The organism is Aminipila sp. (assembly GCF_032051575.1).
In the GTDB taxonomy this organism is placed as follows: domain Bacteria; phylum Bacillota; class Clostridia; order Peptostreptococcales; family Anaerovoracaceae; genus Aminipila.
This window is the reverse complement of sequence record NZ_DAMBYD010000010.1, coordinates 115,344-173,014: the sequence shown is the minus strand read 5'-3', so window position 1 is coordinate 173,014 and position 57,671 is coordinate 115,344. Positions and strand designations below refer to the sequence as shown.

General features: G+C 34.5%; 63 protein-coding genes (2 of these 63 cut by a window edge). 59 read left to right on the top strand and 4 right to left on the bottom strand.

Annotation, left to right across the window (positions count from 1 at the left end):
• The 12 genes from RTW14_RS14585 to RTW14_RS14530 form a co-directional block, all read left to right on the top strand.
• On the top strand, window positions 1-981 hold the 3' portion of the coding sequence (locus RTW14_RS14585; RefSeq protein ID WP_312652711.1) for a type II restriction enzyme. 312 nt of this gene lie to the left of the window's left edge; only the last 981 of its 1,293 coding nucleotides appear in the window; the start codon falls outside the window, past its left edge; its stop codon occupies window positions 979-981.
• Window positions 974-1,714 carry a TRM11 family SAM-dependent methyltransferase gene (locus RTW14_RS14580; RefSeq protein WP_312652709.1) on the top strand — a complete coding sequence of 247 codons (741 nt, stop codon included), beginning with the start codon at window positions 974-976 and terminating at the stop codon, window positions 1,712-1,714. The genes RTW14_RS14585 and RTW14_RS14580 overlap by 8 nt, the downstream gene beginning before the upstream one ends.
• Window positions 1,715-2,133: 419 nt before the next feature.
• Window positions 2,134-3,138, top strand: coding sequence for an AAA family ATPase (locus tag RTW14_RS14575; RefSeq protein ID WP_312652707.1), 1,005 nt, complete (start codon window positions 2,134-2,136; stop codon window positions 3,136-3,138).
• 514 nt (window positions 3,139-3,652) lie between these two features.
• Entirely contained in the window at window positions 3,653-3,904 is a 252-nt protein-coding gene (locus tag RTW14_RS14570; protein WP_312652705.1) for a hypothetical protein, read from the top strand.
• A gap of 155 nt (window positions 3,905-4,059) precedes the next feature.
• Window positions 4,060-5,754 (top strand): recombinase family protein, encoded by a 1,695-nt coding sequence (locus tag RTW14_RS14565; protein ID WP_312652703.1) that lies wholly within the window; start codon window positions 4,060-4,062, stop codon window positions 5,752-5,754.
• Between the two features lie 562 nt (window positions 5,755-6,316).
• Entirely contained in the window at window positions 6,317-6,685 is a 369-nt protein-coding gene (locus tag RTW14_RS14560) for an ArsR/SmtB family transcription factor (protein ID WP_312652701.1), read from the top strand.
• Between the two features lie 145 nt (window positions 6,686-6,830).
• A complete protein-coding gene (locus RTW14_RS14555; RefSeq protein ID WP_111886410.1) occupies window positions 6,831-7,052 on the top strand; it encodes a cation transporter in 222 nt (73 codons plus the stop codon).
• 14 nt (window positions 7,053-7,066) lie between these two features.
• Complete coding sequence (locus tag RTW14_RS14550; RefSeq protein WP_111886411.1) at window positions 7,067-8,911, top strand: heavy metal translocating P-type ATPase; 1,845 nt, start codon at window positions 7,067-7,069, stop codon at window positions 8,909-8,911.
• Between the two features lie 215 nt (window positions 8,912-9,126).
• Complete coding sequence (locus RTW14_RS14545) at window positions 9,127-9,606, top strand: Csac_0668 family 2Fe-2S cluster-binding (seleno)protein (RefSeq protein WP_111886412.1); 480 nt, start codon at window positions 9,127-9,129, stop codon at window positions 9,604-9,606.
• 414 nt (window positions 9,607-10,020) lie between these two features.
• Window positions 10,021-10,710, top strand: coding sequence for a hypothetical protein (locus RTW14_RS14540; RefSeq protein WP_312652683.1), 690 nt, complete (start codon window positions 10,021-10,023; stop codon window positions 10,708-10,710).
• 14 nt (window positions 10,711-10,724) lie between these two features.
• The gene (locus RTW14_RS14535) at window positions 10,725-12,395 is read left to right on the top strand and encodes an antirestriction protein ArdA (RefSeq protein ID WP_312652681.1); all 1,671 of its coding nucleotides are present in this window, start codon (window positions 10,725-10,727) and stop codon (window positions 12,393-12,395) included.
• Window positions 12,388-12,684, top strand: a complete 297-nt coding sequence (locus tag RTW14_RS14530; RefSeq protein ID WP_312652679.1) for a DUF4314 domain-containing protein — start codon at window positions 12,388-12,390, stop codon at window positions 12,682-12,684. The genes RTW14_RS14535 and RTW14_RS14530 overlap by 8 nt, the downstream gene beginning before the upstream one ends.
• Window positions 12,685-12,819: 135 nt before the next feature.
• Here the strand turns inward: RTW14_RS14530 and RTW14_RS14525 are convergent, their stop codons facing one another.
• Complete coding sequence (locus tag RTW14_RS14525) at window positions 12,820-13,098, bottom strand: hypothetical protein (RefSeq protein ID WP_312652677.1); 279 nt, start codon at window positions 13,096-13,098, stop codon at window positions 12,820-12,822.
• Between the two features lie 172 nt (window positions 13,099-13,270).
• Between RTW14_RS14525 and RTW14_RS14520 the strand changes: the two genes are divergently transcribed.
• The 20 genes from RTW14_RS14520 (at window position 13,271) to RTW14_RS14425 (ending at window position 30,767) form a co-directional block, all read left to right on the top strand.
• Complete coding sequence (locus tag RTW14_RS14520) at window positions 13,271-14,290, top strand: hypothetical protein (RefSeq protein WP_312652675.1); 1,020 nt, start codon at window positions 13,271-13,273, stop codon at window positions 14,288-14,290.
• A 65-nt stretch (window positions 14,291-14,355) separates the two neighbouring features.
• Window positions 14,356-14,643 carry a hypothetical protein gene (locus tag RTW14_RS14515; RefSeq protein ID WP_312652673.1) on the top strand — a complete coding sequence of 96 codons (288 nt, stop codon included), beginning with the start codon at window positions 14,356-14,358 and terminating at the stop codon, window positions 14,641-14,643.
• Window positions 14,644-14,796: 153 nt separating this feature from the next.
• Window positions 14,797-15,135, top strand: coding sequence for a hypothetical protein (locus tag RTW14_RS14510; protein WP_312652671.1), 339 nt, complete (start codon window positions 14,797-14,799; stop codon window positions 15,133-15,135).
• An 18-nt stretch (window positions 15,136-15,153) separates the two neighbouring features.
• Complete coding sequence (locus RTW14_RS14505; protein WP_312652669.1) at window positions 15,154-16,002, top strand: DNA adenine methylase; 849 nt, start codon at window positions 15,154-15,156, stop codon at window positions 16,000-16,002.
• Window positions 16,002-16,499 carry a hypothetical protein gene (locus RTW14_RS14500; protein WP_312652667.1) on the top strand — a complete coding sequence of 166 codons (498 nt, stop codon included), beginning with the start codon at window positions 16,002-16,004 and terminating at the stop codon, window positions 16,497-16,499. The genes RTW14_RS14505 and RTW14_RS14500 overlap by 1 nt, the downstream gene beginning before the upstream one ends.
• A gap of 17 nt (window positions 16,500-16,516) precedes the next feature.
• Complete coding sequence (locus RTW14_RS14495; RefSeq protein ID WP_312652665.1) at window positions 16,517-17,074, top strand: YodL domain-containing protein; 558 nt, start codon at window positions 16,517-16,519, stop codon at window positions 17,072-17,074.
• 33 nt (window positions 17,075-17,107) lie between these two features.
• Window positions 17,108-17,338 carry a DUF6133 family protein gene (locus RTW14_RS14490; protein ID WP_312652663.1) on the top strand — a complete coding sequence of 77 codons (231 nt, stop codon included), beginning with the start codon at window positions 17,108-17,110 and terminating at the stop codon, window positions 17,336-17,338.
• A gap of 17 nt (window positions 17,339-17,355) precedes the next feature.
• Window positions 17,356-21,333 carry an S-layer homology domain-containing protein gene (locus tag RTW14_RS14485; RefSeq protein WP_312652661.1) on the top strand — a complete coding sequence of 1,326 codons (3,978 nt, stop codon included), beginning with the start codon at window positions 17,356-17,358 and terminating at the stop codon, window positions 21,331-21,333.
• A gap of 13 nt (window positions 21,334-21,346) precedes the next feature.
• The gene (locus RTW14_RS14480) at window positions 21,347-21,577 is read left to right on the top strand and encodes a DUF6133 family protein (protein ID WP_312652659.1); all 231 of its coding nucleotides are present in this window, start codon (window positions 21,347-21,349) and stop codon (window positions 21,575-21,577) included.
• Window positions 21,567-21,995, top strand: coding sequence for an A24 family peptidase (locus tag RTW14_RS14475; protein WP_312652657.1), 429 nt, complete (start codon window positions 21,567-21,569; stop codon window positions 21,993-21,995). The genes RTW14_RS14480 and RTW14_RS14475 overlap by 11 nt, the downstream gene beginning before the upstream one ends.
• Window positions 21,996-22,007: 12 nt before the next feature.
• Complete coding sequence (gene cpaB / locus RTW14_RS14470) at window positions 22,008-22,850, top strand: Flp pilus assembly protein CpaB (RefSeq protein ID WP_312652655.1); 843 nt, start codon at window positions 22,008-22,010, stop codon at window positions 22,848-22,850.
• A gap of 2 nt (window positions 22,851-22,852) precedes the next feature.
• On the top strand, window positions 22,853-23,665 hold the full coding sequence (locus tag RTW14_RS14465) for an AAA family ATPase (RefSeq protein WP_312652653.1): 813 nt from the start codon (window positions 22,853-22,855) through the stop codon (window positions 23,663-23,665).
• Window positions 23,659-25,212, top strand: coding sequence for a CpaF/VirB11 family protein (locus RTW14_RS14460; protein ID WP_331654473.1), 1,554 nt, complete (start codon window positions 23,659-23,661; stop codon window positions 25,210-25,212). The genes RTW14_RS14465 and RTW14_RS14460 overlap by 7 nt, the downstream gene beginning before the upstream one ends.
• Window positions 25,209-26,138 (top strand): type II secretion system F family protein, encoded by a 930-nt coding sequence (locus tag RTW14_RS14455; RefSeq protein WP_312652651.1) that lies wholly within the window; start codon window positions 25,209-25,211, stop codon window positions 26,136-26,138. The genes RTW14_RS14460 and RTW14_RS14455 overlap by 4 nt, the downstream gene beginning before the upstream one ends.
• 6 nt (window positions 26,139-26,144) lie before the next feature.
• On the top strand, window positions 26,145-27,017 hold the full coding sequence (locus RTW14_RS14450) for a secretion protein F (protein ID WP_312652649.1): 873 nt from the start codon (window positions 26,145-26,147) through the stop codon (window positions 27,015-27,017).
• 11 nt (window positions 27,018-27,028) lie between these two features.
• The gene (locus RTW14_RS14445) at window positions 27,029-27,424 is read left to right on the top strand and encodes a DUF4320 family protein (protein ID WP_312652647.1); all 396 of its coding nucleotides are present in this window, start codon (window positions 27,029-27,031) and stop codon (window positions 27,422-27,424) included.
• Between the two features lie 8 nt (window positions 27,425-27,432).
• The gene (locus tag RTW14_RS14440; protein ID WP_312652645.1) at window positions 27,433-27,978 is read left to right on the top strand and encodes a hypothetical protein; all 546 of its coding nucleotides are present in this window, start codon (window positions 27,433-27,435) and stop codon (window positions 27,976-27,978) included.
• Window positions 27,979-28,074: 96 nt separating this feature from the next.
• Window positions 28,075-28,641 carry a DUF6550 family protein gene (locus RTW14_RS14435; RefSeq protein WP_312652643.1) on the top strand — a complete coding sequence of 189 codons (567 nt, stop codon included), beginning with the start codon at window positions 28,075-28,077 and terminating at the stop codon, window positions 28,639-28,641.
• A gap of 64 nt (window positions 28,642-28,705) precedes the next feature.
• The gene (locus RTW14_RS14430) at window positions 28,706-30,397 is read left to right on the top strand and encodes a hypothetical protein (protein ID WP_312652641.1); all 1,692 of its coding nucleotides are present in this window, start codon (window positions 28,706-28,708) and stop codon (window positions 30,395-30,397) included.
• Between the two features lie 28 nt (window positions 30,398-30,425).
• On the top strand, window positions 30,426-30,767 hold the full coding sequence (locus RTW14_RS14425) for a DUF3852 domain-containing protein (protein WP_312652639.1): 342 nt from the start codon (window positions 30,426-30,428) through the stop codon (window positions 30,765-30,767).
• Window positions 30,768-30,862: 95 nt separating this feature from the next.
• Here the strand turns inward: RTW14_RS14425 and RTW14_RS14420 are convergent, their stop codons facing one another.
• From RTW14_RS14420 to RTW14_RS14410, 3 genes are all read right to left on the bottom strand, one after another.
• Window positions 30,863-32,368 carry a hypothetical protein gene (locus RTW14_RS14420; RefSeq protein WP_312652637.1) on the bottom strand — a complete coding sequence of 502 codons (1,506 nt, stop codon included), beginning with the start codon at window positions 32,366-32,368 and terminating at the stop codon, window positions 30,863-30,865.
• 171 nt (window positions 32,369-32,539) lie between these two features.
• Window positions 32,540-32,863, bottom strand: a complete 324-nt coding sequence (locus tag RTW14_RS14415) for a hypothetical protein (RefSeq protein WP_312652635.1) — start codon at window positions 32,861-32,863, stop codon at window positions 32,540-32,542.
• Between the two features lies 1 nt (window position 32,864).
• Window positions 32,865-33,164 carry a DUF2089 family protein gene (locus RTW14_RS14410; RefSeq protein ID WP_331654472.1) on the bottom strand — a complete coding sequence of 100 codons (300 nt, stop codon included), beginning with the start codon at window positions 33,162-33,164 and terminating at the stop codon, window positions 32,865-32,867.
• Window positions 33,165-33,344: 180 nt separating this feature from the next.
• On the opposite strand from RTW14_RS14410, the gene RTW14_RS14405 reads away from it, so the two are divergent.
• From RTW14_RS14405 to RTW14_RS14280, 27 genes are all read left to right on the top strand, one after another.
• Complete coding sequence (locus tag RTW14_RS14405) at window positions 33,345-34,247, top strand: conjugal transfer protein TrbL family protein (protein WP_312652633.1); 903 nt, start codon at window positions 33,345-33,347, stop codon at window positions 34,245-34,247.
• Window positions 34,248-34,267: 20 nt separating this feature from the next.
• Window positions 34,268-34,624, top strand: a complete 357-nt coding sequence (locus tag RTW14_RS14400; protein WP_312652631.1) for a DUF7768 domain-containing protein — start codon at window positions 34,268-34,270, stop codon at window positions 34,622-34,624.
• Window positions 34,621-35,292 (top strand): DNA cytosine methyltransferase, encoded by a 672-nt coding sequence (locus RTW14_RS18695; protein ID WP_331654470.1) that lies wholly within the window; start codon window positions 34,621-34,623, stop codon window positions 35,290-35,292. Before RTW14_RS14400 ends, RTW14_RS18695 begins: the two co-directional genes overlap by 4 nt.
• Window positions 35,270-36,358: a DNA cytosine methyltransferase gene (locus RTW14_RS18690; RefSeq protein WP_331654469.1), complete on the top strand. Its 1,089-nt coding sequence runs from the start codon at window positions 35,270-35,272 to the stop codon at window positions 36,356-36,358. Before RTW14_RS18695 ends, RTW14_RS18690 begins: the two co-directional genes overlap by 23 nt.
• A 2-nt stretch (window positions 36,359-36,360) precedes the next feature.
• On the top strand, window positions 36,361-36,618 hold the full coding sequence (locus tag RTW14_RS14390; protein ID WP_312652629.1) for a hypothetical protein: 258 nt from the start codon (window positions 36,361-36,363) through the stop codon (window positions 36,616-36,618).
• Window positions 36,619-36,620: 2 nt separating this feature from the next.
• Window positions 36,621-37,211: a hypothetical protein gene (locus RTW14_RS14385; RefSeq protein ID WP_331654468.1), complete on the top strand. Its 591-nt coding sequence runs from the start codon at window positions 36,621-36,623 to the stop codon at window positions 37,209-37,211.
• 382 nt (window positions 37,212-37,593) lie between these two features.
• Window positions 37,594-38,478: a hypothetical protein gene (locus RTW14_RS14380; protein ID WP_312652625.1), complete on the top strand. Its 885-nt coding sequence runs from the start codon at window positions 37,594-37,596 to the stop codon at window positions 38,476-38,478.
• A gap of 192 nt (window positions 38,479-38,670) precedes the next feature.
• Window positions 38,671-40,491: a VirB4 family type IV secretion system protein gene (locus RTW14_RS14375; RefSeq protein ID WP_312652623.1), complete on the top strand. Its 1,821-nt coding sequence runs from the start codon at window positions 38,671-38,673 to the stop codon at window positions 40,489-40,491.
• The gene (locus RTW14_RS14370; RefSeq protein WP_312652621.1) at window positions 40,491-41,003 is read left to right on the top strand and encodes a hypothetical protein; all 513 of its coding nucleotides are present in this window, start codon (window positions 40,491-40,493) and stop codon (window positions 41,001-41,003) included. The genes RTW14_RS14375 and RTW14_RS14370 overlap by 1 nt, the downstream gene beginning before the upstream one ends.
• A 12-nt stretch (window positions 41,004-41,015) precedes the next feature.
• Window positions 41,016-42,062, top strand: coding sequence for an amidoligase family protein (locus RTW14_RS14365; RefSeq protein WP_312652619.1), 1,047 nt, complete (start codon window positions 41,016-41,018; stop codon window positions 42,060-42,062).
• 9 nt (window positions 42,063-42,071) lie between these two features.
• The gene (locus RTW14_RS14360; protein WP_312652617.1) at window positions 42,072-42,599 is read left to right on the top strand and encodes a gamma-glutamylcyclotransferase family protein; all 528 of its coding nucleotides are present in this window, start codon (window positions 42,072-42,074) and stop codon (window positions 42,597-42,599) included.
• A 6-nt stretch (window positions 42,600-42,605) separates the two neighbouring features.
• A complete protein-coding gene (locus tag RTW14_RS14355) occupies window positions 42,606-43,715 on the top strand; it encodes a C40 family peptidase (RefSeq protein WP_312652615.1) in 1,110 nt (369 codons plus the stop codon).
• A gap of 12 nt (window positions 43,716-43,727) precedes the next feature.
• Window positions 43,728-44,306, top strand: a complete 579-nt coding sequence (locus tag RTW14_RS14350; RefSeq protein ID WP_312652613.1) for a DUF6329 domain-containing protein — start codon at window positions 43,728-43,730, stop codon at window positions 44,304-44,306.
• Window positions 44,307-44,318: 12 nt separating this feature from the next.
• The gene (locus RTW14_RS14345) at window positions 44,319-44,699 is read left to right on the top strand and encodes a DUF3846 domain-containing protein (protein ID WP_312652610.1); all 381 of its coding nucleotides are present in this window, start codon (window positions 44,319-44,321) and stop codon (window positions 44,697-44,699) included.
• A gap of 97 nt (window positions 44,700-44,796) precedes the next feature.
• Entirely contained in the window at window positions 44,797-45,750 is a 954-nt protein-coding gene (locus tag RTW14_RS14340) for a DUF5688 family protein (RefSeq protein WP_312652608.1), read from the top strand.
• A gap of 22 nt (window positions 45,751-45,772) precedes the next feature.
• Window positions 45,773-46,171 carry a DUF6103 family protein gene (locus RTW14_RS14335; RefSeq protein ID WP_312652606.1) on the top strand — a complete coding sequence of 133 codons (399 nt, stop codon included), beginning with the start codon at window positions 45,773-45,775 and terminating at the stop codon, window positions 46,169-46,171.
• A gap of 70 nt (window positions 46,172-46,241) precedes the next feature.
• Window positions 46,242-46,496 carry a DUF6103 family protein gene (locus RTW14_RS14330; protein ID WP_312652603.1) on the top strand — a complete coding sequence of 85 codons (255 nt, stop codon included), beginning with the start codon at window positions 46,242-46,244 and terminating at the stop codon, window positions 46,494-46,496.
• Window positions 46,497-46,902: 406 nt separating this feature from the next.
• The gene (locus tag RTW14_RS14325; RefSeq protein WP_312578852.1) at window positions 46,903-47,325 is read left to right on the top strand and encodes a hypothetical protein; all 423 of its coding nucleotides are present in this window, start codon (window positions 46,903-46,905) and stop codon (window positions 47,323-47,325) included.
• Between the two features lie 20 nt (window positions 47,326-47,345).
• Complete coding sequence (gene mobP3, locus RTW14_RS14320; protein WP_312652601.1) at window positions 47,346-50,102, top strand: MobP3 family relaxase; 2,757 nt, start codon at window positions 47,346-47,348, stop codon at window positions 50,100-50,102.
• 233 nt (window positions 50,103-50,335) lie between these two features.
• Window positions 50,336-51,739: a DUF3991 domain-containing protein gene (locus RTW14_RS14315; RefSeq protein WP_312652599.1), complete on the top strand. Its 1,404-nt coding sequence runs from the start codon at window positions 50,336-50,338 to the stop codon at window positions 51,737-51,739.
• A 55-nt stretch (window positions 51,740-51,794) separates the two neighbouring features.
• Window positions 51,795-53,633 carry a VirD4-like conjugal transfer protein, CD1115 family gene (locus tag RTW14_RS14310; protein WP_312652596.1) on the top strand — a complete coding sequence of 613 codons (1,839 nt, stop codon included), beginning with the start codon at window positions 51,795-51,797 and terminating at the stop codon, window positions 53,631-53,633.
• Between the two features lie 13 nt (window positions 53,634-53,646).
• On the top strand, window positions 53,647-53,904 hold the full coding sequence (locus RTW14_RS14305; RefSeq protein WP_312652594.1) for a helix-turn-helix domain-containing protein: 258 nt from the start codon (window positions 53,647-53,649) through the stop codon (window positions 53,902-53,904).
• Window positions 53,905-54,104: 200 nt separating this feature from the next.
• Entirely contained in the window at window positions 54,105-54,323 is a 219-nt protein-coding gene (locus RTW14_RS18755) for a sensor histidine kinase (RefSeq protein WP_334308179.1), read from the top strand.
• Between the two features lie 451 nt (window positions 54,324-54,774).
• A complete protein-coding gene (locus RTW14_RS14295) occupies window positions 54,775-55,302 on the top strand; it encodes a carboxymuconolactone decarboxylase family protein (protein WP_312652592.1) in 528 nt (175 codons plus the stop codon).
• Between the two features lie 4 nt (window positions 55,303-55,306).
• The gene (locus RTW14_RS14290; protein ID WP_312652590.1) at window positions 55,307-56,113 is read left to right on the top strand and encodes an SDR family oxidoreductase; all 807 of its coding nucleotides are present in this window, start codon (window positions 55,307-55,309) and stop codon (window positions 56,111-56,113) included.
• Between the two features lie 69 nt (window positions 56,114-56,182).
• On the top strand, window positions 56,183-57,001 hold the full coding sequence (locus tag RTW14_RS14285) for a transporter substrate-binding domain-containing protein (protein ID WP_312652588.1): 819 nt from the start codon (window positions 56,183-56,185) through the stop codon (window positions 56,999-57,001).
• 16 nt (window positions 57,002-57,017) lie between these two features.
• Window positions 57,018-57,671, top strand: the 5' portion of a protein-coding gene (locus RTW14_RS14280) for an amino acid ABC transporter permease (protein ID WP_312652586.1). The gene runs 57 nt beyond the window's last position; the window shows 654 of its 711 coding nt (coding positions 1-654); its start codon is at window positions 57,018-57,020; the stop codon falls past the right edge of the window.

The window sequence follows — 57,671 nt, the reverse complement described above, 5'->3', positions numbered from 1 at the left end:
AGTTTAGATAAAAACAATATTCAAAGTGAAGCGATTTCTATTAATTGTGCTTTGGCATCTGGAATTTTAAATGATTTTTTGGGTGAAGAAAATTTGGTTGCAACTGTATCTGGAAGAATGGGCTCTGATCGCTTTGATTTTGATATAAAAAACAGTAAAAGTGGTAGACTTGCATCAATTGAAGTTATAAACTCCCAAATAGAAATAGATGCAGCATATGAAGGAGTAGAGTCGCTTGCGTTACTTGAAGCAAAAAGAGATATTTCGGAAGATTTTTTAGTAAGACAACTGTATTATCCATATAGAGTGTGGGCTGAAAGAGTATCAAAGAAAATTAGACCTGTTTTTTTGGTTTATTCAAATGGTATTTTCAGCTTATATGAATACGAATTTAAAAATCCTAAAATATATAATTCATTAGAGCTTGTTCAACAGAAAAATTATATATTAGAAGATATTGAGATCAGCATTAGTGATCTTGAAAACTTGCTTATGAACACTCAAATTATTAGAGAACCTGAGATACCATTTCCGCAAGCAGATAATTTTAAGCGAGTTATTAATGTTTGTGAATTGCTTTCTAGTACAACGATGGATCGAGATGAAGTGACAGAGGAATATGCCTTTGACATTAGGCAAACTAATTATTATACAGATGCATGTAGATATTTAGGACTGGTGGAAAAAGGTAGAGACGGATTAAAAGTGATGTATCAATTAACTTCTAAGGGTAAATTGATTATGAATATGTCCAGGAGGCAACGACAATTAGAGTTCTGTAAGAGCATATTAGAACATAAAGCGTTTAGTGAAACCTTCTTAATAACATTGAGAGAAGGGAGAATACCTAACAAGCAAAGGATTGTTGATATAATGAAACAGTGCCAGTTATATAGAGTTGAAAGCGAAGAAACATATAAAAGGCGTGCATCGACAATAACTGGTTGGATTAATTGGATGTTGGAGATTGCGAATGAATAATGGGAATATTTGGGAACCTTTAGAATTTAAAATAGAAACGAGTTCAGTGTGGAAATTTCCTGAACGTGGGAATTGGGCTACACATGATGGGAATTATAGAGGAAACTGGTCACCTTATGTACCAAGAAACATTATTTTAAGATATTCAAATCCTGGAGATTTAGTTATTGATCAATTTGTTGGTGGTGGAACAACTATGGTTGAGGCGAAACTTTTAGGTAGAGATTGCATAGGTATTGATGTTAATGCAGAGGCATTAGAGCGTTGTAGAAAGAAATGTCAGTTTTCATTTGAAAAAGGTGGACGTGTTTATTTTAAACAAGGAGATGCAAGAAAACTAGACTTTATACCTAATGAAAGTATAGATCTGGTTTGTATGCATCCACCATATGCAGATGTAATAAAATATAGTGAGCATCAGGAAAATGATATATCGTTGTTGTCAGTAGATAAGTTCTTGGAATCTATGATAGATGTTGCAGAAGAATGTAAAAGAGTTTTAAAAAAGGGAAAGTACTGTACTTTTTTAATCGGAGATATGAGGAAGAACGGCAAAGTAATACCGCTAGGATTTAGAACAATGGAAATATTTTTGAAATCAGGATTTGAGATTAAGGAAATAATATTAAAGGAGCAGTTTAATTGCAAGTCAACAAATAAATGGTCTAAATTAAGTGTTGAGAAAAATTTTTTGCTTTTAGCTCATGAATATCTCTTTATTTTAATAAAATAGGATATATGTATGAGATAGATATTATAAAATTGAACTGGTAACTATTACTTACTAGTTCAACTATTCGTTAATTCCGAAGAGTTCAAATAAACTTCGCTGTAAAAATGAGTGAAGTTCTTCTGTAAAGTAACCTTGATAGTAATTGAATCAAGGTTGTTTTTTTGTCCTTTTATAGCTGCAATATATTCCCAAAATAAAATATTTTAATTATTTTTCAAAAATGGTTGTCAAAATCCCCTTCCCGATGCCTACACATTGAGGGGTATTTTTATATTTTAAAATATTTTCAAGAAATAGTTCTAAAAAACACGTTTTCGTTGCCTACACATTGAAGGGATAATTTTGTGTTAAAAAAATTTATTATCAAGACTTCAAAAACACCCTTTAAATGTGGAAACAAGTAAGGAGGTGAATTTAAAATGACAAAAAGATTTAACACCATTGACGGTGAAACATTAATGACCATACCACTGAAACCCATTAACTTTATCATTGAAAATCTACTATCAGAAGGACTTCATATTCTTGCAGGCTCACCAAAGGTAGGAAAGTCATGGCTTGCCCTATGGTTATCTGTTGCTGTAGCAAAAGGAGAAGATGTCTGGAGCAACAAAGTAAAGAAGGGAGACACTTTATATCTCTGCTTTGAAGATAGTCAAATAAGAATACAAAACAGACTATTTGATATTACAGATGAAGCAACGGACACAGTAAACTTTTGCACTGAGAATGCTATGCTTGGTGGTGAGCTAGAAGAAAGAATTGTAACCTTTATAGCAGAGCATCCAGGTACAGTTCTAATTATTATCGATACCCTTCAGATGATACGAAATACAAGCAAGGATAACAATTATGCTAATGACTATAGCGACTTAACCATATTAAAAAAATTAGCAGATAAATATGGGATAGATATTCTACTGATTCATCATCTGAGAAAAGAATATGACAAAGATCCATTCAACCGAATATCAGGCACTACAGGAATTCAAGGTGCAGTGGACAGTAGTTTTATCTTAGTAGAAGAAACCAGAGGTAGTGGAGTTGCTACTCTATCTTGTGTTGGTAGAGATATTGATTATCGTGAGATTAAGTTAAAACGTGGTGAAGATAATATCTGGCAAGTAATATCTGATAGTTTTGAAAATCATGATTTACTAGCAGATGATATTGTTATTCTTCTTTCTGATTTTATGAAAGATAAAGAATATCATAAATCTACTCCAACAGAACTTGCAGAGGAATTATCTAAAAACAGGGACGATAAAATTTCTTCAAAGACCCTTACCAAAAGAATATTACAAAATACTTTAGAATTTGAAGAACGCTGTATTTCTGTTGTTATCCGTAAGAGCAATGGTAAAAGGCTGATTGAAATTTTCAAAAATAGGGACGATAGGGTCGATAAAATGAGTACCCCCTAAGTCCTCAAAACGATGACCCTGTTGACCCTTTAGACCCTGAAATGCTAATCACAATTGAATAAACATAATTTCCTAGCAGACATTAGCCTCTGTGTCCCCTCGTGTGCAATTGTAAAGTCAAGAGTGGGAGAGTAACACCTAATGAGCAATAAAATGATTTGTGGGGCGAATGTGGCGATATTATAAAAACACCTAAAAATAGAGCTTTGTGATTTTAAGCATTGGCTCCAAAGGTATAAAATATCCGAAATAAAAGTGAAACCCCCAATCGATTTTAGTGCAGGATAAAGGAAGGTGGTCAAAAGATTCCACCTTCCAGCTACATCCCCCGGCAGTGCCGTGGGTTTTTCAACTGCCTATAGGTGGTCGAATTTCGAGGTTTGTGTCGGACAAGGTGGTCGGAACTGATAGAAAAACCGATAAAACAGGCATTTATAGCTGACATCTATAGGTGGTCAAGGATATTGTATTAGATACTTAAAAAAACAACAGTAAATAGAAGCGGAGGAATTTAATGAAAGAAAATTTAAGACAACTCTGGAACATATTTAAAAGAATTATAAAAGATAAACATGGAGAAGGTGATATCGAAACAGTTGCTAAAATTTTATTTACTCCCTATGGTTATAAGTTTTTAAAAAATAATATAGAAAAATATGCAGCACAATTAGGAATGTTAAATCACTTACGTAAAAAGGATTTAATCACAGATAAAGAACATGCTAGCATCAAACAAAGTTTGAAAAGAAAATATGATATAAAATAAACCTATAGAATCCGTGCTACCTTATGATTTTATAGGGTAAGCATAGGTTTCAATCTTTATTAGCAGTTGTCAGATAATTAGCTTGACTATGAAAAATCTTCTATCTATAATCCTTGTGATGTTAGATTAAAGTACAAAGAAAGGTTGGTGAGAGAATGAGTAAAGTACATATTATTGAAGCACAGAAAGAAAAAATTAATCGAACAACAGGTAAATTAATTAATAAAATGCGTGTAGCTGCTTACTGCAGAGTAAGTACTGATTCAGATGAGCAGATGAACAGCTATAAATCCCAAGTGATACATTATAAAAACCTTATCAAGCAGAATAAAGAATGGGAATTCGTAGATATTTACGCTGATTCAGGAATTTCAGGAACTCAATCTGATAATCGTGATGAATTTCAAAGGATGATTTCAGACGCTAGCAAAGGATTAATTGACATTATTATTACAAAGAGTATTTCAAGGTTTGCAAGAAATACAATGGATACTTTAAAATATGTGAGGCTGTTAAAAGATGAGAATGTGGCAATTGTTTTTGAAAAAGAGAATATCAATACCTTAACCATGAATGGAGAAGTGCTACTTACAATCTTAAGTTCCCTTGCACAGCAGGAAAGTGAATCCCTTTCTGCTAATACCAAAAAGGGTCTTGAAATGAAAATGGAACGTGGGGAACTAGTAGGATATCAAGGTTGTTTAGGCTATGATTACGATAAGGAATCAAAAAGTATTTCCATTAATGAGGAAGAATCAAAAACTGTTAGATACATATTTGATCGCTATACAGAGGGTGTTGGTTGTTTTGTTATAGCACAGGAACTTACTGCTATGGGAGCAGTAACTAAGAAAGGCAATACAGAGTGGGTGGATACTTCTGTTCGAGGAATTGTTAAAAACGAAAAATATAAAGGTGATATCTTAATGGGAAAAAGCTTTACCGTAGATCCAATTAGTAAACGAAGGCTTGATAATTTTGGTGAATCCAAAAAGTATTATATAGAGAATCATCATGAACCAATTATTTCAAGAGAACAATTTGATAAGGCACAAGAAATATTAAGCAAAAGAAGTAAGAATTTTAATCAAGGTAGGCAGAATAAATACAGTCTGAAATATACCTTTAGCAGTTTGTTGAAGTGTGGATACTGTGGTGGAAATATCACAAGGAGAAGGTGGCACAGTGGGAGTGATAATCAGAAAGATGTGTGGTCCTGTGTTACAGCAATTCGCAAAGGCAAGAAGAACTGTCCTGAATGTAAAGCAGTAGAAGAAACCATTATTGAGAATGCATTTGTTAAGGCTTTCAATATTCTCTGTACGGATAATAAAACTGTGGTAGAGGAATTTCTAAACAATGTGGAAGAAGGATTACAATCAAAGGATAATAAAAAGCGTATCAATAAGCTGAACGCTGAAATTAACAGTACTGAGATAAAAATAAGTAAGTTAATAGATTTGCATTTAGAAGATAAGATTGATAAAATAACTTATGAAGAAAAATACGGACAGTTAATCAAAACCTTAAAGGAATTAAAAACAGAACGAATAGAATTGGATACAGTCCAAGGTGAAGAAAAGGCGATAAAAGAAAGGCTTTCAGACTTTAAGAAAATATTTAAAAACAAAGAGCCATTAACAGAATTTGATGGAGATGTGTTTAAGACTGTAGTCGAAGAGGTAGTGATAGGAGGACATAATGAAGATGGAATCCCTGATCCTTATATGCTAACTTTTATCTTTAAAACAGGATTAAATACAAAAATAGATGGGCATAAACCACCAAGTAAAATGAAGAAAAAGACTGGGAATAAAAAGTGTACCTATCAAGAGGACAACCCACGTTGAGAGTATAATTCTGATGACGTATTGTGGTTCAGAAGGCAAAAAGTAGAAGTTGACCACAACATATAGTGGTTTGAGGGTGATTTTGGAGCAAAAAACGAGACTAAAAACACCGTTTTTTGACCCCTATTTTTAGGGTGATTTATAGATGACATAGGGTAAATTGAGTTGTGACACCCTAAAGGTGGAAAAATTGATGGCTCAGAAAGAGGGAGAAATAATCCTCAGGGTTGATAAGAATTTTATATAATCTAATCTAATGTAGTGGTAGTTGTTTTGAAACAGCTGCCACTATAGTTTTTTATTCTTTTTGAAATTTTATTTCAAACTATTTTAGAACCTACAATAATTATTTTTCAAAAAACGTTTGTATTGAAAGCACCCTTTTATAGTACTATTATCGTAAGCAGGTGTTTTTAGATGTTTCAATTCAGTTATTAAAAAACACTTGAATAAATGCTCATATAACTATTGACATATGAGAAAAATAATAATATAATAAATACACAACGTATGAATGCTTGTTCAAGTATTCATACGAAATGTTTAAAAAAGAGGTGATAATATGACTGAAAAATTTAATTTAATTGAAAGATGTGACTGCAATGTAATTCATGAGGATATTGTAAATCAAGTTAGAGATAAAATGCCTCAAGAAGAAAGCCTTTACGATCTAGCAGAATTATTTAAAGTATTTGGAGATTCAACACGAATCAGGATACTATGGGCTTTACATGAAGCTGAAATGTGTGTTTGTGATATCGCTGTATTACTTAACATGACACAATCAGCAATTTCCCATCAGCTGAGAGTCTTAAAACAAGCTAATTTAGTGAAAAACAGAAAAGAAGGCAAAGTAGTATATTATTCATTAGTTGATGATCATGTAAGAGAAATATTTGACCAAGGTCTAATTCATATCAACGAGAAGTAGTAATGCGGTAGAATAGAATATTTTTTGAAGATATTTGGGCAGATATTTAAGTCTTCATATCAAATGAGCAATGCTTCAAGAAAATTTGAAAAAGACTTGTAGTATTCAAAATAAAATTACAAATAATATTTAGGAGGATTTAATAATGAAAAAGAAATTTATACTTGAAGGTTTAGATTGTGCAAATTGCGCGGCAAAAATGGAAAAGGCTATTAATGAGCTTGATGGAGTGAAAGAAGCTACTGTTAACTTTATGACCACAAAACTTGTTATTGATGGTGAGGATGAAAAAATGCCTACAATAATAGCAGAGGCTGAAAAAATAGTTAAAAAAATTGAACCTGATACTATTATGAAAAGGGTATAAGGGGGTATGCAAAAATGAAGAAACGATTGTGGCGAATAATAATTGGTGCAGCCGTGTTAGTTGCAGCAGCAATTATTAATTTTAATAATGAATGGTTACAGATTGCTCTCTTTATAATAAGTTACATTATTGTAGGTGGAGATGTTGTAAAAAGAGCTGTAAAAAATATTTTTAAAGGTCAAGTTTTCGATGAAAACTTTTTAATGAGTATTGCAACAATTGGTGCATTTTTTATTGGTGAGTATCCTGAAGGTGTTGCAGTTATGCTGTTTTATCAAGTTGGAGAACTGTTTCAAAGCTATGCAGTTGGCAAGTCGAGAAAGTCAATTGCAAGCCTTATGGATATTCGACCAGATTATGCAAATGTTAAAAAAGGCGATGAACTTGTCAAAGTTGACCCAGATGAAGTACAAATTGGAGATATTATTGTAATTAAAGCAGGAGAAAAAATTCCTCTTGATGGCAAGGTAATTGAGGGAAGTTCAATGATTGATACATCGGCACTAACAGGCGAATCTATTCCTCGTGAAGTAGAAGTTGGAAGTGATATCCTAAGTGGGTGCATCAACATTAATGGAGTTATTACAGCAGAGGTTACCAAGGAATTTGGAGAATCTACTGTAAGTAAAATTCTTGATTTAGTTGAAAATGCAAGTAGTAAAAAATCCAATTCAGAACAATTTATTACGAAGTTTGCGAGATATTATACACCGGTTGTGGTTATAATCGCAGTTTTTCTAGCTATTATACCGCCTCTTGTTATAGACGGGGCGACTTTTAGTGATTGGATATATAGAGCACTAGCATTCCTTGTGGTATCCTGTCCGTGTGCTTTAGTTATTTCAATTCCTTTGAGTTTCTTCGGTGGAATAGGTGGAGCCTCAAAAAAAGGTATTTTAGTCAAGGGTAGTAACTATTTAGAGGCATTAGCAGAAACTGAAATTGTTGTTTTTGATAAAACTGGAACACTAACGAAAGGTGTATTTAATGTACAGGAAATTCATCCAGAAGGAGTTTCCAAAGAAGAGCTACTAGAATTAACTGCATATGTGGAAAGCTATTCCAATCATCCGATTTCACTTTCACTGAAACGTGCATATGGCAAAGAAATAGACAATGGACGTATTTCAGATGTAGAAGAGATATCAGGTCATGGTGTTATTGCAACAGTAGATGGCAAAAAGGTTATGGCAGGAAATATCAAACTTATGAAAATGATGGATATCCCTTATTTCAAGGGAGAGCTGATCGGTACTGCTGTACATGTTGCTGTTAATAACAAATATATAGGTTACATTGTAATTGCCGATGAGGTAAAGCCAGATTCAGCACAAGCAATCAAGGAACTTAAGGCAGCTAATATTAAACAAATAGTTATGTTGACAGGTGATAATAAAAGTGTTGGTTCAAAGGTTGCTAAAGAGCTTGGTGTTGATAAGGTTTATGCAGAACTGTTGCCAGCAGACAAAGTTGAAAAACTAGAAGAATTATTTTCGCAAAAATCTACAAAAGGTAAACTTGCTTTTGTTGGTGACGGAATCAATGATGCGCCTGTATTAGCTCGTGCAGACATTGGAATAGCAATGGGTGGTTTAGGTTCTGATGCGGCCATTGAAGCTGCTGATATTGTAATTATGACTGATGAGCCATCGAAAATTGCTACTGCAATGAAGATTTCTAAAAAGACACTAAAAATTGCACATCAAAACATAGTATTTGCAATTGGAATAAAAATAATTGTTCTTATTTTGAGTGCTTTTGGAATAACTACTATGTGGGCAGCTATATTTGCAGATGTAGGTGTAACTATCATCGCAGTATTAAATGCTTTTAGAGCTTTGAATGTAAAGAATCTATAAACTATTTTTCCTATTCACCCCCCTTGTTTGATACCGATAATTGATGAGACAATCAAGGGGTATAAATTACAAAATGAAACTTTTTAAAGGCAAATGAAAATTAAGGCCTAAGACAATGGAAGCCTGCACAAGGGCAGAAATTTAAAACTATAAATGAAAATTGGTTGGTATATGACCTTGAATTAGATGGTTTAAAAGATATGGAGGTTATGTAATTGAAAGTTATTGATGAATGTTGCTGTGAATGCACCACACAAAATTTAAATAAAACAAAGGAGAGTTGCCCTGTCTGTAATAATGAAGGAGTAACAGTTAGTAGGATAACCGTTGAACACTTGGTGACAGATGATAACCGCAAGGCAGTCTGGGGAGATAATTATAGGATTTGTATGAATGAAGACTGTGATGTTGCCTACTACAACGTTGATAATGGAATAAAATTCTTAAAAGTCCAAGTTAGTGTTCCTATTTGGTTTAAGAAAGATGCAAATCCAAAGTATTCTTGTTATTGCAGTAAAGTCACTGAAGAACAAGTAATAGAAGCTGTGGTTAAGCATGGTGTGAAGACAGTTAAAGAAGTGAATTCGATAACTGGAGCTATGAAAAAACCTAATTGTAAAGAATACAATCCCTTGGGAGTTTGTTGTCATAAGATTATTCAGGAAGCTATCGATAAAGGCTTAACTATAAAATGATTATTGTGCAAATGGCTAAAATTGAAAAAAACGTAGCTACTCTTGATTTATGGGGTTTAACAAATGCGATTAGATTGAAGTCTTACAGATTCGAAATCAAAATAAAGGTCTACCTGATGTTAATATAATATTGTGAAAACACAAATTATTTGATTGTCAGAAAAGAATAGTTGATTTCTAACCAAAGTATTAGGTTATATTCCATTAGTAGAAAATGTCATATCTTTTATACTAACAATAACATGCAAAAACTTCAACAGCACTGAGATATAAAAATCTTGGTGTTTTTGTTTTATATAAATCTAAAACTAAAACTAAATAAAGAAACCCAAAGAGGCGAAGTCTTCGGTCAACTTATGATCGATAGTCTTCGCCTTTTTTTATTTCAAAAGTAAGAAGAAAGGACTGAGAACAATGTCAAGATATTTCATGTATGGTACATCACTAGGAGGGGTAGAGCAGCTGATGATGCTGGCACCTAATTTCCCTCAAAGAAGAAGTGGAATAGTCATTAATAATCATTTTAATTGTGAAGGAGGTATTAAGATTTGTAATGGTTGTGTAAAAAATGTTAAAAGCAGAGGTAAACCTAATGACTGCTTTTGTTTCAAAGAAAAACTAGAGGCAGATGAAGTTGAATATATAGATCTGATAACAGATTGCTTTGGAAGAATAAAAAATTATTCTCTAAAAGAAAGATTAAAATTACTTAGCAATAGATTTACTGGTGAACTATTTTTAAATCATAACCACAAGGAAAGATTTTATCAACTACATTGTATGCAAGATATTGAAATATGGGAAAGGTCACCAAGCTACCTTGCAGTAATATTTCTTCTTACTGCTGATGAGGTACTGTGGAATATCTCGGAGAATGCAGTCTGCTTAAATGGATTTGATTTTTCACAGATACATCTTAGACAAATCAGTACAGAAGGCTATGCCCTATACCAAACAGCAAAAACTATATCGATAGGAAAAGAATATATAAAGATCAGCGAGATAGCAGATAGAGAACTCATTGATGATACTGGATTTAAGATAATAATCAACGCATCATTAATTGCAAAGTATGGTGCAGATGTGTTTTCAATTAAAAGATAGGATGGAGGAGAGATATGCTAATTAGATTAAAAAGAATCGACAGAAAAGAAGATGAGTCATTTATGTTTAATTTCCCTTATGAGGAAAATGAAATATCAAAGGTATATAATCAGCTGGAGCTTGAAAATTCAACTGTTCCCAACTGCTATATTGAAGAAGTAGTTTATGATCCAGATATCAATGAAGTTCTAAAAGGTAAAGAGTGCAATATCGATGAATTAAATTTCTTATTTAAGAGGATGGATAGTTTCGATACAAAGGAAAGAAAAGTGTTTTTTGCTTCAGCCTTTGCAGAAAATTCCAAAACAATAGCAGAGTTAATCAATCTGAGCTTTAATACTCATTGCTATAGCCTTGTAAGTGACTTTAATAATCTGGAAACTGTAGGAAAGGATTTATATCTATCAGAAAAGCAAGCAGTAGCTACTAGAGAATTAGAAGAACTTGATGGTGGAGCCTTTGCAATGGAGGTAATAAAAAACAATCCTAATTCTAGAATTACTCCTTATGGAGTCTTATATAAAAATTCAAATGTACCAGAGCAAATATATAATGGCAAGCAGCTTCCACCATATCATTGGAAAGAAACTGTGGCAACAATACAGCTTACCTCAAAAGGTGCGAATGAATTTATCTATCTTCCTTGTTCTGATGTTGAAATTGAAAAGGCACTGATGAGATTGGAAACACCTTACTTACATGATTGTGAAGTTACAATTGATAGCCATAACTTCTCTGAAAAAATATTGGAAATTGTTTCTGATGATAAAACACCATTAGTTAAGATAGACAATTTAAATAATTTAGCAAAGTACTATAAGGAAATGGGTAACCGAGATATAGAATATTTTGAAAAACTTATGGACTATGTTAAACCTCGAACTGTTGATGAAATCTTTGCACTAGCAGACTCTATGTATGAATTTGAACTATTTGATGGTATCCATAGCGTAGAAAGCTATGGCAGATATATGATTTGTGACTCAGGTCATTTTGAATATGATTCAAATCTTGAAGAATACATTGATTTTAAAAGATATGGACAGGAGAAAATGGCACATGAATTTGGAGCGTTTTCAGAGAAAGGATATATCACTTACCATGGATATAATCAAAAACTTGCCAATTTATTGTTTGAAAGTCTAGGAATGGTATTTCCTGAACAAGAAGAATTGAAAACCTTAAAACTGTATATGCCTCTTAGAATAACTACCTATGATATAGAAAATGAATATGGTTATAAAGAATATGCAAATGAACCACAGGAAATTTCAAATGCTGAAGTAGTTGAATATCTAGATGTAATCCTAAAGGAAATAGAAGAAAACAATCTTCCAGAAGAAGATCAAAGAGGTCTGATGAGATATTATGATGACCATGACAGTGTGAATGCAAAAGTATCAAAGTATGTGTTTTCTGTTGAACTCGTAGAAGGAGAACTAATGGGGGTAGCTGTTCTTACTTTAAATGACGAATTGACTCCAAAGGAGCTTGAAAAGATTAAAGATAATATAACTGGTCAGGCATCTGATGGCTGGTCAGAGTGTTTTGAGCAGAGAGAAATTAGTACTGAAATGGGAGATATATATGTTAGCTTTTGGAACAGCGATAACTGGTTTATTAAAACAGCTGAAGAAATGGGTATAGAAGAAAATCAAAAAATGGGAGGCATGAAATTTGAATAATAGGAATCAGGTAGAAAGAATTAAGAACGGCTATCCTGTAGGCACACGAATTGAATTAATTTCAACAATGGATGATGTGCAAGGTGTTGAAAAAGGTACAAAGGGAACAGTAATAGGGGTAGATGACATTGGAACCATACACATGAAATGGGATAATGGTAGAGGTCTTGGTCTTATTCCTGGAGAAGATAATTTCAAAGTGTTATCTCGTCCGCAGGAAGAAGAGATGAAAGAGTCAGATGAGCCTTCAAAAGAGCAATCACAAGGTATGGGAGGAATGAGTTTATGAGAATTATTTCAGAAACAAATTAATTGATTAGTAAAAATGAACGGAGATGAGAACGAACTAAAAAATAAGATGCCAAACCACTCTAAATAGTAGAATAAATTGGCATAGTTAGTTTTATTGCATAAGGCAAAGTATTCATTTTATTATGTGTTGCCTTTTAATAGTAAAAATTGATAAAAGTATATTTTCTATAAAAATCCCTAATGTAATCCAAAGGGAGATAGAAAATACATTAAAAAAGTTTGCTGTTGACCAATTTCTATCGCCAAATATTAAAGGAGCTAATATACCTCTTATAGCAATTCCATCATTCAACTCTGGAATTAAACTAGAGAGAAAATTATAGCCTAAATCGGCAGTAATCATAACGCAAACTGCTAATAAAATTAAAGATATTATCTTCACATTCTTCATAAATTATTTTCCTTTCAATTTAGATGTTATTAAGTAAAACAGTTACCACAAGAAACTACTGAACTTTGATACACTAATATTTTATTGGTAAATTTTATTACATACATTTTACCATGCTAAATCAATTAATTCCACTATCATTTATGAAATGAAAAAGAAAGGACGTGTTTTATTGAAAAACTTAAATTATCTATGTAAAGACCTTGAAGGCACAGAAAAGGAAAAGGCATATCTTGATAAGCTATTTACTGAAATGTCAGTCAAAGAACAATATATTTTAGAAGGTGCTATTAAGATTATAACTGTAAAAACTGCACCAGATTTAATTAATCTGACAGAGCAGTTGAGCAAATTTGATTTTCATTATAAAGCCATCGACAACAAATCTCTTGGTGAATATGTGGCAAGACATAAGGAATGTGCATCTGATGATATACTTCCCTTTATTAAAATCAAGCAGCTTGGTAGTGAATACCATGAAGATTTCAATGGGGTATTTATGGATAAAGGCTATGTATATCAAAGAAATAGTCTCAAACAAATCTATGATGGCACAAATTTAGATGAGATGACAGGGGATGATTGGACTGTAAAAATTAAAGTGGGAAGTAAAGATTATCCTGAAGGTGTATGGATAAACTTGCCTGACTATGAATTTTCTAGTTTAGAACCTGATGAAATGGCAATAGCCTTAGATGCACTTGGTACAAATAAGTGGAGTAGATGTGCTTTATTAGATGCAAAGTGTGTATTCCCTAATATTAGAGAACTGGCAGAACAATATGACTCCATAGAAGAATTAATCTCTGATGGTAATAACTTTGGATATGTTTGCGATGAGCAAGGACAAGGGAGAGCTTTCTTTACAGAGCATTTAGAGTCAGCAATGGAGCTTGAAGGCTGCACAAGACTTGACCTTGCCCTTGATATTTCGCAGAATCTAAACTGCTATGATTTTGCTCCTAAGGAAGATAATCTTGAAAGGTATGGAAAGATCCTTGCAAGTAAGAATGGCATTGTAGAACCTGATACCATACTTGGAGACAACTTTGATTATACTCTATATGCAAAAACAGAGATTGAAAAGAGAGGGTTAGAGCCATGTAAGAATGGATTTATAAAGTCAAATGGGGAAGAGTTTCGCTATGAATTTAGTAAAGAGCCAGATAGTATGAAAATATCAATGGAATAGTAAATATTCTAATAGATATGTTCAACAACTTGTGATATATTGTGGTGCTTGAAGGGGGTGGCATCATGGAAGATATCACTGAGATACTTAACAATGCAGTAAATGAGAGATTAGAAGTAGCATACTTTCTATTGATTAAGGAAAATGAGGAAGTAAAACAAGGTGTTGAAGCAGTAAAGGAATTAAGTATTAAGCTATATGAAAATACTAATATCCCAAAAGAAGTAAGGAGGCAGATTGAAGACTATAAAGATATATCCCAATTTATAGAAAGGGAGATGCAAAAATTTATTTATATGGAAGGAATAAGAGATAGCATCAAGCTATTAAGAGAACTTGGTGTACTAAGGTAGCACGGAATATGTCCGTGTTTTTTTAATACCTAAAAACAGATAAGGCCGATTGTTTGCTGTAATTTACAGCATAGCAGTCGGCCTTTTTTTGTTGCCAAAAAACAATCATATCCACAGTGTTATGAAACATGGCATGAGAAAGGAGGCGAGGAGGTGGAACATGATTTTTTATTTTATATTAAAGAGTATCATACAGGGACCTCTAAGGCAGTCCCCAGTGCATATCTGCAAAGTAGATTTTGCATCAGTTCAAGAACTGTTAGGAAAGTTGTCAATCAGTTAAGAAATGATGGCAATCCCATATGCAGTGGTGACAATGGATATTATTATGCTGCTGATAGAAAGGAACTGCTTGCAAGTATAGGTCAGATGACAAGTCGAATTAGAGAAATTGCAAAAGCAAAGAGAGGGCTAGTCAAAGCTTTGGAGCATTTTCCAGATGCAAACGGACAAATGAGATTAGACCTTGATAAAGAGGTAAGAGAGAGGTGATGAAGTATTAATAGTTTTATGAGCTGGATAGGTGGTAAGAAATCTTTAAGAGAATTAATTGTATCTCTCTTTCCTTTATATTATGAACGATATATAGAAGTGTTTGGAGGAGGTGGATGGGTACTATTTCATAAGCCACCAGGCAATGATTTTGAAGTATATAACGATTTTAATGGTCTTTTAACGAACCTCTATCGCTGTGTAAGGGAGAAACCAAACGAATTAATAGATGCACTATATTTTGTGTTAAATTCCCGAGAGGATTTTAACATAGTAAAGGAGTCAGTTGCAAGAGACAGTCCTACAAGTGATGTAATAAGAGCCTCATATTTTTATCAATTGATTCGCTATAGTTATGCATCAGGCCTTACTAGCTATGGGAGTCAACCCCATGATATGTGGGGCAACTTTCCTTTAATTGAACAGGCACATAGAAGACTTAGCAAAGTAGTGATTGAAAATAAAGATTTTGAAAAGCTGATAAGGCAATATGACCGCCCTGTCAGCTTTTTCTATGCAGATCCACCGTATTTTGAAACAGAAAAGTATTATAAAAATGTTGGTGAAGATGGATTTAAGAAAGAAGATCATATAAGACTCCGAGATACCTTAATGGGCATTGAGGGAAAGTTCTTACTTTCCTACAATGATTGTTCTTTTATCAGAGAGCTATATGATGCACCTAACATTCAGATTGAAAGCTATACTCGTATCAATAATATCAAACAACGCTACGATAATGGTGCCCAGTTCCCTGAAATACTGGTGGCAAATTATGATATGCACGAAAGGGAGATAAATTCTCCATCACAAATTAATTTATTTGAAATGAAAAATGGAATAGGAAAACAAGGAGGAATTTTATAATGAAAATGATTAAAGAATCTTTAGACAACAACATTAGTTTACCAAATGAAATACTTAATGCAGCAGACCTTACAGGGTGTGAAGAAATTGAATTTAACACCTTAGAGAATGCTGTTGTAGCTATGAAAACAACGATGAATGCAATGGAGCTTATAAAGGTGGCAGAAGGGCTTAAAAATCTCTCGGAAGAATTAATCGTTCATCTAGCAGGGATTTGTGGGAGATGTCATGATTGCTCCTACTGTGAGAGATTTGAAGAATTTGATGAGATTATTGTCCCAGATTATCTTCTTGAAGAAGCTGGTATTCCAAAGGATGCAAAACTTTGTGCTTGTACTGAGGAAGACAGTGGTGAAATTATAGTGATGAAGGCAGATTATGACTATGATATAGCCGATGTACCAAAGTTTGTTATTGATATCTTTGAGATGTCAGGTATCTGCATCAGAGAATTAGAAGAAAGGATTATGATGGAGGATATTGTCTATGGAGATTAAATGATGGGAGGTAAATCATGACAGGAATTGAACTAAAAAATGGATGTATATTTTATTATGGAAATCCGTCAGGATATGTGGAAGATGATACTGCAATAGTAGATCCTATATTTCAAAATGAAGAATTCAGTCAGTGGCTTAGTAACCGTAAACTTAAACCAAAATGGACAGAGGGTGTATTTGAAAGACTTTCAAAAGAAGGTGTACTCCTTATTAATAATGAAAGACCAGTACCTCTTAAAGACTGTCGTATCTGGCAGCTAAGAGCTGATATAAGTCCTGAATGTAAGTTTATAGGATATGAGGAACTTAAAGAAAACTTTGGAGAGCCAGATAAAAATAACTATGAGCTTGTATATGAAGGAGAAATAGAAACAAATGATTTAGAATCTATCTATTCAAAGTTTAATCTAAATCATCCTCATGGGTTTACTGGTCACTCACTGTCAATGTCTGATGTAGTTGAGCTATATGATGACAATGGCAGTGAGTTTTATTATGTAGATCGTTTTGGATTTAAAGAAATTGATTTTGAAGGAAAGAGTCAGATACAAGATATTAATATGAGTATTTAAAGAAAGTTAAATAAAAATAATGGAGGAAACAGGATGAAAAATATCTTAAGAAAAGCAAATGAATTTATAACAAGAAAGGCTGTTGCAGCAAAGGTAGCAGTTAGTAATAACCGTGGAGAAGGATATATTGATACAGCTGTTAAGATTTTAATTGCCGTAGTTTTGGGAGCATTGCTCCTTGCTGGACTTTATGCATTATTTGGTGAAGTAGTAATGCCAACATTAGAAGAGCGAATCAATGAAATGTTTAACTATGCAGGCTAAAAGGGGGAAAGTTTAAAATGAATCATAAATCAAAGAGAATAATAAATATTCTTTTGGTAATTTGTATTTTAATTACCAGTTTTGTAGGCTCTGCCTATGCAACAAGGTTTGTATTTTCTGATAGTGTAGGTCATTGGGCTGAAGATGCAATTAATAATCTTGCAAGAAAGGGTGTAATTCATGGATATCCAGATGGACTTTCTCATCCAGATGAAATAATTACAAGAGGAGAATTTTCCGCTCTTTTAGCAAGAATCATGGAACTTGAGCCAAAGGAAGCAAATACGGTTAACATAGTATTTGAAGATGTTGTAGGATATTTTGCTCAAAAAGAAATTGAGGCACTTATTGATGAAGGTATTATCATCAAAGAAGAATATGGTGCTAAATATTTTCCAGATGAGCCTATCACTCGATTGGAAATGATCAAAATGCTAGTTAGAGCTATAGGCAAGGAAGAACATAATATGGATTGTGCCTGTAATACAGGGTTTACTGATGAAGATGATTTGACAGAAGAAGATCGTGAGTATATCTGTGCTGGCAAACATTATAATATAATCTCTGGTTATCCAGACGGAACAATACGTCCTGATGGAGAGGCAACACGAGGTGAAGCCTTTGAAATCCTTGATAAGCATGATGAAATTAAAGAGGTAATTGAGCATGAAGAAGCCACTGATAAAATAGATGAAGATGTTGTAGATTCTCCTGATGTGGATCGAGAAGATAAGCCTTCAGATAATGGTTCATCATCAAATGGAGGTTCATCTTATGTGCCAGCACCGAAATATGATTATACACTTCCAAACACTGCTTATGTAGGAGAAGAAATAAAAATTATTCCAACAAGCAGTAATGTAAAATCTGTAGCGTGGACAGTTACTAAAGATGGTATTCCTACTGAACTTTCCTCTGTGTTAGATGGAGAATTGAAAGCAGAGGGTGGGGTAATTAAAATTAAGTCTATAGGTAGTTATACATTTTCGGCTACGGCATTAAACGGTAGAGGTAGAACGATTGTCTGTGAACAGACTGTCAGTATCTATCCAGTTGTATCAGCAAAATTTAATTTGCCTGAATCAGCACATACTGATACTACAGTAGCTGTGGATCTTGTCACTGAGAATCTAGGAGATAATTCCTTGATATGGACGATTAAAAAAGATGGCAAAGAAACAGACCTTGAAACTGTAATTACAGGGGAACTTACAAGTAGTGGCGGCTTAATATTATTTAAAACTAATGGAGTATATGAACTAAGTGCCACAATTACTGATGAGTTAGGAAAAGAAGTTACAGTATCAGATATTATTACAGTATATCCATTAGCAGAAATAAAAATGGAACTTGCAAATATTACCCATACAGACAAGACTATCACATTAAATACAGAAACAAAGAATGCAGAAGAAATGGAGATTCAATGGTCACTTACTCAAAATGGCAAAGAAGTTATTATTGAAGATTTCATTGAGGATTTCATTGAGGGCAACATCTCAATAGGAGAAAGCAATATACGTTTTAAAGAAAAAGGAGTATACAACCTAAGTATTTCATTGAGTGATAAGACCGGAAGAGTATTCAAGGAAACTGTAGCTATTACAGTATATCCTGTAGGCTCAGCCGGTTTTTATCTTCCCGAAATATTTCATACAGACGATACCATAAAAATTGAAGCTACATTTGGAGAAATCGGAGATCATGTTGCTGATTGGTCCCTTGTAAAAGATGGTAAGGAGGTTGAGCTTACTAACTTCATCATTGGTAAACTTTCAAATGATGGTGGAATGATCCAATTTAATCAGAAGGGAGAATACACTCTAAAGGCATCGTTCACTGATGATGGAGGAAGAACTTATAACTATGAGCAAGCACTCAAAGTCTATCCTGTGCCATCCGTGAGCTATACACTCCCTAAATATGTTCATACTGATAGTGATATTAGTGTAGATGTAGATAGTACAGAACTTGATGGACTAAAGATTGAATGGCTTGTTGATAATACCTTTGGTTTTCAGGACTGGTCAACCTATGTAGATGGTAAGTTAGATAATAACGGTGGAAATATTCGATTCAAAAGAGCTGGCATATATGAATTAGTAGCTAGAATTACTGATGAAACAGGCAGAGTGTTTCTCTTTGAAGTGGGTGGTAAAACGGAAGTACTTCCTGTGTTAAGCATAGGATTTGAACTGCCTGTTCTTGCGTACACCGACAGCATAATTGATTTTAGAACACATGGCAACAATAACGTAATGCCAGTGGAGTGGAATATTACAAAAGACGGTAAACCTATTTCAGAAAATAAAGCATTTGATGGCAGTTTAAATGCACATGGTGGAAAAATCACTTTTCTTGAAGAAGGGGAATATGTTCTAACTGCAACAATGACAGATTTTCTAAAAAGGAGTTTCTCACATTCACAAAACATAACCATAAAGCCTGTTGTAGAGTATAGTTTTATAATGCCCGAATCAATTCATTATGGCAAAGAGTTTGAAGTAGAATCCACTTCTGAAAATCTTGGTAATAATGAGGTTCAGTGGACATTAGAAAAAGTAAGTGAACCAGCCCCTTTTAGTGGAGAACTTGCAAATGATGGAGGTAAGATTTCAATATCAGATGTAGGGATATTTACTCTTATAGCTACAATTACAGATAGTGAAGGTAGAATATTCACCTACAATGACACTATTACAATTACTAATACAGCACCATCAGTAACACTAACAGCTACACCAACCCGAACTGTTAAAAATGGTAAGTTCTTTGTTGATATTAAGGCAGCTGCTAATGATGTAGATGGAGATGCAACAACCTTGGAATATGAAGGAACAACTGCTGATAACTACTATGCAGTAGGTACACACACCATTAAAGTACGAGCAAGGGATATAGCTGGTGCTTATTCACCATGGATGGAAAAGAGCTTTACAGTTATAAATTCAGCACCAACAGTAACACTAACAGCCACACCAACAAGAACTGTTAAAAATGGTAAATTCTTTGTTGATATCAAGGCAACTGCTAATGATGCAGATGGAGATGCAACAACCTTGGAATATGAAGGAACAACAGCTGATAACTACTATTCAGTAGGTACACACACAATTCGTGTCCGAGCAAAAGATATAGCAGATGCATATTCACCATGGATGGAAAAGAGTTTTACAGTTATAAACTCAGCACCAACAGTGACGATAACTACCACACCAACAAGAACTGTTAAAAATGGTAAGTTCTTTGTTGACATTAAGGCAACTGCTAATGATGCAGATGGAGATGCAACAACCTTGGAATATGAAGGAACAACTGCTGATAACTACTATGCAGTGGGCAAACATACTATCCGAGTTCGAGCAAAAGATATAGCTGGAACATATTCACTATGGGTAGAAAAAAGCTTTACAATTGTAAACTCAGCTCCAACGGCTCCTGTAATTAGTAGAACTCCAAATGGAAATAGTGTTGCCCCTGGAACAAAGGTGACTATTATAGCTAGTAGTACTGATGTAGATAACGATCCAATCACTTATATTTGGGAAGGGCGTAATGCAGAACAACAGGTATATCCGTTAGGGAAAAATGTAGTTCGAGTTAAGGCTATGGATTCCACAGGTGCAGAATCTCCTTGGGCAGCAATTGTGTTCTTTGTTGCTGATTCCAATGGTGGTGGAGGAATGACTTTGACAGGCCCAGATTCTGTTATTTTAGAAAATGGATTAGAAGGTGCAACTATAACAGAATATACTTTTACTGTTCCACCTGTATCAGGACATAGCGGAAGTGACCATGGCCGAGTTCGAGGATATAATGTGTTAACAAAGCAGTGGGATCAGCTTGATTATGGAACTACAAGCAATGGTATTACATTCAGTAGAAGTCTTGGTGCTGGCGTTTACTCTAAACTAGAATTTTATTACTATACGAACCATAACTGTATGTATAACAAATCAAATATCACCTATTCCGTTAACTACAACTTTGAATAAATGGAGGATTACTATGAATAAGATAATGATAAAAACAAAGAGCTTTTTAGAAAGACAAGCAGTGGCTGTAAAAAATGCAGCAAGCAATAACCGTGGAGAAGGATATATCGATACAGCAGTTAAAATCCTTATTGCTGTAGTTTTAGGAGCATTGCTACTTGCTGGATTGTATGCATTATTCGGTGAAGTGGTTATGCCGACATTAGAAGAGCGAATCAAAGAAATGTTCAACTATGCAAGCTAATAGCATCCTACAAGGGGTGCTGTTTTTCTCTCTGCTTTTGGCAGCATCTTATACAGATATTAAAAGAAGAGAAATTCCAGATACGGTCTGCGTACTCCTTGTATTAACAGGTTTTCTAGAATTTACTTATCCAAATCTATTAGGAATATTTATTGCTTTGCCTTTTCTTATAGCGGCAATGTTTAAAGAAAAAAGTATCGGAGGCGGAGATATTAAGCTAACGGCCACAGTAGGGTTTGTCCTTGGATTTTGGAAAGGAATCTATGGGTTAATAATAGGACTTACTTTATTGATATTATTTTATATCACATTAAGAATTTCATCAATCATCATAAAAAAGCAAGTGTCAAAGAATCTATCTATGCCACTTGTTCCCTTTTTAGGGATAGGTTTTTTAATCATATATTTTATAAATTAGGAGGAATATACTATGAGTTTTTTAAGGAATAGAACAGTAGTTGGAGTGATTTGTATCGTATTGTCACTTCTTATATGTTTTGGTATTACACCATTATTTAATAAAGGGATTAGTCAAAAGACAGAAATTGTCCGTGTGACAAAGGAGATAAAATCAGGTGATGAAATCACAAAGGATATGGTCCAAGTAGTAGAAGTAGGTGGATTTAATCTGCCTGAAAATGTAATTCGTACCAAAGAAACAGCGATCGGTAAGTTTGTAGTTTCAGATTTAGGAATCGGAGATTATATTTTAAATACAAAATTATCAGAGATACCAGCAGCTGAAAATGCCTATTTATATAATCTAGATGGAAGCAAACAAGCAATGTCCATAACCATTAAGACCTTTGCAAATGGTCTTTCAGGAAAGCTACAAAGTGGAGATATTGTATCTATTATTGCACCTGATTATAAAAAGCAAGGTGCAACAGTTATCCCAGCAGAGCTTAAATATGTAGAGGTGATTTCTGTAACAGCCTCATCAGGATATGATGCTAATACAAATGAACAAGGAACAGAAGATGAAAGAGAACTTCCATCAACAGTAACGCTCCTTGTAACCCCTGAGCAAGGTAATATTCTGGCAGAACTAGAGGCAGATTCCAAATCCCACTTATCACTTGTATATCGTGGAAGTCCAGAGAATACAAAGAAGTTTATTGATATGCAAGAGGAAATTATAGAAGCTCTCTATTATCCAGAACCAGAAGAAGATACGGAAGAGGTATCTGAAGAAGACATAGTAGAAGAGGCAATAGATAACTCAAACACATTCTCAGAAGGAGTAGAAGAAACAGGAAGTGAGGTGGAGTAAAGATGTTAAACTTTAAGAAGACTAGTATTTTTACTCGCAATTTAAAGGAAGAAAAGGCTCTGGAAGAAATCTTTCATAGTGGAGTTTTAGCTGTTTGGGGAAGTCCCGGAAGTGGAAAGACAACAGTGGCTACAAAGATTGCAAAATATCTAGCAGATAAGAAAAAGAATGTAATACTGGTATTATGTGATATGACAGCACCGATGCTCCCTTGTATCTGTCCTTCGCAAGAACTTGAATGCGAAAAATCATTAGGAAGTATCCTTGCAGCAACCCATGTAACGGAGCCTCTGGTAAAGCATAATATGATTACCCATAAAAAGCTGTCATACCTTACAATCCTTGGCATGTTAAAGGGAGAAAACGAATATACCTATCCGCCCTATTCAGAAGTGCAAGCAAGAGAGCTGATTGATAGCCTTCGTGAAATAGCACCATTTATTATTATAGATTGTGGCAGTTATATAGCAAATGATGTTTTATCTGCTGTTGCACTAATGGAGTCCGATTCCGTATTAAGACTTGCCAATTGTGATTTAAAAAGCATCAGTTATTTATCAAGTCAACTACCTCTTCTTCGTGATGGGAAATGGGATGCAGATAAGCAATATAAAACAGCTTCTAACATTAAACCACAGCAAGGGGTAGACCATATGAGTCAAGCACTTGGAAGTGTAGCCTTTAAGCTTCCACATTCACAGGAACTTGAGGAACAATATCTAGCTGGAAATCTATTCGAAGAATTATCCATGAAGGATAGCAAGGCATTTCGTAAAGAGATTGAGAAGATAGCGAAGGAGGTGTTTGGGTGTTAGGCAAAAAAAGAAATAGTTCTGTGCTTCTAAAGACAAAAGGGCAACAAAACGTGTCATCTACAAATGAAAAGGCAATATCAAAGGCCTCCAAAAGGGCAATTGAAATGCTGGAAACTCAAGGAGTAGAGGGAAAAATAAAAGAGATACAAGAATCACAAGAAGTTCAAGAAACACAAAGGGAGTTAGGTTCTGAAAATAGAACTCACTCCCTGTTTTTTGCCCCTGAAACAGAGGGTAAGGACTTTGCTACTGTTCTAAAGGACGTTCAAGAATATATTTCAAGTAATTATTCTGTTCTTATTACTGATGGAACTATGAAGGATTCTAAAGAGCAGATGAAACGATATATCTCTAAATACGTTCAGGATAGTAGAATCTCCGTAAAAGGTATGAGTGGCAATGAGTTAATAGATGCACTTTATACTGAAATGGCTGAGTATGGTTTTTTAACAAAATATATATATGGAGAAGGTATTGAAGAAATAGACATTAACTCATGGAAAGATATCGAAGTGCAGTATTCTGATGGAAGAAATGAAAAGCTTAAAGAACATTTTGACTCTCCTGAACATGCAATTAATGTAATAAGGAGAATGCTCCATGTTTCTGGTATGGTACTTGATAATGCCAGTCCAGCTGTTCTTGGGCATTTAACAAAAAATATTCGTATTGCAGTGCTTAAAACCCCCTTAGTGGATGAAGATGTTGGTATTTCAGCCTCTATTCGTATTGTAAATCCTCAAAGTATGAAAAAGGAGGATTTTGTAGATGGTGGTACAGCAACAAATCCTATGCTTGATTTTTTATCAGAGTGTATTCGCTATGGTATTTCTGTCTGTGTGGCAGGAGCAACCAGCTCTGGTAAAACAACAATTGCTGGATGGTTACTAACTACCATTCCTGATAATAAGCGAATATTTACCATAGAAAATGGATCGCGTGAGCTTGCCTTGGTTCGTGAAAAAGAAGGAAGAGTAACTAATTCTGTTATTCATACCATAACACGTGATAGTGAGAATGAAAGGCAAAGAGTAGATCAGATTACATTGCTTGATATGTCTTTGCGTTTTAATCCAGATATTATTGTAGTAGGAGAAATGCGTGGAGCAGAGGCCAATGCAGCACAGGAAGCAGCGAGGACAGGTGTAGCTGTTCTTACTACCATCCATTCAAACTCCTGTGAGGCAACCTATCGTAGAATGGTATCCCTTTGCAAACGAGCAGTAGATATGTCAGATGAAACATTGATGGGATATGTAACAGAGGCTTATCCTATTGTCGTGTTTTGTAAGCAGCTTGAAAATAAGGAAAGAAAGATGATGGAGATAATGGAATGCGAAATCCTTCCAGATGGCAGAAGGAATTACCGTCCATTATATCAATATGTAATTACAGAAAACCGTATGGAGGATGGGAAATTTATAATTAATGGTTACCATGAGCAGATCAATAGCATTTCAGATAGCCTTAGTAAAAGATTCTTGGAAAATGGAATGCCAATTGACATCATAGAAAAACTGAAAACAAAGGAGGTGGAAACTATATGAGTACCATCTTGTTGATTGCCTGTATCGGAATGATTGCAGGTTTTTTTATTTTATTTGGAATCTCACTAATGGAGTTCACGGAAAACATATTTAAAAAGCTGATGAGTAAGCCAAGGAGCATAAAGGATGAGATTAATGAGACTACAAAGCGAAAGAAGGTATCTTTTTTAAGACGTGAAATCATGGAAGTACAAGAGATTTTAAAAGTTACAGGGAGAGAGAAGAAGTTTCCTATGCTTTGTGCCTTATCCTTATTATTGTTTGCTATGGGAGGATCTATTGCTATTATGCTGGGTAACTTTTTCTTAGTACCAGTGATGGCAATAGGCTTTATGTTTCTACCATTTTGGTATATAAGGCTTACTCAAAGTTATTTTAAAAGGGATATTGCTGCAGAGCTTGAAACAGCACTAAGTATTATAACAACTGCTTATTTAAGAAATGAGGATATCCTTACAGCAGCCGAAGAAAATATGAACTACCTAAACCCACCAGTTTTGTCTGTATTTAAGGGTTTCGTTTCGAGGATAAAGCTGATAAACCCAGATATTATAGGTGCTTTGCAAGCTATGAAAGATCAGATTGATAATGCTGTGTTTCGTGAATGGTGTGATGCTTTAATCGCTTGTCAGCTTGACCGAAGTTTAAAGACAACCCTAACACCCATTGTAAGTAAACTATCGGATATGCGTGTAGTAAATGGAGAACTTGAAAACATGGTCTTTGAACCAAGAAAAGAATTTATTACCATGGTCATACTGGTCATCGGAAATATACCTCTTTTGTATTTTCTAAACAAAGACTGGTACCACACACTCATGCACTCAGCTTTGGGACAGATTATTATTTCTATTTGTGCTATGGCTATTTTTATATCAACAGCTTTAGTAATTAAATTAACCCAACCAATTGAGTATAGGAGGTAGCCGAATATGACAATTTCAATCTTTACATTTGGCATGTTGCTTGCCATTGGTTTGTTTCTAATTTCCGCTGATTTGCTGAAATTGCCAAGCATTGCAACACAAAAGGCTATGTTATCTGCTGGTAAACAGGGAAAAGAAAAAGCCAAAACTGTAGATGTACTTCTTATGGGATGGGCAGTGAAGCTTGCTAAATATATTCCTATGGATGAGTATAAAAAAAGCAGAATCAAAAACACATTAAATGCTGCTGGAATGAATTTGACTCCAGAAGAGTTCATTGCATCGGCAATAATAAAGTCAGGAACAATTGCGATTCTAATTGTCCCTTGTCTCATGATACTTCCACTCATCGCACCGATACTTATGTTTTTAAGCATTATAATATATTTTAAAGAAATTCGTAAAGCAGATGAGATATTAAAGATAAAGAAAGAGAAAATTGAAGTAGAACTGCCAAGATTTGTAGCAACCATTACTCAGGAGTTAAAGGCAAGTAGGGATGTACTGTCTATTATAGAGAACTATAAGAAAAATGCAGGAGAGAAATTTGCTGATGAGTTGGATATCTTAACAGCAGATATGCGTTCCTCTTCCTATGAGGCAGCACTTACAAGGTTCGAGGCGAGGATTAATTCACCGATGCTATCAGATATTACCAGAGGACTAATTGGTGTTCTTCGTGGAGATGATGGTTCCATGTATTTTCAAATGCTTTCTCATGATATGAAACAACTTGAACTTCAAAGGTTAAAAGCACAAGCTATGAAAATACCACCTAAGATTAGAGTGTTTTCCTTTGTAATGCTTATGTGTTTCTTAATGACCTATATGGCCATTATTGTATATGAAATCATACGTTCCCTTAGTGGAATGTTCTAGGAGGTGTCCATGTGTTAAAAATTTTAAAATCTAAACAAGGAGAAGGATATATTGATGTGGCAATACTGGTTCTTTGTGCCATGCTTGTTATTGCCCTTGCAGTGAGAGTATTTCCAGCCTATATCATAAAACAACAGGTAGATACCTTTGCTACAGAGCTTGTGAGGGAAGCAGAAATTGCAGGCAGGGTAGGATCAGAAACTTCAAATAGGGAGATTTTGCTTCGAGAAAAAACTGGTATTACACCAGAAGTTAAATGGTCAAAGACAGGAAGAATTCAGTTAAATGAAGAGATAACTGTTACTGTTACTTTTGAAACGAATATCGGTTTGTTCGGAGGATTTGGTTCTTTTCCTGTTACCTTAAGAGCTGATGCTGTTGGAAAATCAGAAGTATATTGGAAGTAGGTGAAATCTTGCATAAACTTAAAAGAATATTAACCGATAAAAAAGGTAGCTCTTTTCCACTGATTATTGCAGTGACTTTGTGTCTTGTAATGATTTTTACAGGGGTATCAGAATATTTTAGACTGATGATCATAACACAAGGTGTGCGTGATGCCGTTCAAGATGCAGTTATTTCTACTGTAAATGACAACTATGATGATGTATATCATGGAGTTCGTGAAGGGTATTCAGGAGGATATCAGCCTATGGCAGATGACTTTGAAGAATCTCTTGATTATGGAGCAATTTATGATAGACTAGATACAATTCTTGGATTAAGTAGGAAAAGTGGATATCATGTTAAGACTACATCAGAAGGAAAAATAGAGTTTAAAATATGGAATTTGGAAGTGGATATAAGAAATGCTCCTTTAGCTTTAGGGGATAGGTCAGATTCAAGGTTTGAGACAGATAGTAGAATAATGCTTGAAGTACCAGTATCCTTTGGAGGCAGACTTCTTCCAAGTATGAAGATGAAAATAAAGACAAGTGCAGGCTATACCCCTAAGTTTTAAAAGATTTGCAGAATTTAATAGACTTACAGGAAATCTTGTGGTAGTTTATAGCTTGAAAGTAACAGATAATTAAGATTTAATAAGGAGGCGGAACATATGAATAATATAAATGATAAGACAAAAAGAAGACTAATTGTTGTAAGTGGATTGATAATCAGTGTGATACTTATAGCTTTAATAAGCAATCAGTTTAAAAAAGAACCTATAGAGGATGCAGTACTGTCAAAGCAAAGTATAGAAACAAATGATATCATAATAAAAACACCAGATATAGCAGAAAAAGAAGATGAAATTACAGTGCCAGAAATTAAGATTCCAGAGGATGAAACGATAGATAATGGTGCGATAGATACAGGGACTGAGCAAACCATTCAAGGAGATTTAGTAAAACCGAAAGAACCTACAAAGGAACAGCTTACAGATCCAACACAGAAACCAAATGGTGAGAAAGTGGAAACGCCACCTGAACCTGTAGTTCATGACAAAGTAGAGAAACCCACAGAAACACCGAAAAATAATGATGTACCACAAGGTGGGGATACCAATAATCAAGGGAAAACTTACTTGCCTGGATTTGGGTGGATAGAAAATAGTGGTGAAAATCAAGGGACTGTAGCTGAAGATATGTATGAGAATGGAAATAAGATAGGAAATATGGATTAAATATAAATAGCAATGAAATGCACTGCAGAAATGCAGTGTTTTTTATTTGCAGGAAGGAGAAAAAATGAAGCATATATTAAAAATATTGATGATATTTACAATGATATTTAGTTTAATAATGCCTATTACTGTATTTGCTGTTGGAGATGGAAATATTGACTCAGGTGGTGGAGGTATGGGAGATGGAACGAGTACTGATAAGTGGTCTCCTGGCTATGATGGTGTGCGTGTTACTGTAGTTCGAGCAAGTGACCATGCCATAGTAACTACCCCTATTGATTTAACAAATAAACAACCTCCATCTACTATGTTTCACTTTGGTAAGGTATCTAAAATTCAATATAATGGTGGAAGAAATTTATCTCCTATTCAAGGTGCATATTCTTACATTAATCCATCTCAAACAATGCCAAGGATTGTAAGTACAAATGGTAGTAACAATATTGCAGCCATAAAGAGCTATTTTACAGATGAGCAAGTTATACGCTCAATTGCATCAATAACAGGAATGGATTTCGATATTCTAATTGGTGGAGAGTACAAATTACTCTTAGAACCAATGGCATATTACACATTTCAAGGTGTTATGATTGCTACAACTGCAACGGAAGCTGCCATGTATGATGAACAGTTAAGTGGATTATTAAGAAGTAAAATGGTGTCTTTATCTCATAAGAACTTGCCTCTTGCTATGTTTTTAGAGGTAGGAGATTTGGGATATCCCGCATGGAATGGCAGTACATCAGCCCCTGCCTCTAATGCAGACATAAAATCTTCCCTCGGTCTTGGTATCGTTCGATTTACAGAACAGCCTGAGCCACCAACTGTTAGCACATATGATTATGAATACAGGGTAAATACGGAGGTAATCACAGCAGTAATGGTAAGTGGGGGACAATCTGATCCTGACAGGCCAACTCGTGTGAGTTTTATTATTGACGGAAGAACCTATAATGTTGGGAATGTATATTACCCAAGTGGCGACTCTCAGCTTGCATGGGTAAAATGGACAACTCCTGATACGGAACAAGATATGGTAATAGATGTAATAGTGAATGGACCGGGTAGTACTACTAAATCAATTATCAATGTTAAGGTTGTTGATTTAGGAAAAAATCCACCACCAAATCCTGTAGCAGATGATAGAAATGACTCTTTTTCTCATTCCTCCGTTCCAAACAGAGAAGAAAAAACAAATGCAAATTGGAGCATATGGAGTCCTTGGTGGCGGGCATATTGGGTGTGGCATAGTACAGGAGAGGACTCAGGATATTGGTGTGACCACGGTTGGTGGGAGTTTGACCTTGACCAATATACAGCGAGGCTTTCAAGTGATATGAGTATTATAAACGATAGTAAAAATCCTACTGCAAGTGGAAGTGCTTTTAAAAGCGGATATGGAATCAATCAAACAGTGACTGGAAATGTGAGTAGTAATCAAAGTTCAGCTATTACTTATGCTCAAAATGCTGTTTCCTATTTCCCAGAATTTCGCTATGAAACCTACTGGAGATTATTAGAACGTGTTTCAGGTGGTTCAAATGCAAGGTTTGAGTTTAAGAAAAACAATTATTCTACTTATAAGAATCGTACACATTTTACTCCAATATGGATGCCAGACGGTGAATATATAGTAAATACATGGCTTATAGATGCATGGACACCTGATGGAATGCTCTCTATGAATCTTACAGACACATTAACAATAAAGGGGAACTTATGGCAAGACTGGCATATAGCACCCTTAAATCCTTAAATAATACAGAAAAAGAAAGGTGGATTTTATGAACATAAATAAGAAAATAGCACTAACAATGTGCATGGTGCTGATTGGCATATTGATGTTTAGCACTACAGCATTAGCTTCAGGCACAGGAGATGTTGCTGGGGCAATTGAAGATACTTGGAGTGATGCATCAGAACAGATAAAAACGGTTGTAAATAAGGTTGTGTTCCCTGCAATTGACCTTGTTTTAGCAGTATTCTTCTTTGCAAAACTTGGAACTGCTTATTTTGACTATAGAAAGCATGGCCAATTTGAATGGGCGGCACCCGCAATCTTGTTTGCGTGTTTGGTATTTACACTAACTGCACCAGCATATATTTGGACGATTTTGGGGATGTAAGCAAACTAAAAGCCGCTACACAAAATCAAAGTGTAGCGGATCCATTTAAATTGAAGTAACCATGCTTTTGAACATGGCACGATAACTATGGCAGTTTATATTATTTTGACAGTAATATCCGCACAAGGTTTTTCGTGAAATATGATTTTCCACTCTACCGTATTAACAGGCACAAAGTGCAAGGCAGAACAAACGGCACGAAGCTTTCCTTGCTCGCTATCACCAAAGAGAATGGCAGTCGGTCTATATGCACCACCAATAATTCCGACAGAAAAGCAGTCGGCTGTGCTTTGCGGCTCCATTGGATGAGTCTGTTTTTTACGAGGTCTGTCACCAGAGTTGCAATCACGAACAGAGAAAGACTCATCGGCAAGCTCCGGAGAAACGGTGTAGCTCATTGCAGTGCAGTGGGGTGGGAAATTGTAATCATCATCGCTAAATATATTATTCGGGATTTCCTGCTGCTCATATTGTTGCACTGTCAGCATATGTGAAGTTTTGGTTATTGGATTGGTAAAATCAAAACACTCACCCGGAGCAGATACGACGAAATGTGAACAGGAAATGCTGATAGGGTCGTGCTTAATTACTACGCTAAGGGAGGAAATTTTCGGTTTGCGTGTGGTCTGCCAAGGAAAAGCAGAACGCCAAATGAACCAGCCACTGGCAGGATCAAGTGTGTACTGTTTTAGCACACCATCAGATTCCATATTATTGAGTTCTGTAAAATATGGGTTCCAAGACAAGCCGCATCCGTGTGAGCAGGAAATTGTTTTGCCATTAAGCACAATCTCCGGAGTAATATTGATTGCCATAGGATTTTCAGCATCAATCTGTATTTGCTGATCTCTAGTAAAATCAGAGCCATCATTTTCTATTGAGAGATTCCATTTGCTTATAAAATCACGGATACTTTCTATTGGAATTTGCACACAGAAATCAATCACCAATCCCTCGCTACAATTATAAATGGACGGAATGAACCATTTTTTATTATTCAAGGTAAATTGTACATTTGTACAAATCTCTTTTCCGGCTTTTTGCCCTGTGGAATGTCCCCAGAAATTACCCTCAAAATACACCTTCCATTCGGGAAGTGTTGGCTCTGATGGGACAAAGTCATCGTAGTCTTCTGTAAATTTAATCTTACTGTAATCAAAGTCAGCTTGTAATTGCTTGATATATTCAAACGGGTGCTCCATTGCTTCAAGCTGCAGCTTTTCAGAAATGAAGTTCAGAACTGACGATTGAGCTTCTGTAATAGGTTTGTCCGTAAAAAAGGTTTCAAACTGTGCTTGATTCCAGCTATATGCCTGCTCTAATGCTGCGGTGTCACCGCAAGCAAGTAAAAGGCATAGAAAATCAGAAAAACAATTTGCTAACGGATGGACATAGTTCCCCGGTGTATTCATAGGGCTTACAGCAAACACCATTTCTCCAAAGCCACGGATAAAGCAAAAATGAATACCATCAACACCTGCCCAACCAATGATTTTGGCGCCTTTGGGTGTACAAAAATACAGATTTTTATTATTGTCTCGCTCAAAGCCAAGTGGCAAAGTATCAATATTTAGTCTGTTGAATTTATTATAAGTTGTCATATTGGTGACCCTTTCGATTATTTTTTAACATTTATTATAAATAATTTTATCACAACAAACTAATAGCTTCAATCATCTTAATGTAAACATTAGAAGCCTGCTAACATGAAATCAGCATTAGTTTTAGGAAAATTGATTTGACCACATAAAGGGTGTATCAATAACAGGACGTTACTCCAAGTCTTGAATATTCATTTTGTCAAGCTGGGAACGAAGTTTCATTTTCTCACGACAACCAAAATAAATACCAAGAAAAACAATGGTTGGAATATTACTAATTAGAAAGGTTGAGGCAATGAGCATGAATATCTCACCACCCTTCATTCCCTCAAAAACAGCAATATTGAAAATCATCAATAAAGAATATAGAAATGTGATTGTCGGAAGTATAAGTCCAAACCACTTGCTCTTCTTTTTAGATAAAAATATTTGAAGAAAAATTGCTCCCACTAACAATGCCAGTACAAGAAACAACATTATCGTTGCATTTTTCATATTATTCAGCTCCTTTAACTTTTTTGTATTCTGAAATCAATAGTTTAGCAGTTTCAAAGTCCACCTTGTCATTTAAAGCTAATCGCTTGATTAAAGCGATGTATGGCTCGGTTGATGCATCTTCACTTATTTGAATTTTCTGTATTAATTTATCAAGCCTGAGTCTCACAGTAGGATAAGTAACTGCATATTGGTTGGCAATTTCTTTAAGAGAACCAGAAGCTAAAAGAAATTTTTTTATGAATGATACATCTTCGTCATCAAGATTGATCATCCATTCAGGTACAATATCTATTGCCATATTAAAACCTCCTTTAATAATGTTAAGTATACACTATAATATTGTTAAAGTAAATGTTTAATATTATATTAAATAAAAATAAAAATGACTAGTTTAATAGTAACTATATAGGAGGTGTAAAAAATATTAACCTAGCACATTAAAATGGATGTGCTTTTTTCAAAGAAAAGAGGTGAAATAATGTTTATTTGGGATTTTATCTTAGGCGATGTAATGGATCAAATCATTGATTGGTTCTACGGTCAGCTTATAGGATTTCTTGCTGACTTTTTTGCTCAAATGGGAAATATGGGAGTAGAACTTTTTGAGATGAGCTGGGTACAGTCAATTGTTTTGTTCTTCTCTTACCTTGCTTGGTCACTCTATGGAACAGGACTTGTAGTGTCCTGCTTTGAAACGGGAATTGAGTATCAATATGGTAGGGGTAACATGAAAGATGCTGCTTTAAATGCAATTAAAGGATTTATGGCAGTAAGCCTTTTTACTACAGTGCCTATAGAACTATATAAGCTTTCTGTTAATTTACAAGCAAGCTTAACTGCTGGTATCACAGGATATGGAAGTGGAATAGGTGGACTAGCAACATCTATTATTGGAGAGTTAAATAACGTAGGTGATATTACAAACATAGGTGGTTCAGGTATATTTGGTGGAATCTCTATGATAACGAGTCCGTTTATGGCTCTGTTTATTATTATCCTAATGGGTTATGCAGTAATTAAAGTATTTTTTGCAAATTTAAAAAGAGGTGGAATTCTACTTATTCAGATAGCAGTTGGAAGTCTATATATGTTTTCTGTTCCTCGTGGCTATATAGACGGATTCATTCAATGGTGCAAGCAGATAATCGGATTGTGCCTTACGACATTTCTTCAGGCAACTATACTAACTGCAGGACTTATGGTAGTAAAAGATCATGCATTGCTCGGATTAGGATTAATGTTATCGGCAGGAGAAGTACCACGGATTGCTGGAGCATTTGGACTTGATACATCCACTCGTGCCAATGTAATGAGTGCAGTTTATACAGCACAGGCCGCTGTAAACACAACTAAAACTATAGTGCAAGCAGTACCAAAATAAATATAGAAAGAGAGGATTAAATGAAATTAATATATGTTGCATCTCCCTATAAAGGAGATATAAAAAAGAATATAGAATATGCGAAACAGGCTTGCCGATATGTATTAAATGAAGGCAATGCCTTTTTTTGTCCCCACCTTCTCTATCCTCAGATATTAGATGATAATAATCCAGAAGAAAGAAGATTGGGAATTAATATAGGAAAAGAATTCTTATCAAAATGCGATGAACTATGGGCATTTGGTGACCATATTTCTAAAGGAATGTTTGAGGAGATTGAGTTTGCAAGAAAGACAGCTATTCCTATAAAAAGAATTATGAAACTAGATTTTGAAATAAAAGAAGAGGCTCTATTTTGTATGAGGATAGATAGATGATCACCTTGGGGAGTCTTTTCGATGGGATTGGAGGGTTTCCTCTTGCAGCTATTCATAATGGAATTACTCCTATATGGGCAAGCGAAATTGAATCCTTTCCCATTGAGGTGACTAAAATGCGATTCCCTGATATGCTCCATGTTGGTGATATTACAAAATTAAAAGGAGAAGATCTACCCCCTGTTGATATTATTACAGGTGGTTCACCATGCCAAGACTTATCTGTTGCAGGTGCAAGGGCAGGGTTTGCTGGTGAGCGTTCAGGATTATTTATGGAGCAGATAAGAATAACAAAGGAAATGAGGTGGGCAGATGCAAGAAGAGGAAAGGCAAATCACCTTATCAGACCTCGATACTTCGTTTGGGAAAATGTCCCCGGAGCATTCTCAAGTACAAACGGAGAAGACTTCCATGCGGTCCTTGAAGAAACCACAAGAATTGCAGATAGCAGCGTATCTATACCTAGACCTCCGAGAGGGATATGGAAATCTGTTGGGTGCATATTGGGATATGAATTCACCATTGCTTGGAGAGTTCTCGATGCTCAATACTGGGGTGTCCCCCAAAGACGTAAAAGAATCTTTCTTGTCGCAGATTTTGGAGGACACACCGCACCCAAAATATTATTTGAGCAAGACAGCTTGTTTGGGAATACTAAGAAGAGCTAGAGCAAGAGGAAAGGAACTTCCTAAACAATTAAAAATTGCTTTAGAAATTCAAGGAGAAGCTGTAGGGGTAGAGGAAGATTCCGATGACAATATGATTACCGAATATAAAGCATATCATATAAATCAACGAAATGAGGGTATTGACTTAAACGGAATTTCAGGAGCCTTGATGGCAACTCAAAATATGCAGATGCAGACATTTGTCACAGAACCTATGATATGTTTAAATGATCAGGGTGGCGACCGAATGGATATAACAGAGAATATTACGTCAACACTAAGGGCTAGTATGGGAGGAAATCAACCTATAGTCATGGCAACTCAGCAAGGTGGTTCAGAAATATGCTTTGACCTTTGTCCTACTATTACATCAGCAGCAGGAACAAGTGGCAATAATCAACCTGTTCTATTTGATAATCATGCAAAAGACTGCAGATATAATGGTCCACTAAATGTAGCACCAACAATATCGGCCACCTATGGAACAGGAGGAAATAATGTACCATTAGTATCAAAGCCAATTGATTCAGACAGTTATTGTATTGCAGGAAATACCATTGATAGACAAGATCATAATGGTGGAAATGGATGCGGATTTCAAGAGAATATTAGTTATACTCTTACTACCAGCGATATTCATGCTGTTTGCTATCCGCCTAAAACTTATCAAAATACAGTAGGAGCATTATGTGTAGGAGATGAAAAAGGCAATGGGAATCAATATGTAAGTCAAGATAAATGTATTGTAGACTGTGAAAAAATGATGTTTGGGCAATCGGAATTTGCTAATTATATAGAAGGTTGTGCAACACTTAGAGCAGAGGGTGGAGATAATGGAGGAGGAAGTGAAAACCTTGTAACTACTAAGAATCTTGTACGCAGACTAACACCACTTGAATGTGAAAGGCTTCAAGGCTTTCCAGATGGGTGGACTATAATAGAAAAGTCATCCGATAGTGCAAGATATAAGGCATTAGGTAATAGTGTAGCAATCCCATGTGTAGATTTTATTATGCAGGGGATTGCTTGTTTTTTAAGAAAATTTAAGGAAGAAGTGGAGGAATAACAGTGTATATGTATCCTGATAATTTAAAGGCCAAAGCAACATTATGGCTATGGGAATTAAAAGATATAGGAATTATTGGAGTTGGACTTCTTATTTCTGTATTTGCTTTAGCACAACTTGGATTTATGCCACCTATTGTAATAACAGCAGTATATAGCTTTTTAACTATACAATTTGAAGACACAAGCATACTGAATTTCATTCGTTATGCATGTGCCTTTTTTCTTTTAAAGCAACAGAAATTTGAATGGAGGTTATAAGAGTGGGCAGAAAACAGAAACAAAATGAAAAACAAAAGCAGTCTACAAGAGAGCTGATGGGTATTGATGAAATCACAGACTATAGCCTTAAAACTCCATATGGAGAACTAGTGTATTTTATTATCCATCCAACCAATATATCCGTATTATCTGAAACAAGTATAAGTGCAAGGATCTATGCACTTATGACGGTACTAAAGGGGATTGCTGAAATTGAAATGCTATGTCTTAATTCAAAAGAAAACTTTGATGAAAATAAGCAGTATTTAAAGAGAAGAATGGATACAGAACAAAATCCTGTTATCCGTAAACTTCTGCAGCAAGACAGTACTAATCTGGATAGGATGCAAGTGCAGATGGCTACTGCCCGTGAATTTCTAATTATTATTAGGCTTAAGAATGAAAAAGAATCAGATATATTTCCTTATCTTTCAAGGATTGAAAAGAGCTTAAAAGACCAAGGATTTACTACCAGAAGAGCTGATAATTCGGATATAAAAAGACTCCTTGGTGTTTACTACGAGCAAAATGTAACAACGGAAAGGTATGAAGATTATGATGGGGAGCGATGGGTGGTATTTGGAGATGTGTAAATGTTAATAAAGTGTAAGTTTATTTGATAATGGATGTGCTATAATAAAATTAATGCGATTTAGGAAAAGTTATATGGGATGTAGGTAAATAAGAATTTGAAAGGATGAAGATATGAAAAAACAACTTAATGGTATTGCATTGATTCTTTTTGGAATACTTGTCTCTTTAGCATAGGCCAGCTTAGATTATTACATTACCCATAGTGTTACAGTTCCATGGGTTATGATTGGACTGGTGATAGGAATTATAGGTGTTATTTTAGTGTTTTTAAAACCCAAGGATGACAACAGATAAATAGGAATTTGTGCGTCTTAAGCAAATATTGTGTTCATGTAAATATGCCGATAATGTGAATGACGCTTCGCTGAGAGGAGTGTATTAATGAATAATTACGATGTAGACATTGTGGTTTCCGACGGAAATGGAAAGATAATACATTCCCAACCGTTTGATGAATTCACATATGGCACTAAAAATATTGAAATTCAAAAAGTAATGTATGGCAGGCAATTGCTTGATTTACTAGTCGATGATTTAAATGTAATTAGATATAGTGAAAATAGAAGGCTAATACTTGGTGTTATTTTGCAGAGTGATATTAATAGAACTGCAATGCAATTATTAGGTAGAATTGCAGAAACAATTATTGTTAGGAATTGCAATAGAGACTGTGCTGTTAATCAAAGATACTTTTCCATTGCACGTAAAAAGAGAGCAAAGCAAAAAACAGCAGACAAGTTTTTTGCGCTTGGAACTGGCTTAAACTATACAAAAATTAATTACAGTAAGCACTATAATCCGTCCGATACCCAAAGAGATATCATATGGATTAATGATAATAGCGAATTAGCTATTATGAAAAATCAAGATGAATATTCAACTACTTCTGCAAAAATAGCGGGTTTACAGATTAAGGCTACCAAAGACGGTATTAAATATGTTTTGCCCGATATAATTCAAGACAGATATGATGTTCCTATTATATATTTTGATATAGAAAATGATTATCATAAGATTTTAAGTAAAATATACAAAGATACTAATTTAGATCTTGAATACGATATAATACATCCTAATGAAATCGACCCACGAGGTTATGATGAATTTTTACATTATGTAGACTTGGTGTATGCAATGGTTAATGGTAAACTACATCCTGAAGATTTAATAGTCGGGGCAAATAATTCTGGTGATTTATTAATGAAAAATGCTTTATTATCAACAACTTTATCAAATATAAATAAGTCTAATCGAATACTAATATAACCTTGAATAGACATCTTCTTGATATAAGATGCCTAGACAACTTCCTATTTATCGATAAGATTACGAGTATAATTTTTGTTTGTAGTTAAAGAAATATTTGGATATGATGCATTAATTATATATAGCTAAGCCTTGCACTAATGTGTAGGGCTTATTTTAGTACAGAAAAAGAAAGGGAGGCAAGAAGATACTATGGTAAAAAAGAAGTCACCAATCATGAAAGATGAGAAAGTTAAAACATTTGTAGACATGATAGCTCCATCCATCATCAAATTCTACACAGACCATTTTATCTGTGGCAACACCTACAGATGTGTATGGGCACTCCGTGAATATCCTACAAGTACCAGTGAACAAGCAATCCTTCGTCATTTAGGAGAAAAGGATGGGGTTACCCTCAGAATCTATACAAGACAAGTAACTCCAAACGAAGAAAAGAAAATTATCCATAATGCAGCTAATAAAAACAGGATGAATACAGCAAATACAAATGATTTACAGCAGACCGTAACAGCAGAAAGCAACTTACAAGATGTAGTTACCCTTGTATCAACAATGCATAGAAATAGAGAACCACTCCTTCATTGTGCTGTATATATTGAACTTATCGCAATTGATTATGACAGCTTGAAACTGCTACAGACCGATATATTAACGGAGCTTGTTCGTTCTAAGTTAAATGTAGATAGACTTATACTTAGACAACAGCAAGGCTTTTTATGTGTTGGCCCAACAGGGAGAAACATATTTGGCAGTCAATACGAAAGAGTACTTCCAGCATCCTCAGTAGCAAATCTATATCCCTTTAACTATTCAGGTAAGACTGATAGCAATGGATTTTATTTAGGCAGAGATAAATTTGGTTCTAATATTCTCGTAGATTTTGATAAACGAGATGATGATAAAACAAATCCTTGTATCCTAATTCTCGGTAATTCAGGACAAGGTAAAAGCTATTTATTAAAGTTAATATTATGCAATATTTTAGAATCAGGAAAGAATGTCATATGCTTAGATCCAGAGCATGAGTATGTGGAACTAGCAGAAAATATAGGTGGATGCTTTGTAGATTTAATGAGTGGAGAATATATGATAAATCCATTAGAACCAAAAACTTGGGATGAGGGTGGCAGTCCACAGGATAAAGATGCTCCTATTGCATTCAGACAAGCAACAAAGCTAAGTCAGCATATTAGTTTTTTAAAAGACTTCTTTCATTGTTATAAAGACTTTGATGATAGGCATATTGATGTTATAGAAATTATGCTTGGCAAACTCTACACCAAATGGAGTATCACTGACAGCACTAATTTCAATCGATTAGAATCTGTTGATTATCCTATCCTTTCAGACCTTTATACATTAATAGAGGAAGAATATAAAGGCTATGACAAGGGAAAATATCAGCTTTACACAGTAGAATTACTACAAGAAATCTTGCTTGGACTTCATTCTATGTGCCAAGGTGCAGAAAGCAAATTTTTCAACGGACATACCAATATAACCTCCAATCGGTTTATTGTATTTGGTGTAAAAGGGTTATTACAGGCTAGTAAAAATGTAAAGAACGCATTACTGTTTAATGTATTATCCTTTATGTCAGATAAACTATTAACGGAAGGAAATACTGCAGCTGGAATTGATGAATTGTATTTGTTCCTTACCAATCTTACTGCAATAGAATATATACGTAATTTTATGAAGCGAGTGCGAAAGAAAGAATCAGCCGTAATACTTAGCAGTCAAAACCTTGAGGACTTCAATATTGAAGGCATTAAGGAGCTAACTAAACCGCTGTTTTCAATTCCAGCACACGCTTTTTTATTTAACGCAGGAAATATTGATAAGCAGTTTTATGTGGATACCTTACAGCTTGAAGAATCAGAATATAATCTTATTAAATTTCCACAGCGAGGGGTATGCTTATATAAATGCGGTAACGAACGTTACAATTTGGCTGTCCATGCTCCAGCATATAAAGAAAAGTTATTTGGAAAGGCAGGTGGAAGGTAATGACTATTGAAAGTGTAGAATGGGTAAGGAAACAAGAAAAAATCGAATCCTACCGGGAACAAAAGCAAGGCATTATAGATGATTTGAGGGTATGCATCAGATATACTCCAAACAGGGATAATGACTTGCTTTGTTTTATGGAACAGTATTTAAAGGCAGAAACAAAGAATCGACCAAGATTATTGGAGCAGATAAAGCATTGTATTAATGGTGATGAATATGAAAATCCCTTCCTTGCATATAACCATTATGATGAAAGGCATATTGAAGAATTTGACCATATTCTTAATGAATATATTGATAAGTTAAAGCTATCTGGTGGAGAGTCCACCCAAGTATCTAGAGTTATTGAAAGCACTATACTAAAGATAAATGAACTCTATGATATATGCCGAGGACAGCTAATAGACTCTTGGAGGAATGAAAGACTTACAGAATATATTGTCACTGCTTCTAGGTATGCAGGATTTCAAAATGCTGAGGACATCATCGAAGCAAAAAAGCAATGGTAAGGTGGTGAGGCTGTGGATTTAAGAGATCAGAACTTTGGAATTGAAATTGAGATGACAGGCATAACAAGAAGAAGAGCTGCTGAAGTAGTTGCCGAATATCTGGGTGAGATAGCTGAACATGAAGGTGGTGGTTATGACACTTATAGTGTAAGGGATAATGAAAATAGAAAGTGGAAGTTTGTAAGTGACGGCAGTATTAGCTGTCAGAAAAAAGTGGGAAATAGAAAGCAAATAGCTGACAGAGAATACAGTGTAGAGCTTGTTAGTCCCATTTGTAAGTATGAAGATATCGAAAAGATACAGGAGATTGTGCGTAGACTTAGAGAGGCTGGAGCATTTAGTAATAAGTCCTGTGGAATCCATATTCACATTAATGCGGCACCTTTTGAAGCGTACCAATTAAGAAATCTTGTTAATATTGTAGCTGCAAAAGAGAATATGATATATAAGGCATTACAGGTGGATTCAGATAGGGAAAGACGGTATTGCAAAAAGATAGATACAGATTTTTTGGAGAAGTTAAATAAGCAGAAACCAAAAACAAAGAGTGGAATCCAAAAGTTATGGTACAAAGGTAGTGATGGCAGTCATCAGCATTATCATGATAGTAGATACCATTGCTTGAATCTTCATTCTGTCTTTCAAAAGGGAACGATTGAGTTTCGAGCCTTTAATGGTTCCCTACATGCTGGGAAGATGAAAGCATATCTGCAATTTTGTATGGCTATTACAGCTCAAGCCTACAACCAAAGGTCAGCAAGTCCAATAAAAACTGTATCAGAAAATGAAAAATATACATTCAGAGTATGGCTATTAAGACTTGGTTTAATAGGAGATGAATTTAAAACAGCAAGGAAACATCTCCTTGACCATTTAGAAGGAAATATTGCATGGAAGTCACCTGAACAGGCAGAAGCACAGAAAGAAAGGTTAAGGAAAAAGAGAGAAGTTGAGCTTTCGAATCCACAAGAAGAAACAATAGAAATACAAAATAATGATATGGAAATAGATGAGCAGGAGGAAGAATCTCCTGCTTTTACTATGTCTATGAATCAGTAGGAGGTCAGGATGAAAAATAATAAATTAAATGAGTTAGGACTAGAAATATTATATATCGCATATGGAAGTAATTTAAATCTATCACAAATGAAACAACGATGCCCTACTGCAAGAGTCATTGGGGCATCAGAAATAAAGGGTTATGAGCTTGTATTTCGTGGTTCAAGATATAGTGCAGTGGCAACTATTGAACCATGTAAAGGAAGTAGCGTTCCCATTTTGCTGTGGGGAATCCGACCAGAAGATGAGAAATCACTAGATAGGTATGAAGGATACCCTAATTTTTATGGAAAGGAACATATGGAGATTGTGTTAAATGGTAGGACTGTTTCAGCAATGGTTTATGTGATGACACCTGGTCATGAACTCGGAATACCATCAGAACGTTACAAAATATCCATTGAAGATGGCTATATTGATGCAGGATTTGATACAGATATTTTACAAAATGCAGTAGATAAAACTGTAGGTAAAATAGAGGATGAGATGAAAGATATAGGCGAACAGGGAAATTTATTAGGGATGAAATGGTGGTGATCATAAATGGCAGACCCTACAACCATAGGACTTGTTGCAAAAGCAGCTATAACAGCATTATCAGATGAGAGGCTGAGAAAAGGTATAGGGTGGACTATTGCTGCAATCCTATCTCCATTTATATTAATTATTGTTATTATCTGTGGTCTGCTTTCTGGAACAGCAAACCATAACAATAGTGCTATTAGGTTGTCCTTTCATGGAGGTGCTATATCAGGAAATATTCCAGAAGAATATCGAGGGCAGATAGAGGATATGCGTATTAGTTTTACAATGCTTGATGAAAGAATAGAGAAAGTAAATGGTCAAATGGAAGATGGAGATAGTCTGGACACAATAAGGATTAAGGCTATTTTTTATTCTCTGTATTTCGCCTCTGACCAGCCATCTGGCGTAGATCAAGGTAAATATATTGACTGCTTTGTCACTTATGAGGAACGAACAAGAACCATAATTGATGCAGACGGAAATGAAGTGGAAGAAACATATCTTGTGGCAGTACCAATTGATACTCTCCCAGAAGTCTACAAAAATATTGAAAGTATTATGGGAAAGGTAACTACTTATGAGGATATGGCAAATGCCAATGAAATCTATTACCGAATTAAGTATGGAGTTCCAGCACCAAGTGAAGGAGATGGATTTGAAGAATGGGGAGATTGGACACATAGCATTACTCCAGAAGAATTAGAGCAATTGAATCATGATTTGCCAGAGGGAGAGAATGGAACAGAGATAGTAAAGCTTGCCTTGTCAAGGCTTGGAGACCCCTATTCACAAGAAAGAAGAGGACAAGGAAATTATACAGATTGCAGCTATTTGACCATGTGGAGCTACAGACAGATTGAAATAATTATACCTGGAACTGCTGCGGAGCAAGGAAGATTTTGCGTGAATAATAGCCTTACTGTTTCAAAAGAAGATTTAGTTCCTGGAGATTTAGTGTTTTGGAGTCACAAGCCAAACGGCAGATTTATGAACATTACACATGTAGGAGTCTATGCTGGAAATGGGAAAGTAATAGATGCCGCATACTCGAAAGGACAGGTGGTATATCGAGATTTATTTGATTCAAACAAACAGGTTCTATATGGCAGACCACATATTTTAAAATAAGAGGAGGAGCTTATGCTAACTACAAAAGCAATATTTGAACGAAAGATTTCAGCATTTGATGCACAAGTATGTGTGATTAATGGAATTGAATTAATGGATGAAAATGAATTTGAGGAATTTAGCAACAATCTATTAGATGACAGAACCTTTATTGCAGATAGAAAAGAAGAAATGTATATAGATTCCACAGGACAAATCCATGGACTGCTTGCACTAAATATAGATAGTGGAGATGGAATTTTAATTGATAGTCAAGGATATGATTATCCAAGATATGTTGCATTTATGCCAAACATTAAGCCATATATAGATAAGCAAATTTCTATTGTTGCAGAGCAAATAATTAAGGAATCTGCTGAAAATACTTCAAATGGTAGTTGGGCTATCTATTTTGATGAGATAGAAGAATCCCATGGGCTAGTTGTAAAAGAAAACAATGGTATTGGAACTTTACTCTTAGATGAACTAACAAGCAGAGATGAAATCGCAGAAATTGAAGTACTCGATGACTGCTTTGATATGACAATATATCTTGACTACTGTAGTAATTTAGACGAAGAAATAAAGCCAAGTCAAAACATGAATATGTAGGAGGATGATTTAATGGATAATATAGAAAAGACAATTCGTATCTTAAAGATTGAGCCACAAAACTTACCTTATGAAAAAGAAATAGCGAATGACTTGGAGGGTATTCAAGGAGAGGTTGAGGGATTATTTGAATGTATTTATTTAGATGATAATTGTATTTTGGTATGTAATGAAGAAGGAAAATTAAATGGAATGGAACTAAATCGAAGGGTTGGTAATGACATCATTGCTGGTCCTTTTTTTATTGTAGGTGATAGCCAAGATGGAGAATTTGTATCCCTAAGTGATGAACAAATAGAAAGATACACACAAGAATTTGGTAAAATTCAAGAATTCACAGGAGAAGAACCAGAGGCACAACCAAGGATGGAGTTTATAGGATTTGATTTCTAAAATAAGATTATAAGTTTTTAAGTAGCAGGTAGTAATGAAGGTAACTATAAAAAGCAGTCTGTTTCAATGAGAACAGCAAAAGTAAAGGAGAATGCATATGACATTTAATGAATATGTAGAAAGAGTAAAAAGAGAAGTTAAAGATTATTTGCCAGAAGAATATAAGGATGTAAATTCAGAAATTAATGTGGTCAGAAAAAATAATGGGGAGGAATTAACAGGACTTACTTTGCGTGGGGAAAGTAATATATGTCCTAATATTTACCTGAATTCCTTTTATAACTTACATCAGGAAGGTATGAAAGTCGAGGAGACTATGAGTAAGATTGGTAAGATTTTTCAAAGAGAAATAAAAAGAACACCGCAGTTTAATTTAGAAGACTTCACCTACAACAATATGAAAGATAACCTATATTATACAGTTATTAATGCAGAGAAAAATGAAAAGTTATTACAAGATATTCCCCATCAAAGAAGAGAGGATTTAGCAATTGTGTATCGGGTGAATGTATGCATATCGGAAGAAGGTACAGGAAGTATTTTATTAAATAATGAACATTTAAAACTTTGGGGTGTCGATCACAGAGAAGTTCATGACCAAGCAGTAAGAAATATGCCAAGGATATTGCCGTATAAATTTGAAAATATGAATGATATTATCGCAGAGTTGATGGGAGAGGATGTCGAGCTATTTGAGGAAATGGCAGGAGAAAATATGATGTGGGTACTAAGTAATGATAAAAGAATGCAAGGTGCAGCATATATGTTTGATGAAAAAGTAATGTCTTCTATTGCAGAGAAATTGGGTGGAGATTTTATTGTATTGCCATCTTCTCTCCATGAAGTAATCATAATAAAAGAAGAAGATATTATGGTAGAAGAAAATATAGATTTAGAATTTATTCAAAGGATGGTTTCAGAAGTAAATGAGAGCCAAGTAGAACCTGATGAAGTGTTATCTGATGCAATTTACCGTTATAGTTCTAAGGATAATAAGCTATCACTTATAGAAGAATTTGAACAGTCACAAGGTATGGATATGAAAATGTAAGTAGAAAAGGAGGATTTAGAGAATGAGTATATCAACGGAAAAAGCAACGCTACAGGTAACTTTTCAAAAAGAAAAGTTAGAAGCATTACGGTTTTATATGAACGAAAAGGATCTGACTGTAGAGGGAGAATTGCAAAAACATATTAGTAGTATCTACGAGAAATATGTTCCATCAGCTACTAGAAGATATCTAGAGAGAAATGATAATGAACAGGAGAACCAGACGGAAACAACAGCCCCTATTAGTGAAAGTTCATCAGAAGTTACTCCAAGAACTACCTCTAATCGTGGCAGAAGAAGGACTGAAAGGGTGCAAAGTGAACAGGCAGAAGTTCCTACAGAAACTACAAATGCAGAAGAAATTGAAGAGTCTCAAGAGCAGACAGAGGATGAAAATCAGGGAATGGTCATGAGTATGTAGTGACTATTCCTTTTCTGTTTTTGCAACTGGATTTATTAAAAATTGAATAAAAAGAAGGAGGCATGTTTGGATGAAAAAAGATACTATTAGCGTAAGTCTTGAGGCAGAAAAGCTAAGAGCAATTAAGAAGTATATGGAGAAGAAAGAGATTGATGTGCAGGATGAACTAGCAGAACAACTACAAAAGCTTTATGAGAAATATGTACCGGTCAATGTCAGGGAATATATTGATGAAAAGAATGAGGAAGAAAGTAGAGCTAAAACACCAAGAAAACCAGCTAAAAATACTGGTACTGCAACTTCCACATCAACTCCACAGGAATAAAACCATTTTGGTGGCGATATTTGCCTCTGTGTGCGATTGTATGGACGAGAGTGGGACAAGTTATCATTAATGAAATATAAAACGATTTGTGGGCAAATTTGCAGAGATTTATTAGTAGGGTAGATTTAGCCTTATAATACTTGATTTTTCAGGAGAAATAAGACTAAAAGGTGAGTGAACCCCCCAATTGATTTTGGTGCAGGATAAAGAGAGGTGGTCGCACGCGACCTCCTCTCGACCACATCGCCCGGCAGTGCCGAGCGTTTCTCTCAATTACGTTAGGTGGTCGAAAAAGCTGTTTTGGGACAAGTAGGTGGTCGTAATAATGTAAAAATGCATTGTTACAAGGCTTGAAAGTGGTCTAAGAGGTGATCAAATACAATATTAAAGGAATTGGAGTGATGAAATGAAACAAATTCAGCATAAAGCAAAGGATAGAACTGCAGTATGGCTTTATCCGGAAACCATTGAACAAATGGATTCTATGCTTGAAACGGATAATGCCAAAAGTCGCAGTGAATTCATAGAAAAAGCACTGCAATTTTATATGGGATATCTGGCAAGTGAAAATACGACAGGATATCTTTCAAAAGTTTTAGTATCTGCAATACAAGGGACTTTAAGAGAAACAGAAAACAGAAATTCAAGTAATCTCTTTCGCTTATCTGTTGAAATGTCAATGATGATGAATATTCTTGCCGCAGGTCTTGAAATTAGTGATGATGATTTGAGAAAACTTCGTGGCAGATGTATAAATGAAGTGAAAAAGACAAGAGGAAAAATCAACATGGAGGATGCAGTGAAATTTCAACAAGGCATTGTGGAATAAAAGCAGAAAGGAAGATTTAAATGGCAAGAATTATTCTGAAGTGCCCGTACTTAAAAAGTGGAACGAAAAAAACTTCAGCTCATCTATCCAATCTTGTAACTTATATGGCTAACAGAAATGGTGTGGAAAAATTAACTGTGGAAAATAAAAATCTTCCTTTTACTCAAAAGCAAGATAATCTTATAAATCAAATTATAAAGGAATTTCCAAATACAAAAAGCTTATTTGAATATGAAGATTATATTAAGAATAGAACTATTGAAAATGCATCGGATTTTATTTCAATTGCATTAGAACAAAACCTTGATAAAATTAATAAGCGAGAAAACTATGTCGATTATATTGCAAACCGGCCAAGGGTTGAAAGAATAGGTACGCATGGCTTGTTTACAGGTGGCGATGATGAAATTGTACTAAGCAGAATTTCAGAAGAAGTTGCTAATCACACAGGAAATGTGTGGACTCCCATAATTTCATTAAGGCGAGATGATGCCATACGTACAGGATTTGATAACGCTGAAGCCTGGCACAATATGTTATCCTATTATGCACCAGAGATTGCGGAAAGTATGAAAATTCCTGTTGAAAACTTTAGGTGGTATGCAGCTTTTCATAATGAGAGTCACCATCCACATATTCATATGATTTGCTATTCCGTTAACCCGATAGATGGATATCTAACGAAAAAGGGCATTGAAAAAATGAAGTCAGGTCTTGTAAAAAATATCTTTAAAAATGAGATGCAATTAATTTATGCAGGACAGAGCCAAAGACGAGATAGGGTAAAAGCCGAGAGTAAAGAAATGCTTTTACAGCTTATTCAGGAGATGAAAATAGGAACGATTCAGAATACACAAATAGAGAAATTATTTTTAAATTTGACAGAGAGGTTGAAACATACCAAAGGCAAAAGAGTGTATGGATATTTGCAACCAAGTGTGAAAGCAATTGTTGATGAAATTGTAGATGAACTTTCCAAAGAAGAAAAAGTGTCTAAAGCTTATGAACTATGGTATGAAATGCGAAACGAAGTGCTGAACAGTTATATGGATGAACCTTCAGAGCCTCTACCATTATCAAAGCAGAAGGAATTTAAATCCATAAAAAATATAATTATTGCTGAGGCAGATAAACTTAGCAAAGGAGAAATTAGTTTTGTTGAAATTGAGAATATTGATACCTTTCTTTATAACAATGATTTTGCAGAATCAGATAACCCTGAAGTTGTTGAAGATACTGTAGATTTTGAGGTAATGGAAGATAACAATACTGACGGGTTAGATACAGGACACATTTATGTGAAATGGACTAACGAGTATAAAATGGCTCGTGAGTATTTGTTTGGTACAGATGAAATAGAACAGAATTTTAAAGTAGCACTAGAATTATTTACGGAAGAATCAGTAAAAGGTAATGCTCTTGCGATGTTTGAAATTGGTAGAATCTATTCGGATGGTCTTGGTGTAGAAATCGATATGGACAAAGCTAATAATTATTATAAAAAGGCTCTTTCTAGATTTCAAAAAGTTGAATCACAAAAAGCATGGGAATATACAGAGTATCGTATTGGTAAAATGTATTCACAGGGTCTTGGTACAGAGAAAGACTTAAAAACAGCATCTTATTGGTTTAATTTATCTGCAGAAAAGAAATATAAGTATGCTCAGTATTCTCTTGGTGGTTTATATTACCGTGGGCAAGGAGTGGAACAAAATTTTCAAACAGCCTTTTCATTGTATTTAAAATCAGCAAAGCAAGGGTTTCCTTATGCAGATTTTGAAGTTGCTAAAATGTATCGTGACGGTACTGGTATTGATAAAGATGCAAATGAAAGTAATCATTATTTTGAAAAAGCCTTTGTAGGTTTTGAAAAATTAGAAAAGCAAGGTTGTGATGATAAGATACAATACAGGTTGGGATGGATGCTTCAAAATGGAATTGGTACAAATAGAGATATTGCAAAAGCAAAAGAGTATTTTGAGAAGTCTGCAAAATTTGGAAACATTTTTGCCCGTTATTCATTAGCTAAGATAATACTTGAAGAAGATAATCCAACTAATGAAGAAGTGAAAAAAGCAATTGATTATATGCATATAGCTTCAAACAGTGGGAATAAGTTCGCACAATACTCTCTCGGTAGAATTTATCTGGAGGGTAAACATACCTTTAAGGATATTAATAAAGCAATAACATTATTAACTTTATCGGCTGAACAAGATAATGAGTTTGCAGCATATAAGCTAGGAATGATTTATTTAAAAGATGAAGAAATTACAAAGGATATAAATAAAGCAATTGCATTTCTAACGCAATCAGCTGAAAAAAATAATGAATGGGCAAGTTATCAGCTAGGAAAATTGTACTTGATGGGCGTGGATATTCCTAAGGATACCGAAAAAGCGATTGAGTATCTTACAAAGTCAGCAGAACAGGGAAATCAATTTGCTCAGTATGTTCTTGGAAAGTTATTTCTGATTGGAAAGGATGTTCCGAAAGATAAAGAAACAGCAGTAAAATTTTTTACTCTATCGGCAGAGCAAGGAAATGAGTATGCAAAATTTTTTCTTGAAAACATAGATAAGTTTCGAGAACCATCAGTAGGGTTATGTACATCTCGAGTGCTTCATCATATGAGTAAAATATTTGAGGATAATATACCGCTTAATAAATCTAAGGTAGGATTAAAAATTGATAGTAAACTACTTAGAAAGCTTAAAGGAAAGAAAATAGCTCAAGGACATAAGAGAGATGATCATGAAGAGAGGATGACTCTTTAATAAAAATAACCTATAAATTTCTAAATAAAAGCAGTCTTTCGATTCTATTAATGAAAGGCTGTTTTTTATATCTAAATTCAAAAAGTGAGGGTATTCATTATGAAGAACAGCTTTAATAAAAAAAAGAGTTTATATAATTTAAAGCAAGCTATTAAACCATGTATGAAATGCTACCCTATCAAAAAAACTGCATTTCATCGTATTGGGAATAGAAAACAATAAGGGGGTAGCAGATGGGTACATATATTCATTTTACAAAGGAACAAAAAGAAAGAGCAAACAGTGTTGACCTTGAAGAATTTCTACAAATGCAAGGTGAAACCTTATTGCCATCAGGTAGAGAAAAAAGACTAAAAAGTAATCATAGTATTACGGTTAGGGGAAATGAATGGTTTGACCATGCTACAAAAGAAGGTGGTCTTGCTATTGATTTCGTTCAGAGTTTTTATGGATTAGTTTTCCCGGATGCAGTAACAATGCTACTTGGCGGAGAACAAGGTGGAGTATATTCTATGGTAAAGAAAAAAGAAGAAATCAGAAAACCGTTTGAGTTACCACCTAAGAACAATGAAATGCGTAGAGTGTTTGCTTATTTGATTAAGCACAGATTCATTGATCGAGATGTGGTTAGCTTTTTTGCAAAGGAGAAACTCATCTATGAGAGTAAAGAGCAATCAAAAAATAAAACCAAAGAGTATCATAATGCCATTTTTGTAGGTTATGATGAAAATGGTATTCCTTGTCATGCCCATAAAAGAGGTATTTACACCGAGGGAAAAAGTTATAAGGGAAATATTAATAGCAGCAATCCTTGTTATAGTTTTCATTACCTTGGAATTAGTGACAGAATCTATGTATTTGAGGCTCCTATAGATATGCTTTCCTTTATCACGGTACATAAAGATACAGATTGGAAAAAGCACAGCTATGTTGCTCTTTGTGGAGTGTCCGAGCAAGCATTATTTAAAATGCTTGAAATCAATCCTTATTTAAATCATGTTATTTTGTGCTTAGATCATGATACTGCCGGAATTGAGGCAAGTGAAAAAATAGCAGATATGCTGAAAGAAAAAAATATTGGTTGCAATAGACTACTTTCCAAACAAAAGGATTGGAATGAGGATTTGAAAGCAGAACAGAATTTGACTGCAATTCCTTCAGAAGAACACCCACAATACCTTATAAAAGATGAACATTGTAATGAGATATTAGAAATTATAAAAGAATTCAAAAAGATTGAATTTAAGTATGTGGATGGCTTAAATGCTTTCCAAAAGTCTCGAAAAACAAATGCATTACAGGCTGAAGCTATGAAGATGGCATCAGCCATTTTTTTATGTCTTACATTAAAAGAATTCGTGCAACTTGGAATCACAATGACTTCAGAAGAAATTGTTCAAAAAATGAGTGAAGAGTTTCGCGCATATCAAAACAGGCGCAAGTGGTATTTAACACTTTATGATATAGAAACTGAACTGTTAACATTAAAAAATCAAGATGGAATTATTTCTGAATCAGATAAAGCTTTAACTGCCAAAAAATATCAGAAGATAGCATTGGAACTTTTAAAGTCAACTATCAAGTTAGAACTAGAACATCAAAAACAAGTTCAAAATCCGTCATTCAAAATGGCGTAACATACGAGGCATAGGAGATATCCCTGTGCCTTAATCTATAGAAAGGTTGTGAAAGATGAATTCACGAACATATATGTTAATAGCTGCTACCGCTATTATGTTTTCTGTTATAGGAGGATTATCCTTACTTGCTAATTACTATACCTTAAGTGGAATTAAATCGAAGACGGTAGGAGATGGACAACATGGTGTTGCAAGATTTTCTACAAAAAAAGAAATTAAAGAAACTTATGAGCACATTCATTTTGATGTAAAAGCTTGGAGAAATGGAAAGCATCTACCTGTAGATGTTAAAGGAAATGCGATACAAGGTTTGGTAGTGGGCTGTAAAGGAAATAAGGGATCAGTAACCGGGTTAGTTGATACAGGAGATGTACATTGCCTTATGATAGGTGCTGCCGGTGTAGGAAAAACAGCATTTTTTCTATACCCAAACCTTGAGTATGCCTGCGCAAGCGGTATGTCTTTTATTACTACTGATACTAAAGGTGACCTAGCAAGAAATTACGGAACTGTAGCAAAGGAGAATTACGGATATAATATCGCGGTCATTGATTTAAGAAACCCTACAAGAAGTGACGGAAATAATCTCTTGCATCTTGTAAATAAATATATGGATTTATACAGAGCAGATAATAATGATTTTCCTGCAAAGGCAAAAGCAGAGAAATATGCAAAAATTATATCTAAAACAATTATTTTAACCGATGGAAATAATGCGGCGATGGGACAAAATGCTTTTTTCTATGATGCAGCCGAAGGACTCCTTACAGCGGTGATTCTTTTAATTGCAGAATATCTTCCACCAGTAGAGGAAGATGGTTACATGGTAGATAAAAGACACATTATTTCTGTTTTTAAAATGGTTCAAGATTTAATGGCGCCAAGTAACATTAAAGGGAAAAGTCAGTTCCAATTATTGATGGATAAGCTTCCACCTAATCATAAGGCAAAGTGGTTTGCTGGAGCAGCTCTTAATTCTGCTGAACAAGCAATGGCATCTGTTCTTTCAACAGTGCTTTCAAGGCTTAATGCTTTTCTAGATTCCGAGATGGAGCAGATACTTTGTTTTAATACTGCTATCGATGCTGAGACTTTCTGCAAAGAAAAGTCTGCAATCTTTCTCATACTCCCAGAGGAAGATAACACCAAGTATTTTATGGTATCACTGTTCTTACAACAGTTCTATCGTGAAATGCTGACGGTAGCAGATGAGAATGGTGGTAAGCTCCCAAATAGAGTAATGATTTACGCTGATGAAATCGGAACGATTCCCAAAATAGAATCCTTTGAAATGATGCTATCTGCAGGTAGATCCCGAAGGATTTCTGTGATACCGATTATTCAATCCTTTGCACAGCTTGATAAAAATTATGGAAAGGAAGGTAGCGAAATAATAACTGATAATTGTCAGTTGACAATCTTTGGAGGATTTGCTCCAAATTCTGAAACCGCACAGGTACTGTCAAAAGCACTTGGTAGCAGAACAGTTATGAGTGGAAGTATCAGTAGAGGGAAAAATGATCCATCACAAAGCTTACAGATGATTGAAAGACCACTACTTACTGCAGATGAACTCAAGTCACTTCCAAAAGGTAACTTTGTAGTTATGAAAACAGGTGTGCATCCAATGAAAACTAGACTCAGATTGTTTTTAGATTGGGGAATTACTTTTGAAAAACCATATGAAACTGAAGAAAAATCACATCGTAAAGTTTATTATGCTAATAAAGAGGAATTAGAAGAAAACATTATGAGGCAAGCGATGGCTTTAGAAATAGAGGAAGAAGATGAAACAGCAGAACAAAGTAAACAAGGGGGTACATTACATTCTCCTGCTATGGAGCAATCAAAAGAATCAATTTCTAAACGCAAGACAATGATAAGAACATAGGGAGGTGCTGAATTTGAGTTTCTTTAGAAATATATATCGAGAAGAACTGCCTTCTCGTGCTAAAATTGTTTATATGTATTTGAAAGACAGAAGCAATGCAGAAGGAGAATGTTGGCCGGCTATTAAAACCATTGCAAAAGATACTTCGTTGTCAAAGAGTACAGTAAAAAGAGCCATAGCAGATTTAATACACTGCGGTTTATTAAAAAAGGAATCACGCTATCGGGAGAATGGCAGTAATTCTTCAAATCAATATTTTTTGAAAAAATAAAAAAGAGTATACAATGTCTATGTGGAAGGGATAGTTTTCCGCCAAGGTACTATTATGCTTTTTTTGTGGACTGAGTTGGCGTTCACTATGAACTTACCAGAAGGAATCACTCTATAATTTATTCAGCAACAGAGAAATAACAATAATATATCTGTAATATATGTTTACCTGTTCTGGCGTTAATAATAAATATATTTTAGATAACTATAAAGGACACAGGTATTGGAATCCCAAAAGAAGACTTAAAATATATTTTTGAAAGGTTTTATAGAAGCGATTTATCAAGGAATCGTCAAACCAGGGGAACCGGTATTGGATTTGCAATTACAAAGGCATTAGTAGAAGCACATGGAGGAACTATTAAAATCGATAGTGAAGTTGGAAAGGGAACTAACGTAATAGTTGAATTTAATAGATAAATTTAATAGATAAATTATTATTAATATTATTCTTTGCAAAACAGAATCACTATGTAATTAGTAAATTATAGTGATTTTTTGCGTAGCTAACTAAATTAATTCGTTTGTCAAAAACTATCTAAACTATTGTAATTTAGGCTAGTATGTAATTGTTATAAATCTTACTTTTCTCTATATAGTTTTCTCGGGATAATAAGTTATCCCAAAAAAGTTGGACTTTTTTTCAGAGTAGATATAGAAATTATTTCTACTCTGTTTTTTATTTATGCATTGTAGCTATCTGTAATTCTTATAGTGAAGATGCTATTATGTGCTGATTAAATGTACAAATCATCTAAGTATAAACTTAATAAAATAATTAAAAAATTTATTGACAAATATAATAATTGATATTACAATGAGCAAAAATATAAAACATATATGAATAGTATGTAATAAAGGAGCGAACAAAATGGCACATATTACACAAGTAAATTATGAAAATGCCTCCCCTGACGTAAAAGAACAATTTAATGATCAAATAAGAAGACATGGTAGAATTACTAACATGAAAAAGACACTTCTACATTCTTTACCAGCATTTCATACATTAATGGAATGGTATACACTAGCTGAAGAAGTTGAAAAGTTCTTAGGTAAGAGAGCTGTTAATTTCTATAGCTATGCAATTTCAACACAGAATAGCTGTTTGATTTGCTCTACTTTCTTTGGTAAGATTTTAGAAGATTTAGATATAGACTTTGACAACTTCTCATTTACAGAAGAAGAGTCAGATATTATTGAATACGGTCAGTATTTAGTAAAAGATCCAGGAAATATACCAGATAAATTATTTGATAAGCTAAAAATGAGATATACAGAGGAGCAAATAGTATTGTTAACAGCCTTTGGAAGCATGATGGTTGCAACAAATCTAATAAACACAGCTTTAAAAGTTGAACTAGATGATATTTTAGTTCCATATACAAAAAGGGGATAATAACATGACAAGAGATTTTGAAAATAAAACAGTATTTATAACAGGAGCAGCAAAAGGTCAAGGTAGAGGAGTCGCACTTGCATTTGCAAAACAAGGTGCTAATATTATTGCCTTTGATCTTGGAGAGAAGATTGAATACCCAGCTTATAATAGATCTTCTAATGAAGAACTTGAAGTGTTAAAGGAAGAAGTTATTGTATTAGGAGGCAAAATTGAAATTTTTGCAGGCGATGTTAGAAACGCTAAGGATGTTCAAAACGCTGTAGAAAATGGTGCAAAATCATTTGGAACAATTGATATCCTATTTAGTAATGCAGGTATCTGTGCTTATGGTCTATCCCATGAATTAACAGAAAATGAATGGGATACAATGATTGATATCAATTTAAAGGGTAGTTGGCTAGTATCAAAGTATGTAATTCCATATTTTATAAAGCAAAAAAGTGGAGTTATTATATATAATTCATCAGTTGCCGGTTTAAGAGGAATGAATCGTATTTCTCACTATGCAGCTTCAAAACATGCATTAGTAGGACTGGCTAAATCACAAGCTATTGAACTAGCTCCTTATGGAGTAAGAGTATTAACAATTCATCCAACTGGAGTTAATACACCAATGAATGATGGTTTAGCTGAAATGGAAGGATCTACACCAATAGAAATCGCTGAAAGATCTGCAGGTAACCTTATACCAGTACCTTGGGTTGAAGTAGAAGATGTGGCAAATTCGGTATTATTCCTTGCAAGTGATAAAGCTAGATATATAACTGGAAGCCAATATCTACTTGATGCTGGATTGTTAACAAGATAATAATCTTGTGATCAATTAAGAATAAATGTAACACTAATAAAATAAAAGCAATTTTGGAGGAAGATAGATATGAAAAATAAAAAAGGTATCTTAAGTGTAATTTTAGTATTAATATTAACATTTGCCCTAAGTGCTTGCTCTACTGAAAATAAAGAAGCTTCAGGTGAGCAAACTGATAATATAGAAACGATAAAAGTAGGTACAATGGGTACTTATAACCCATTTAGTTTTGAAGACAGAGACGGAAAATTAACAGGATATGACTTAGAAGTTTTAAGACTACTTGAAAAACAAGATAGTAGTTTAAAATTTGAATTCGTTGCAGCACCATGGGATAGCTTATTTGTTGGTTTAGATTCTAATAAGTTTCAAATGCTAGCAAATCAGATTACTACAAATCCCGATAGAGAAGCTAATTACTACTTAACTAAAAATAGGTACTTCACTTGTGTTGCAGAAATCGTTGTTAGGGAAGGAACGACTGGAATAAATTCCTTAAAAGACCTTGAAGGCAAGAAAATAGGTCTTACAGTAGGAGATTCGTTCACAAGACTTGTTGAAGATTGGAATACAGCAAATGGTAACATCTTAACTATAGTTTACTATGAGCAAGGTATTGAAACAATTCTACAAGATCTTGTAAGTGGTAGAATTGATGCAACAGTAAATGATCCTATTGTTGCAAGAGATAAAGCAAAGATTCAAGGATTAGCTGTTGAACCTGTAGGAGAAAGAATAGCAGCAGATCCAACTTACTTTATATTTAGAAAAGATGAAGATGGTAAGGAATTAAGAGACAAAGTAGATGTAGCATTAAAGAATATTATAGACGATGGTTCTTTAGCTAAATTATCAATTGAATGGTTCGGAGTGGATTATACAAAATAGAAAGTGGGCGATATGAATGGATAAGTTATTGGACTTCTCTTATATGATAGAATCAATTCCTGCTATCGCTAAGGGGATTCCAATTTCCTTAGCCATAGCCCTAATTGCATTCCTTATAGGGCTTATGATTGGACTCTTTGTTGCATTAATTAAGATATATCGTGTGCCGGTTCTATATCAAATTTCTAGCTTATATGTATCATTTATAAGAGGTACCCCTTTATTAGTGCAAATATTTTTATCATACTATGGCATTCCATTAGTGATACGTTATATTAATTTTCGATATAGCCTTAACTGGGATGTTTCCTATATTCCAGCAATATACTTTATCTATGTTGCATTCTCGCTAAATTCAGGTGCATACCTTTCAGAGACTATAAGATCAGCTATACAAGCGGTTAATAAGGGTCAGATGGAAGCTTGTTACTCAGTAGGCATGACAACATCACAAGGATTAAGACGAATTATTTTACCACAAGCAGTAATAGTCGCATTGCCTAACATTGGTAACCATTTTGTATCGTTATTAAAAGATAGTTCTTTAGCATTTGCAGCCTCTGTTCCAGAAATAATAGGGCAAGCAAAAATAATTGCAGGTAGAACTTCACAATTCTTTGAAGTTTACATTGTTGCAGCACTTATATACTGGGCAATTTGTATTGTTTTC

Coding starts and splice junctions, on each gene's coding strand:
- RTW14_RS14580 (WP_312652709.1), top strand. CDS start 974: ATGAATAATGGGAATATTTGGGAACCTTTAGAATTTAAAATAGAAACG.
- RTW14_RS14575 (WP_312652707.1), top strand. CDS start 2,134: ATGACAAAAAGATTTAACACCATTGACGGTGAAACATTAATGACCATA.
- RTW14_RS14570 (WP_312652705.1), top strand. CDS start 3,653: ATGAAAGAAAATTTAAGACAACTCTGGAACATATTTAAAAGAATTATA.
- RTW14_RS14565 (WP_312652703.1), top strand. CDS start 4,060: ATGAGTAAAGTACATATTATTGAAGCACAGAAAGAAAAAATTAATCGA.
- RTW14_RS14560 (WP_312652701.1), top strand. CDS start 6,317: ATGACTGAAAAATTTAATTTAATTGAAAGATGTGACTGCAATGTAATT.
- RTW14_RS14555 (WP_111886410.1), top strand. CDS start 6,831: ATGAAAAAGAAATTTATACTTGAAGGTTTAGATTGTGCAAATTGCGCG.
- RTW14_RS14550 (WP_111886411.1), top strand. CDS start 7,067: ATGAAGAAACGATTGTGGCGAATAATAATTGGTGCAGCCGTGTTAGTT.
- RTW14_RS14540 (WP_312652683.1), top strand. CDS start 10,021: ATGTCAAGATATTTCATGTATGGTACATCACTAGGAGGGGTAGAGCAG.
- RTW14_RS14535 (WP_312652681.1), top strand. CDS start 10,725: ATGCTAATTAGATTAAAAAGAATCGACAGAAAAGAAGATGAGTCATTT.
- RTW14_RS14525 (WP_312652677.1), bottom strand. CDS start 13,098: ATGAAGAATGTGAAGATAATATCTTTAATTTTATTAGCAGTTTGCGTT.
- RTW14_RS14515 (WP_312652673.1), top strand. CDS start 14,356: ATGGAAGATATCACTGAGATACTTAACAATGCAGTAAATGAGAGATTA.
- RTW14_RS14505 (WP_312652669.1), top strand. CDS start 15,154: ATGAGCTGGATAGGTGGTAAGAAATCTTTAAGAGAATTAATTGTATCT.
- RTW14_RS14500 (WP_312652667.1), top strand. CDS start 16,002: ATGAAAATGATTAAAGAATCTTTAGACAACAACATTAGTTTACCAAAT.
- RTW14_RS14495 (WP_312652665.1), top strand. CDS start 16,517: ATGACAGGAATTGAACTAAAAAATGGATGTATATTTTATTATGGAAAT.
- RTW14_RS14490 (WP_312652663.1), top strand. CDS start 17,108: ATGAAAAATATCTTAAGAAAAGCAAATGAATTTATAACAAGAAAGGCT.
- RTW14_RS14485 (WP_312652661.1), top strand. CDS start 17,356: ATGAATCATAAATCAAAGAGAATAATAAATATTCTTTTGGTAATTTGT.
- RTW14_RS14480 (WP_312652659.1), top strand. CDS start 21,347: ATGAATAAGATAATGATAAAAACAAAGAGCTTTTTAGAAAGACAAGCA.
- RTW14_RS14475 (WP_312652657.1), top strand. CDS start 21,567: ATGCAAGCTAATAGCATCCTACAAGGGGTGCTGTTTTTCTCTCTGCTT.
- cpaB (WP_312652655.1), top strand. CDS start 22,008: ATGAGTTTTTTAAGGAATAGAACAGTAGTTGGAGTGATTTGTATCGTA.
- RTW14_RS14465 (WP_312652653.1), top strand. CDS start 22,853: ATGTTAAACTTTAAGAAGACTAGTATTTTTACTCGCAATTTAAAGGAA.
- RTW14_RS14455 (WP_312652651.1), top strand. CDS start 25,209: ATGAGTACCATCTTGTTGATTGCCTGTATCGGAATGATTGCAGGTTTT.
- RTW14_RS14450 (WP_312652649.1), top strand. CDS start 26,145: ATGACAATTTCAATCTTTACATTTGGCATGTTGCTTGCCATTGGTTTG.
- RTW14_RS14435 (WP_312652643.1), top strand. CDS start 28,075: ATGAATAATATAAATGATAAGACAAAAAGAAGACTAATTGTTGTAAGT.
- RTW14_RS14430 (WP_312652641.1), top strand. CDS start 28,706: ATGAAGCATATATTAAAAATATTGATGATATTTACAATGATATTTAGT.
- RTW14_RS14425 (WP_312652639.1), top strand. CDS start 30,426: ATGAACATAAATAAGAAAATAGCACTAACAATGTGCATGGTGCTGATT.
- RTW14_RS14420 (WP_312652637.1), bottom strand. CDS start 32,368: ATGACAACTTATAATAAATTCAACAGACTAAATATTGATACTTTGCCA.
- RTW14_RS14415 (WP_312652635.1), bottom strand. CDS start 32,863: ATGAAAAATGCAACGATAATGTTGTTTCTTGTACTGGCATTGTTAGTG.
- RTW14_RS14410 (WP_331654472.1), bottom strand. CDS start 33,164: ATGGCAATAGATATTGTACCTGAATGGATGATCAATCTTGATGACGAA.
- RTW14_RS14405 (WP_312652633.1), top strand. CDS start 33,345: ATGTTTATTTGGGATTTTATCTTAGGCGATGTAATGGATCAAATCATT.
- RTW14_RS14400 (WP_312652631.1), top strand. CDS start 34,268: ATGAAATTAATATATGTTGCATCTCCCTATAAAGGAGATATAAAAAAG.
- RTW14_RS18695 (WP_331654470.1), top strand. CDS start 34,621: ATGATCACCTTGGGGAGTCTTTTCGATGGGATTGGAGGGTTTCCTCTT.
- RTW14_RS14380 (WP_312652625.1), top strand. CDS start 37,594: ATGAATAATTACGATGTAGACATTGTGGTTTCCGACGGAAATGGAAAG.
- RTW14_RS14375 (WP_312652623.1), top strand. CDS start 38,671: ATGGTAAAAAAGAAGTCACCAATCATGAAAGATGAGAAAGTTAAAACA.
- RTW14_RS14370 (WP_312652621.1), top strand. CDS start 40,491: ATGACTATTGAAAGTGTAGAATGGGTAAGGAAACAAGAAAAAATCGAA.
- RTW14_RS14360 (WP_312652617.1), top strand. CDS start 42,072: ATGAAAAATAATAAATTAAATGAGTTAGGACTAGAAATATTATATATC.
- RTW14_RS14355 (WP_312652615.1), top strand. CDS start 42,606: ATGGCAGACCCTACAACCATAGGACTTGTTGCAAAAGCAGCTATAACA.
- RTW14_RS14350 (WP_312652613.1), top strand. CDS start 43,728: ATGCTAACTACAAAAGCAATATTTGAACGAAAGATTTCAGCATTTGAT.
- RTW14_RS14345 (WP_312652610.1), top strand. CDS start 44,319: ATGGATAATATAGAAAAGACAATTCGTATCTTAAAGATTGAGCCACAA.
- RTW14_RS14340 (WP_312652608.1), top strand. CDS start 44,797: ATGACATTTAATGAATATGTAGAAAGAGTAAAAAGAGAAGTTAAAGAT.
- RTW14_RS14335 (WP_312652606.1), top strand. CDS start 45,773: ATGAGTATATCAACGGAAAAAGCAACGCTACAGGTAACTTTTCAAAAA.
- RTW14_RS14330 (WP_312652603.1), top strand. CDS start 46,242: ATGAAAAAAGATACTATTAGCGTAAGTCTTGAGGCAGAAAAGCTAAGA.
- RTW14_RS14325 (WP_312578852.1), top strand. CDS start 46,903: ATGAAACAAATTCAGCATAAAGCAAAGGATAGAACTGCAGTATGGCTT.
- mobP3 (WP_312652601.1), top strand. CDS start 47,346: ATGGCAAGAATTATTCTGAAGTGCCCGTACTTAAAAAGTGGAACGAAA.
- RTW14_RS14315 (WP_312652599.1), top strand. CDS start 50,336: ATGGGTACATATATTCATTTTACAAAGGAACAAAAAGAAAGAGCAAAC.
- RTW14_RS14310 (WP_312652596.1), top strand. CDS start 51,795: ATGAATTCACGAACATATATGTTAATAGCTGCTACCGCTATTATGTTT.
- RTW14_RS14295 (WP_312652592.1), top strand. CDS start 54,775: ATGGCACATATTACACAAGTAAATTATGAAAATGCCTCCCCTGACGTA.
- RTW14_RS14290 (WP_312652590.1), top strand. CDS start 55,307: ATGACAAGAGATTTTGAAAATAAAACAGTATTTATAACAGGAGCAGCA.
- RTW14_RS14285 (WP_312652588.1), top strand. CDS start 56,183: ATGAAAAATAAAAAAGGTATCTTAAGTGTAATTTTAGTATTAATATTA.